The sequence below is a fragment of the Mesorhizobium sp. 2RAF21 genome (assembly GCF_052115345.1).
GTDB lineage: Bacteria > Pseudomonadota > Alphaproteobacteria > Rhizobiales > Rhizobiaceae > Mesorhizobium > Mesorhizobium terrae.
Window position 1 is genome coordinate 281,487 of the sequence record NZ_JBFRGM010000004.1, and the last position, 55,839, is coordinate 337,325.

The window sequence follows — 55,839 nt, forward strand, 5'->3', positions numbered from 1 at the left end:
GCATCGCAATCTAGACCAATGATGCGCCCGCGCAACCCGCGCTTTGGGTCCACATCCACCCTGGAGTGTGGCAAAGCGGCTGTGCGGCAATGCGTGAGCGGAGCAGGTGGTGACGACAATTTTCGACGAGCTGTTGGAAGCATTTCATGCTTTCCTCGGTCATGCCGACGCTTCGGTGGCGCGCGATGCCGCAGGCGCCGTCGACTGGGCGATGCCAGTCCGTCCGCTGGAGCCGCAATCCATACCGTGCGTTCGCCACCTTGACCGCGTCATTGAAATCGCGCCAGAGCGAGCAAAGCCGCTGGCGCACATGCTGGCTGACCATCGTGATGTATTACGGTGGGGGCAGACTTACGGCGAAGCGGATTTCGGTCGCGCCTTCCTCGACAATTACGGCTGGCTGGAAGTGTTCGGCACGCGCGGCCACTTCGCCAACGATATGGCGGCTGGCGGGTTTCTGATCCTCGGGCCGGGGATCGTCTATCCCGACCATCACCATGTCGCCGAGGAAATCTACATCCCGCTGACCGGTGGCACGGGCTGGCGCAAAGGCGAGGGCGCATTCCAGGTGCGCGACGCAGGCGAGGTCATCCACCATCCCTCCAACATCAACCATGCGATGAAGACGGGCGCCGAACCGTTGCTGGCGCTCTATCTCTGGCGGGGCGGGCCGCTTGCCGCCAGGTCCACTGTCACCGGCGGGGAAGCGTGAGCATGGCGAGGGCACTCATGCTGCAAGGCACCGGCTCCGACGTCGGCAAGACGGTGCTGGTAGCCGGGCTGTGCCGCGCCGCATTGCGGCGTGGGCTCAAGGTCAGGCCGTTCAAGCCGCAGAACATGTCGAACAATGCGGCGGTGGCGGAAATTCCCGGCGAGGCCGGCGGCGGCGAGATCGGTCGTGGGCAATGGCTGCAGGCGCTGGCCTGCGGCGTCGCGCCGACTGTCGACATGAATCCGGTGCTGCTCAAGCCGCAGACCGATGTCGGCTCGCAGGTCATCGTGCAGGGCAAGGTTTTCGGCGAGGCGCGCGCCCGCGACTACCAGACCATGAAGGGCCGCCTGATGGAGGCGGTGCTGAAATCCTGGGCGAGGGTGAAGGAAGACGCGGACCTCGTCATCGTCGAAGGGGCGGGTTCACCGGCGGAAATCAACCTCAGGCCGCGCGACATCGCCAATATGGGCTTTGCGACACGGGCCGATGTGCCGGTCGTGCTTGTCGGCGACATCGACCGGGGCGGCGTCATTGCCTCCGTGGCCGGCACGCATCTGATCCTGCCGGAGGAGGACCGGCGCATGATCGCCGGCTATCTCATCAACAAGTTCCGCGGCGATGTTTCGCTCTTCGACGATGGTATCCGGTCGATCCAAGGGTTCACCGGCTGGCGCTGCTTCGGTGTGGTGCCGTGGCTGAAAGCCGCGTCGCGGCTGCCGTCGGAAGATTCGGTCGTGCTGGAACGACTGGCGGCCGGTGAGAAACGCGCCCTGAAGGTCGCGGTGCCGATGTTGTCGCGTATTGCCAATTTCGACGATCTCGATCCGCTGAAGGCGGAGCCCCAGGTGGAGGTGGTGTTCGTGCCGCCGGGAAAACCACTGCCGGCCGATGCCGGGCTGGTGGTCATTCCCGGTTCGAAATCGACCATCGGCGATCTCCTGCATTTGCGCGAACAGGGCTGGGATCGCGACCTTGCTGCCCATGTCAGGCGTGGCGGCCATGTCGTCGGTATCTGCGGCGGCTTCCAGATGCTCGGCCGCACTGTACGCGATCCCGACGGTATCGAAGGCAGCGTGCGCGAGACCGAAGGGCTTGGTCTGCTCGACGTCGAGACGGTGATGGAGCCGGAGAAAACGGTGCGCACCAGCAATGCGCGCTCGACCGTTTTCGATCTGCCGCTGGGAGGCTACGAGATCCATCTAGGGCGCACCACCGGTCCGGATTGCCGCCGCCCGGCGGTGGTCATCAACAATGTGCCGGACGGCGCCACATCGCCCGATGGCAAGGTGTTCGGCACCTATCTGCATGGCCTGTTCGGGGCGGACGTCTTCCGGGCCCGTTTCCTGGAAAGCCTTGGTGTCACAGGTGGCGGTATCGACTATCGGGCCGATGTCGAGGCCGCGCTCGACGAAATCGCCATGGCGCTGGAAACACATCTGGACTGCGACGCACTGTTTGGTCTGGCGCGCTAGCGCATGGCGGATTTCGCAGCGGGCAGCGCGACAGGGGGATCGCGGCCGATGCGAAATCCGGGCGCGCCACGCCCTTTCGGGAAACCGTCAGTTCGGCTTGATGCCTGTCTTCGGCCAATAGGTGCCGAGCGACCAGACGTTGCCCTCGGGGTCGCGGCAGATGAACTCGCGGCTGCCATAGCCGCGATCCGTCAACCCTTCGAGGATTTCCGCGCCGGCCTCTTCGGCGCGCGCAAAGGCCACGTCCGCATCGTCGACGGCGATGTAGATGGAGCGGCCGTTGGGGCCAGGTTCGCCGACGATTTCGCCGAAGCGGTCGCGGCGTGTGGAGCCCAGCATGATCATCGCCGAACCAAGCGCGAGTTCGGCGTGCTGGATCATTTCGCCATCGTTGTAGCGGGCATGCACGGTGAAGCCGAAGGCCTTGGCGAGCCAATCGACCATCATGGGCGCGTCGCGGAAGCGCATGACGGGATAGAGGCGGGGCGGTTCGTTGGACATGGTCATCTCCTGTCGGATTGGACGATGCCTCATCCTGGCAGGCATGCGATGGGAGCGTCTTGAAGAAATGTTACCTTCGGCATCTGGCCGGACAGGCTGCGGTCAGGTGCTCAGCGTGCCGGGCGTCGTGCCGGCCAGGTCGCGGAATTCGCGGGCCAGATGCGCCTGGTCGGCGTAACCGCAGTCGGCGGCGATGCCGGCCCAATTGCCGTCTCCGCGCCGCGACAGCTGAAGCGCGCGGTTGAAGCGGACCATGCGCGCCAGTGTCTTCGGTGCTACACCGGTGGCATCGCGGAAGCGCTCGGCGAGATGCCGGCGGCTCCAGTCCAGTTCGGCGGCGATCAGGCCGATGCGCGTCTGTCCGCCGCTCTCCAGAATCCGGTCCACCGCCCAGGCAACTTGCGGGCCCGGTGACGATGCCACGGTGATGCGGCGGACGACGAAATCCTCGACGAGATCGAAGCGCCGGTCCCAGTCTTGCTCATTGCCGAGCGCCTCGCGCAAGGCGGCGCCGTCATGTCCCAGCACATCGTCCAGCGGCACCATGCGGTCGGTGAGTTCGCTGAGTGGCATCCGGAAGAAACGCCTCGCGCCGGCAAATGTGAAATTCACCTGCAGGCAACAGCTGTGACCGAAGGAATCGATCGTCACCGGGCCGGCATAGAGGCCGGCCGCGAAGCTGTCGTGGCGGTCGTCTTCTTGGGGAGGGCGGCCGAGCGCGATCGCGAAGTGCGCGTCGAAGTTGATCACCAGCGGTACGATCAGCGTCGCGTATTCGATTTGGCGGTAGTGGCCGGGCGTCAGTTCGCGATAGCCGCAAATGTCGGTCACGACCGAACGCAAAGCCGGCATAGGCGTCCGGCGCAGCATGAAAAAATTCTGCGGCGTCTCGCTCTCGCTGTCCTGGCTTTCGGCAGGCATCGCCATCTCCTCTGTAAAGGAGCTTAGCCGTTGCTCGCCGAAATCAAAAGTCGACCGATAGGGCGTGCCGTCAGACGCCGCGCAAAAGGCAGCCAGCCGCCAGAACGATATAGGCGATGAGCACGATCCATACCGCCGCCAGCGGTATGAAGGACAAGACGCCAAGCGCCGCCAGAAGGCCGATGATGGCAATGACGACGGAAATGATGAACACAATTTGGGTGGGTGCGCTGAGATTCATGTCTGGATTCCCTCTCCACATGATTCGTGCAGGGCAATGCTATCAGCGCTGGCCTCAGACACCAATCAGAACGCGCAGCGGGTTGGCGGGGTCTATCAGAAGTTTTGCGGCCAGCGCCACGCAGGTCAGCACCAGCAGCGGCTTGATCAGCTTCGCGCCGACGCGCACCGCCAGGCTGGCGCCGAGCCTGGCACCGAGGAACTGGGCGATGCCCATGACGATGCCGACTTTCCAGAAGATCACGCCGACCGTGGCGAAGACGGCGAAGGCGCCGATGTTGGAGGCGAAATTCAGCAGCTTGGTGTGCGCGGTGGCCTTGAGCACGCCGTAACCGGCGAGCGCGACGAAGGCCAGCATGAAGAACGAACCGGCGCCGGGTCCGAACAGGCCGTCATAGAAACCGATCGCCGGGACGACCGTCAGGCCGAGCAGGAAGGGCGACAGTCGTTCGGTGCGGTCGACATCGCCCATATTGGGCTTCAGCGCGAAGTAGAGCGCGATCGCGATCAGGATGAGAGGCAGCGCGGCGCGCAGCACATCGCCGGGAACGACCGTTGCCGCGATGGCACCGAGCACGCTGCCAAGAAGCGACATCAATGCCGACGGCCATTGCTTGAGAGGATCGACCTGACCCTTGGCCGCATAGGCGAGGGTAGCCGAGCCGGAGCCGAAAAGCCCCTGCAGCTTGTTGGTGCCGAGTGCCTCGATCGGCGAGAAACCGGCCAGGAGCAGCGCCGGGATCGTGATCAGCCCGCCGCCGCCGGCGATAGAATCGATGATGCCGGCCACGAAGGCGGCCAGCCCGAGCATGGCGACGGTTTGAAAGGTGAGATCGATCATGGGGCGGAGAGCGCCGGGAGAGGAACAAACGGGGAGACAGCGGCGTTCCATCATAGGCAACCCGTTTGCGCAAGGGCCAATACGCGCTACCTATGAGGCCCGATTCTGGAGGAACGCGATGGCGATGGCGCTGCTGGACAAGATTCGCTCGATCTTCGAAGGCGACCCCGGAGTGCGCAAGGTCGCCGACGATCCGGTGCTGTCGGCCGAATTGCTGATGCTGTTTCGCATGATCCTGGCCGACGGGTCCGTTTCGGAAAGCGAGATGGAGGTCTTCCGCCGCATCTGCTCCGGCTCCTTCGGCATCCCCGAGGACAGCATCGACGCGGTGATCGAATATCTCAACGAGTTCGGCTACGAGACCAATGGTTCGCAGGCGATTGCCATGTTCCGCGACCTCGATGTGGAGCGTCGCAAGCTGCTGGCACAACACATGGTCGAGATCGCGAAGGCCGACCACCATCTCGCCGACAACGAGGTGAAGCTTCTGCGCCGCTCGCTCGATTTGCTCGGCATCAACCCAGTGGATCTGGTGAAGAGCTGACACCGCCGACGCAACCGGCCGATTGAACCAATAAGGGTAGTCGTTTGAGCTTTGCCGACAGCTATCTCGGACGGCTGCGAAAACTGATCGGGCACCGCCTTGTGTTGGTGCCCGGCGCACGCATCGTCATCGAGCGCGATGATGGCTTTATCTTGCTGCACAAGCGCACCGATTTCGACGCTTGGGGCCTGCCGGGCGGCAGCGCCGAGGAAGGCGAGGATATCGAGACGATCATCATGCGCGAGGTCGCCGAGGAAACCGGACTGGTCGTTCGCGACGTCAAGCCTTTCGCCTTCGGCAGCAATCCCCGCTACGAAAGCTTCGAATTCCCCAATGGCGATCGGACCCAGTTCTTCGTGCTGATTTTCTACACGCGCAGCTTTACGGGGGAGGCCGCCGCCATGGACGACGAAAGCAGCGCGGTTGGATGGTTCGCACCCGGCGCGCTGCCCGAAATGCTGCCCAACATGGCACGCAGCGCAGAAGCCTATGTCCGGTTCAAGAAGACCGGCGAATTCCAGATGATCTAGGTTTTCGTCGGCCGACTGAGCCGCTTCTCAGCCTTGTTCCTGCATTCTGCGGGCAATGGCGCGGTGCAGGTCGGGCGCGGCAGTGACCAACGCCTGTGCTGCTTCCGATTGCGGATGGTCGAGGACTTCCCCGGTTCTGCCGCGTTCGACGATCCTGCCTTCATGCATGACCAGCACCTCGTCGGTGATGGCGCGGGCAACGGTCAGATCGTGAGTGATGAACAGATAGGCGACGCCCAACCGGCTGTTCAAATCCGCGAACAGGTCGAGGATCTGGGCGCGGATCGACACGTCGAGGGCCGAAACCGGCTCGTCGGCGACGACCAGTTTCGGTCGCGTGATGATGGCGCGCGCGATCGACAGGCGCTGGCGTTGGCCGCCCGAGAATTCGTGCGGGTATTTGTCGAGATCGGACGGGCCGAGCCCGACTTCGTGCAGCGCCTGCGCCACCATCTCGCGGCGCTCCGCCGGCAAGGGTTTCTTCTCCAAGAGATGCAGGGGCTCGGCCACCAGCTTTTCGACCTTCTGGCGTGGATCGAACGAACCGTAAGGGTCCTGGAACACCACTTGCATGTCGCGTCGCGCCGGCTTCAGTTCCGCCTCGTCCCGACGCGAGATCGTCTCGTTGCGGAAGCGGATCGTGCCGGCGTTCGGGTTGTCGAGGGCGAGGATCATGCGCGCCAGTGTGGACTTGCCGCAGCCCGAGCGGCCGACGAGTGCCACCGATTGGCCGGGCGCTATCGTCAGCGAAACGTCGTCGACGGCGTGAACGGGCGCGCCGCGTTTGAAGAAGGAGGTACGGCGGCCGGGATAGAGACGCGAGACGTTTTCGACGGACAGGAGAGGGGGCGCTTTGCTCACTCCCACTGGGGCGGGCAATCGCTCCGGCACATGCATCGAGGCGAGCGCCAGTTGCCGCGTATAGGGATGCAACTGATCGGAAAGCGTGCGCGCGGTCTCTCCGGCCTCCATCACCTCGCCATGGCGCAGGATGGTGATGCGGTCGGACATTTCGGTGACCACGGCCAGGTCGTGCGAGATGAGCAGCAGGCCCATATTGTTCTCGCGCACCAGATCGCGCAGCAGGTCGAGGATCTGCGCTTGCAAGACGACGTCGAGGGCAGTGGTCGGTTCGTCGGCGATCAGGAGTTTCGGCTTCAGCGCGCAGGCGATGGCGATGACGACACGCTGGCGCTGGCCGCCGGACAGTTCATGCGGATAGCGGCTGAGCGGGAACTTCGCCTCCGGCAAACCGACCCGGTCCAATATCTTTCGCGCGCGTTCTTCCGCTTCGGCGCGGCCGGCTTTGGTGTGCCAGCGAATGCCTTCCGCAACCTGTTCGCCGATGGTCTTGACCGGATTGAGCGCGGTCATCGGTTCCTGGAACACCATGCCGATGTCGTCGCCGCGCAAGGCGCACATCTGGTCCTCGGTTGCGGCGAGGATGTCGATACCGTCGAAACGCACGCTGCCCGCAGCCCTGGCCGTGAACGGCAGCAACTGCATCACGGTCATTGCCGTCATCGATTTGCCCGAACCGGATTCGCCGACCAGCCCGACCACCTCACCCGGCGCGACGGAAAGATCGATGTCTTTCAGGATCGGGCGGCTGCCGATCGAGAGCGACAGGTTCTCGATTTCAAGCAGGCTCATCGGCGTCGCCGCGACTTGGGATCGAGATTGTCAGCAATGCCGTCACCGAGCAGGTTCAATGCCAGAACCGTGATCACGATGGCCATACCCGGGAAGATCGCCATCCAGGGCGCTTGTGTCATGCGGGTCTGCGCCTCGAACAGCATCCGGCCCCAGCTCGGCATCGGCGGTTGCGCGCCGAGGCCGAGATAGGAGAGGCTGGCTTCAGCCAGGATGCCCAGCGCGAACTGGATCGTGCCCTGCACCAGCAGCAACGTCGCGATGTTGGGCAGGATGTGCTCCACCGTGATCAGCGTCTTGCCCTTGCCGGCGGCGCGGGCGGCAAGGATGTACTCACGCGGCCAGATGGTGAGGGCGCCGGCGCGCGCGACACGGGCGAAGACCGGAATGTTGAAGATGCCGATGGCGATGATGGCGTTAACGGCGCCGGGGCCGAAGATGGCGGTGATCATGATAGCCGACAAAAGCGCCGGGAAGGCGAAAACGAGGTCGTTCAGCCGCATCAGCGCTTCGTCGACCAGGCCGCCGCGCGCCGCCGCCCACGTGCCGAGCGGCACGCCGATGCCCATGCCGATGCCGACGGCGACCAAAGCGACGGCGATGGAGTTGCGGGCGCCGATCATGATCATCGACAGGATGTCGCGGCCGAAATGGTCGGTACCGAACCAATGCGCCGCGGACGGCGCCAGCATTTTGTCGGAAATCACCAGCCGAGTGATGTCGTAGGGCGTCCACAGGAACGAAAGGGTGGCCATCGCGGCGACCAGAACGGTGATCGCGAACCCGAGCACGAAGGACCGGTGCCGGAAGGCTTTCGCGACCAGGGAGCCGAAGGTTTCCCGCGGGATTTCAGTCTGTAGCGTCACGATCGTGTCCTCAGGCGCGGATCCACGAGCGCATAGGAGAAGTCGACCAGGAGGTTGACGAGGATGACGGCGGCGACCAGCAACATGACGCCGCCTTGCACCACGATCAGGTCGCGCTGGTTAATGGCCTGGAAGACAAGCCGGCCGAGGCCGGGGAGATAAAAGACATTCTCGATAATGATGGTGCCGGCTAGCAGGAACGCGAATTGCAGACCGAGGATCGTCAGCACCGGGATCATGGCATTGCGCAGCGCATGCCGCCACAGGACGGCGCGGTAGGGCATGCCCTTGGCGCGCGCGGTGCGGATATAGTCCTCGGACAAGACTTCGATCAGCGCCTGCCGCGTCACGCGGGCAAGGATCGCGGCCTGCGGCAGTGCCAGCGCAATGGCCGGCAGGACCAGCGCCTTCAGTGCCGGCCAGATGCCGCTTCCCCAGCCCGGGAAACCGCCCGCCGGCACCCATTTCAGCCAGACGGCGAAAAGATAGATCAGCAGCAGGGCGAACCAGAAGTTCGGGATGGCGACGCCGATTTGCGAAGCGCCCATGGAGACGGTGTCGCCGAAACGGCCTTGGCGGGCGGCGGCGTAGAGACCGACCGGAATGGCGATCAGCGTCGACAGGGCGAGCGCCATCAGCGCCAGCGGCAGGGAGACGACGATGCGCTCGCGCACCAGGTCGATCACCGGCACCGCATAGGTGTAGGAACGGCCGAAATCGAGCACGGCAAGATTGCCGATCCAGTGCAGGTAGCGCAGCAGAAGCGGGTCGTTCAGCCCCATCTGCGTACGCAGCTGCTCGACCTGCTCGGCGCTGGCGCTCATGCCGAGCATCAGCCGCGCGGGATCGCCGGGCAGCACTTCCAGCACGGCGAACACGACGATCGAGGCAAGCACCAGCGTGGCGAAGGCGATTGCGATGCGCTTGAAAAGATAGGCGGTCATGCGCGGCGCACTTTTCCTTCTCCCCGTTCACGGGGAGAAGGTGTGCCAAACGAACGGATGAGGGGCAATAATATGCTCTGCAATGTCTGGCGCCGCCCCTTAATTGCCTGCTGGTATCTTCTCCCCGCGAACGGGGAGAAGATACCTTTCATCAATCCGCCCACTTCACCTTGGTGAGGTCGTTGGCCGGCACCGGCTGGTTCTGCCACAGGCCTTCCAGCTTGGAGTCCCAGACACCCACCTTGGGCAATTCGAACATGAAGCCGACCACGGCATCGTCGGCGAGGATCTTCTGCGCCTTGCCCAGCAATTCCTTGCGCTTGGCTTCGTCTGCGGTGAGGTTCAACTCGTCGATGACCTTGTTGAACTCGGGGTTGTGGTAGTTGAAGTAGTAGTCCTTGCGCGAATAGATATCGATGTCGTTCGGCTCGGTATGGGACACGATGGTGAAATCGTAGTCCTTCTTGGTGAACACCTGATCCAGCCATTGCGCCCATTCGACCGGGATGATCTCGAGGTCGATGCCGATCTCGCGCAATTCCGACGCGACGATCTCGCCGCCGAGACGCGCATAGTCGGGCGGCGGCAATTTCAGCGTCGCCTTGAAGCCGTTCTCCAGTCCGGCTTCCTTCAACAGCGCCTTGGCCTTGGCCGGATCGTGCGGGTACACGCCGGTCAGGTCGACATAGTCTTTGTTGGACGGCGACATGTGCGAGCCGATCGGTACGCCGAGACCGGCCGAGGCGCCGTCGATGATCGCCTTGCGGTCGAGCGCGTAGGACACGGCCTGGCGCACCTTCAACTGGTCGAGCGGCGACTTCTTGTTGTTCATGGCCAGGATGGTCTCGCCCTCGGTGGCACCGACCACGACCTTGAGGTTGGGCGCATCCTTAACCTGGGGAACGGCATCCGGTGAAAAGAACGGGAATGCCTGCACGTCGCCGGACAGCATCGCCGCCACGGCCGCCGCGGCATCGGGAATGAAGCGGAATTCGGCCTTGTCGAGATGAACCGGCTCGCCCCAGTAATTGTCGGTTTTCACGAGCGTCAACGAGGAGCCCTTCACCCAGTTCTGGAATTTGAAGGGGCCGGTGCCGATCGGCTTTTCCTTGTTGGTGTCGGCGCTTTCTGGCGCCACGATCACCGCGTCGCCCCAGCCCATATTGTAGAGGAAGGAACCCTGCGGCTGCTTCAGCGTCACCTTCACCGTCGTCGGGTCGACGACCTCGACGGTGTCGATGGCGGCGAAAAGCTGTTTTTGCGCGTTCTGGGAATTTTCGGCACGGGCGCGGTCCAGCGAGAACTTGACGTCCGAGGCATCGAAATCGGTGCCGTCGTGGAACTTCACGCCCTTGTGTAGCTTGAACGTATAGACCTTGCCGTCATCCGAAATCGTCCAGCTTTCTGCGAGGTCCGGCAGCACTTCGCCATTGGGGCCGATGCGGGTCAGGCCCTCGAAGATGTTGGCGTAGGTGACTTCGCGGATGGCTGCGGCGGCTCCCGCCGTCGGGTCGAGATGCGGCGGCTCAAGCACCATGCCGAGCACCAGATCGGTGCGGGCGGCCATCGCCGCGGTGCTAGAGGCCAGCGCGACAGCAGCCGCGGCCAGAATGGTCTTCCAGTGCCTCATCTCAAACTCCCTCAATGTTAGCCCGGCGGGATAGAAGCGTGAAATCCCGTTCTAGTAAATCGCATTTGTTTTCCCCGATGATGCTGATGGGGAAATCTTATGCCAATGTATCGGCTCCATCCGGCAGCTCTGTTCGGGCGGTGCCGGGATGGCGCGCAGGGAGTGAGACGATGGATGCCGCAATGCTCAAGAATCTCCAGGCCCCGCTCAAGGAGGCCTATCGCGAGACACCCGAGAAGGCGCTCATCACTTTGCGCGCCAAAGGCTCGATCGACGACCAGTCGATCGCCTGCAAGGTCGAGACCGGCCGTGCCTTGGCGATAGCCGGGCTTCATCCGGCAACCGGCGGCAGTGGATTGGAGCTGTGCTCCGGCGACATGCTGCTGGAAGCGCTCGTCGCCTGCGCGGGCGTCACGCTGAAGGCGGTCGCAACCGCGCTCGAGTTCCAGCTGGCGGCGGCGGCGATCACGGCCGAGGGCGATCTCGATTTTCGCGGCACGCTGGGCGTTGCCAGGGATACGCCGGTCGGCTTCCGGGCGGTGAGGTTGGGGTTCCAGTTGCAGACGGACGAACCACAGGAGCGGATCGATTCGCTTGTGAAACTCACCGAGCGCTACTGCGTGGTGTTGCAGACGATCAACCAGCGGCCCGATCTGTCGGTAACGGCACACAGGGTCTAGCGGGCCCCGCCGCGCAGCAACACGTTCAAGCCGATTGCCATCACCTTGGCCGACTGGACCATGTCGTCGATGCCGACCCATTCGTCCGGCCGATGGGCGAGATCGAGAATGCCGGGCCCGTAGGCAATGCAATCGAACAGATGGCCAATGCGGGCAACGTGTTTCTGGTCATAGGTGCCGGGCGAGATCACATAAGCGGGCTCGCGCTCGAACACCTGCATGATGCCTTCGGCCACGGCCTTGACCACCGGCGCGTCGCGCTCGGTCATGGTCGGCTGGACCTCCATGACGTCGCGGATGCGGTAATCGAACCTGGCGCGCTCGCGCTTCAAGCGGTCGAGGATGTCGGTCACCTCGCGCTTCACTTCATCGATCCTTTCTTCCAGCAGGAAGCGGCGGTCGATGGTGAGGCGGCACGAATCCGGCACGTTGGGCGAGGGCAGGCCCGGCCTGAAGTCCTCGGTCTGGCCGCCATGGATGGAATTGATGTTCATGGTGGAGCGGCGCGCGCCCTCCGGCACCACCGGCATCGACGTCTGCTTCTTGTCCAGCGCCGGGAACAGGTCCGCCTCGAAGGCCGCCAGGACCGCGCCCATGTGGCGAACCGCATTGTCACCGAGGAACGGCATCGAGCCATGGGCGATTTCGCCCAGCGTCTCGATCTCCGCCCACCATACGCCGCGATGGCCGAGGCAGATGCGGTCCTTGTTCAACGGTTCTGGAATGATGACGTGATCGACCTTCGGCTTTGAGAAATAACCCTTGCTGGCCAGATAGGCGACGCCGCCGAAGCCGCCCGATTCCTCGTCCACCGTGCCCGATATCTCGATCGCGCCGGGAAAGTCAGGATAGGCATCCATGAAGGCTTCAACGGCGATGATGGAGGCGGCGAGGCCGCCCTTCATGTCGCAGGCGCCGCGGCCATAGACCCGGCCATCCTTCACCACACCGGCAAAGGGATCGACGGTCCAGCCTTCGCCGGCCTCGACCACGTCGATGTGGGAGTTGAAATGCACGGTCGGTCCCGGCGTGCGCCCATCGAAGCGGGCAACGACATTGACACGCGGATAGCGGTCGTTGTCGCCGGGCGTGCCTTCGCCACGGACCAGTTCCGTCTCGAAGCCGCGTTTCTTCAGGCGCTCGGCGATGTATTCCGCGCATGGCCGGTAGGCTTCGCCGGGTGGGTTGACCGTCGGGAAGCGGATCAGGTCAGCGGTCAGCGCGACGAGGTCGTCGGTGCGTGCATCGATGCCATGCAAGAGTCGGTCGGTCATTGGGCGAAGTTGAGCAGGGAAAGACGTCACCTTGCAAGCCTAGCGATTGAGCCAAACAGCGTCAGCACGTGGCGCAGCTGCAGCCGTGGGAAGAAACGCTGGGCGTTCACACGTTCGCGATTGGCGGAAGATCAATAGCCTTTGTGTAAGCTGGCTCACTGTTCTTTTAACATTTGAAAGATAGTGTGAAGCGGCAGGCACGCGGAGACACAGGAGCAAGCAAGGGGAAGTATGCTCATGAAAAGGTCCGTTTTACTGGGCGGGATTTTTGCGATGGCACTGCTTGGGGTGCTGTCGGAAGCGAAGGCAGACAGTCTCGTCGCCAGGATCAACATTTCTACACAGACGATGACCGTCAGTCGTTACGGCGAGGTGCTCTATCGCTGGAGCGTTTCGACGGCGCGCAAGGGTTACGTCACGCCGAGCGGAAGCTGGCGGCCGAAGCGTTTGCACCGGATGTGGTATTCGCAGAAATACGACAATTCGCCGATGCCATGGTCCGTCTTCTACAATGGCGGCTTTGCCGTGCACGGCACCAATGCGGTCCGTCAACTCGGACGGCCGGCGTCGCATGGTTGCGTGCGGCTCTCTACGGCCAACGCCGCCACATTCTACGCGCTGGTCAAGGAAGTCGGCATGAGCGGCACACGCATCGTGGTGACGAACTAAACTGGCATCGATAAAGTCAGACAGGCCGGCGATCAGGCCGGCCTTCTCGTGCCGGCTTCATCGGCGGAGGTTTTGCGCGATCGCTACGATTCTTAGTGCCGTTTGCTCGCATCCGGCATCATTTGAATAATGAAACATCCATAACCGCCGGTTTCACGCATTTCCTTTCTTCGATGCCCTCGATAGTACTTCGGTGTGAGGAGCTATCGATGAGTCCCAAGCCGTATGTGGCTCTGTCCGAACCCGTCGCTGACGAGGTCCGCAAGACGACCTGCTACATGTGCGCGTGCCGCTGCGGCATCAACGTGCACATCAAGGACGGCAAGATCCGCTACATCGAGGGCAATCGCGACCATCCGGTCAACAAGGGCGTTCTGTGCGCCAAGGGTTCGGCCGGCATCATGCAGCACTATGCGCCAGCGCGTCTGCGGGCGCCGCTGAAGCGGGTGGGGCCGCGCGGTTCCGGCAAATTCCAGGAGATTGGCTGGGACGAGGCGCTGGCGATCGCCACCGGCTGGCTGGACAACGTGCGCCGCGACGATCCGAAGAAGCTCGCCTTCTTCACCGGGCGCGACCAGTCGCAATCCCTGACCGGCTTTTGGGCGCAGCAGTTCGGCACGCCGAACTATGCCGCCCATGGCGGTTTCTGCTCGGTCAACATGGCCGCCGCCGGCATCATGACCATTGGCGGCGCCTTCTGGGAGTTCGGCCAGCCGGACTGGGAGCGGACGAAGCTGTTCGTTTTGTTCGGGGTGGCGGAGGATCACGATTCCAACCCGATCAAGATGGGCATCGCCAAACTGAAGCGGAATGGTGCCCGTTTCGTCTCGGTCAACCCGGTGCGCACCGGCTACTCGGCGGTAGCCGACAACTGGATCGGCGTGCGGCCCGGCACTGACGGCCTGTTGATCCTGGCCATCGTGCATGAGCTCCTGAAGGCGCGCCGCATCGATGTCGACTATCTGGTGCGCTATTCCAATGCCACCTGGCTGGTGATCGACGCCCCGGGCACCGCCGAGCACGGCCTGTTCGCGCGGGATGGCGAGGGCAAGCCGCTCGTCTTCGAAAGCGTGACGGAACAGGTCGTTGCGGCAGGCGCCAGGGGGGCAAGGGCAGCGCTTTCCGGCCGCGTGCAACTGGCCGATGGTCGTTTCGCGGTACCGTCCTTCCAGTTGCTCGCCGAAAAATACCTGGACCCGAAATACGCGCCGGAAGCCGTGGCCGGGGAAACCGGCGTCGCGGTCGAGACCATTCGCGGGCTGGCGGCGGAGATCGGCCGCGTGGCCTTCGACGAGACGATAACGATCGAACAACCGTGGACCGACATCAACGGCCAACGCCATGAAGCCTTTGTCGGGCGGCCGGTGTCATTCCATGCCATGCGCGGGATTTCGGCGCATTCCAACGGCTTCCAGACGGCGCGGGCGCTGCATATGCTGCAGGTGCTGATCGGCGCGGTCGATTGCCCGGGCGGGTTCCGCTTCGAGCCGCCTTATCCCAAGCCCGTGACGGCGCATCCGACGCCGCATGGACGGGCCGAGCATTTCGGCTCCAACAAGCCGCTGTCAGGGCCGCATCTAGGCTTTCCGCGCGGGCCGGAAGATCTTTTGATCGATGCCGAGGGTAAGCCGACCCGTATCGACAAGGCGTTTTCTTGGGATGCGCCGCTTTCGGTGCACGGGTTGATGCATATGGTCATCGCCAACGCCCATGCCGGCGATCCGTATCCGATCGACGTGTTGTTCCTCTACATGGCCAACATGGCCTGGAACTCGTCGATGAACACCGCGGGCGTCATCCGCATGCTTGAGGACAAGGACACGGAGACTGGCGAATACAAGATCCCGAAGATCATCTATTCGGACGCCTATGCCTCCGAAATGGTCGCCTATGCCGACCTCGTCCTGCCCGATACCACCTATCTCGAACGGCATGACTGCATTTCGCTGCTCGACCGGCCGATCTCGGAGCCGGATGCCGTGCAGGATGCCATCCGCTGGCCGGTGGTCGAGCCGGACCGCGACGTGCGCGGCTTCCAGAGCGTGCTGATCGATCTCGGCGCGCGCCTCAGATTGCCCGGTTTCGCCGACAACCACGGCAAGCCGTTGTACAAGGATTACGCTGACTACATCGTTCGCCACGAACGCCGGCCGGGCATCGGCCCTCTGGCCGGGTTTCGCGGTCTCAACGGCGATCGCGCCGGGCGCGGCGCCGCCAATGCCGAGCAATTACAACGCTATATCGACAACGGTTCGTTCTTTTCGGCGCATATCCCGCTGGAGGCGCAGTTCTTCAAACACGCCAACCAGGCCTATCAGGACTTCGCCGTGCGTATGGGCTTCTTCGACACGCCGCAGCCCGTCACCTTCCAGCTCTACCAGGAATCGCTGCAGAAATTCCGCTTGTCGGCGCAGGGGCTGCGCGAACCAATCGCGCCTGAAACGCACCGCGAGCGCATCCTCGCAAGCTTCGATCCGCTGCCTGACTGGTACCGGCCGTTCGGCGAGGCGATGGTCGACAGAGGAGAGTTTCCCTTGCACGCCATCACCCAGCGCCCGGCGGCGATGTATCATTCCTGGGGCTCGATGAATGCCTGGTTGAGGCAGATCCACACGTCGAACGCGCTTTATGTACCGGGGCCGATCTGCGACCGGCTGGAGCTCGCCGACGGCGACTGGGTATGGCTGATCTCGCATCACAGCCGCATCAAAGTGCCGGTCCAGCGCATGGAGGCAGTCAATTCTTCGACAGTGTGGACGTGGAACGCCATCGGCAAGCGGGAAGGCGCCTGGGGGCTGAATCGCGATGCGCCGGAAGCACAAAAGGGCTTCCTGATGAATCACTTGATCCACGAACTTCTCCCATCGCGGGAAGACGGCCGGCGATGGTCGAATTCCGATCCGATCACTGGCCAGGCTGCCTGGTATGACCTCAGGGTTCGTATCGAAAAGGCCGACAAGGGCGCGGTGAGCGAGCCGCATTTCTCGACACTCGCCGAACCGGGTAAAGCGCGAGCGCATCCCACCGAATTGCGCTACGGACAGGAGTGGGCATCATGACCAGCCTGCCTGCGTTGCCCACGCCTAAAAAACTCGGCCTCGTCATCGATCTCGACGTCTGCGTCGGCTGCCATGCCTGCGTCGTCAACTGCAAGGAATGGAATACCGGCGGTTATGGCGCCGCGCTGTCCGATCAAAACCCCTATGGTGTCGATGTTTCCGGTGCCTGGCTGAACCGCGTCCACTCCTTCGAGGTAATGCCGGAGGGCGGCCAGATCGTCGGCGAGGCGGGTGAAGCGCGCATCGTGCATTTCCCCAAATCCTGCCTGCATTGCGAGGACGCACCCTGCGTTACCGTCTGCCCGACGGGCGCTTCCTACAAGCGTGCCGAAGACGGCATCGTGCTGGTCGATGAGGACAAATGCATCGGCTGCGGCCTCTGCGCCTGGTCGTGCCCCTATGGCGCGCGTGAAATGGACCTTGCTGCCGGGGTGATGAAGAAGTGCACGCTGTGCATCGACCGCATCTACAACGAAACGCTGGAAGAGGTGGACCGGCAGCCGGCCTGCGTGCGTACTTGTCCCGCCAACGCCCGCCATTTCGGCGATCTCGCGGACCCATCTTCCGCGGTCTCGATCATGGTGGCGCAACGTGGCGGCATCGACCTGATGCCGGAGCAGGGGACGCGCCCGACAAACAAATACCTGCCGCCACGGGCGCGGACGCCGCTGGCGGCGAGCGCGGGTCTGGTGGGGAAGGCCGAAGACACAAGCGGCGCCACCGGCTTTTTCGCCTGGCTCGACGGCATGCTGGACCGTATCTGATCCATGCATCCGGCCTTTTCCATCATCGTTTTCACAACGCTTTCCGGGCTCGGCTACGGGCTGGCGGCGGTGCTGGGGCTTGGCCTGCTCGACCCTGCGGCGGTCGCCACCAAGCTCGCCTACATGACGGCGCTGGCGCTGATCGCAGGCGGGCTCTTGTCGTCGACCCTGCATCTCGGCAACCCGCAACGTGCCTGGCGGGCGCTTTCGCAATGGCGGTCGAGCTGGCTGTCGCGGGAGGGCGTGCTGTCGTTGCTGACCTTCGTGCCGCTTATCGTGTCGGCCTGGCTCTCGGTCGTCTACGGACGCTATTCGGCGCCCTTTGGGATTGCCGCAACCGTGCTGTCGCTCGCCACTGTCTTCTGCACGTCGATGATCTATGCGTGCCTGAAATCGGTGCAAGCCTGGCATACGCGGCTGACGCCGGCCTGTTATCTGCTGTTTTCGCTGGCTGGCGGGTCGCTGCTCGGCGCGATGTTCGCGACTGCTGGTGGTCGCGGCGGCATTCCGCTGTTGTTGCCGGCGCTGGTTTTCCTCATCGCGGCCTGGGCGGTGAAGATCGCCTGGCTGCGCAATCTCGACGGCCTGGTGCCATTGTCGACACCGGAAAGCGCCACGGGGCTCGGCGCCATCGGCCGCGTGCGGCTGTTTGAGCGGCCGCATGTCACCGAAAACTACCTGACCAACGAAATGGGTTTCCGCGTCGCGCGCAAGCATGCTGAAAAACTGCGCAGGCTGGCGCTGTTGCTCGGCGGGCTATTGCCTGGAGGGCTGATCTTCCTGGTGCTGGCCGCGCTGATGGCTGGCGCAAACGCGGGTTTGGCCGCGACCTTAACCCTGGCGGTCGCGGCGCTTTCCCACGTCGTCGGCATGTTTGTCGAACGCTGGCTGTTCTTTGCCGAAGCGCGCCACGCGGTGATGAATTATTACGGTGGGTAAGAATTTTCGACGCGACTGATCGCGTTCTCGATCCGCAATCGAAGCGGGTCGGTCGGGTCAGTTGCCGGCGATAGCCGGCTTGGCCGCCTTTTTCTTGCGCACGTTGCGCAGCCGCTTCGCCAATCGCCTGAGTGCCGCGAACTTTTCACCCGGTTTCGCCGGCTGCTGGCCGCCCCACGGCGTCCACAAGGCAACGCCCTTCTGTCTGATCTGTTCGTCCGTCATCGCCCACAACCCTGCCACGACGTCACTGTCCGGCAAAAAAGTTAACGATCAAGTGCGGCGGAAGTTGTGCATTTTCACGATCTCGCACGTAGCGCGGATCAATTTCGTGCGACCACAGCGATGGCAAGGCGGATTGCACCAAATCAAAGTGCTGGAGCGTCCTTTGCGCGTCCGAACGGACACGCGGCGCTCTAGCGGGTGCGGCCCCTGATCTGCCAGCGCTTGTGGAACCACATCCACTGGCCGGGATCGTCGCGCACCCAACCTTCAACCGTGTCATTCATCAATTGCACTGTCGCGGCGACGTCCAGTTGGCCTGCTGCGTTGCGCGGCAAATCGAGCTTGTCGCAAAGGGTGAGCCGGAACCTGTTGCCGGGCAGGCGCACGGAAAAAACGGGATAGACATCGCACTCGAACTGCCGCGCCAGCTTCGGCACCAGCGGGCTGGTCTGGCACTGCCTGCCGAAGAAGGTGGAAAGCACCCCGTTGGTGAACTTCTGGTCGACCAGCGCGCCGACATTACTGCCGCGCTCCAGAACCTGCGCCATGGCGAAAGACACGCCGTTCTTCGACGCGAGCAGTTCGCCCATCGTCGCCGCGCGCGTCTTGAAGATGTATTCGGCGAGATAGGGATTGTTCGGGGCGCGAAACAACGCCGAGACCGAAAGGTCGAAGGTGGCGGCGGCCACCGGCAGCAACTCGAAATTGCCCATATGCGCGGTGAAGAAGATGTGCGGCTTCTTCTCGTCGCGAATTTTCAGGAACAGTTCCTTGCCGATGACCTCGACGCGGCCCGGCGTCTCGGCATCGGGGTCGTAGTCGAAGAGTTGGCCGAGGAAGACATATTCCCCGGCCAGGCGCCCCATATTGCCCCACATGTCGGAGGCGATCTTTTCGATCTCGGCCTCGCTCTTGTCCGGGTAGGCTTCCTTGATGTTGGCGATCGCCACACGATGGCGGCCAACCATCGGACCTATCTTGCGCGTTACGCGGTCGATGAAGGAAAGCGCGCGGTCGGGCGGCAGCAAGCGCAGGATCGCCAGGAGCGCCATGGCGACACGCGCGGTGAGCCAATATTCCGCGACTTTCAGGCCGCGCAACGTCTTATAGACGAGCGGGCGCAGCATCGGTTCCCGCGTGCCGGCCATCAGCCCACGCGCAGGATGATTTTGCCGAAGACGTCGCGGCCTTCCATGCGCTTCAACGCCGCGTCGATGCCGCTGAAATCGACCTCGGTGTCGATGACCGGGGCAACGAGGCCGGCGGCCATCTTTTGCATCGCATTGGCCATGTTCTCCATGCGGCAGCCGAAGGAGCCGAGCAGCTTCAATTGCTGCTGGAAAAGCATCATCAGGTTAATCTCGGTGGAGACGCCGGAGGTCGAGCCGCAGGTGACGAGGCGGCCGCCGCGCTTGAGGGAGAACATCGAGCCGGCCCAGGTGTCCTTGCCGACATGTTCGAAGACGACGTCGACGCCCTTCTTCTTGGTGATCTTGCGCACCGCGCCCTCGAAGCGATCCTCGCGGTAGTTGATGACGTGGTCGGCGCCGAGCGCCTTGGCCTTCTCGATCTTGTCGTTGGAACCGACGGTGGTGATGACGGTGCAGCCGATCTTCTTGGCAAGCTGGATCGCGGCCGAGCCGATGCCGGAGCCGCCGGCATGGACAAGGATCGTTTCACCCGGTTCCAGCTTAGCGTTGTCGAACAGCATATGCTCAACCGTGCCGAAGGTGACCGGCGCGACGGCCGCACCGATAGCGTCGACGCCAGGAGGGGCGGGCACCAGCAGGCGGGCGGGAAGGTTGATCTTCTCCTGCGCGAAGCCGTCGAGATGGAAACCGTGCACGCCGCCGACATGCTCGCACAGATTGTCGCGCTTCTCGCGGCAGGCGCGGCACAGCCCGCAGGTGCGCGCGCCATAGATCGAGACGAGCTGGCCGGGAACCAGGTTCGAGACGCCGGGGCCGACCGCCTCGACCTCGCCGGAGGCCTCCGCGCCGACGGTGAGCGGCAGCTTGCGCTTGGCAAAGGCCATGCCGCGCCAGCCCCATACGTCGATGTGGTTCAGCGCCACGGCCTTGATGCGCAGCGTCACTTCGCCAAGAGCAGGCGGCGGCGGCGGAGCGATATCGACGATTTCGAGCCGCCGATCCTCGATGAGTTGCAGTGCGCGCATATGGTCTTGCGTCCAGTTATGTTTTCGAAAGAGGAAAACAGGGCAATAAGGGAATAGGGCTGCAAGGCAATAGGTTCAGGCGAAATAGCAGGAATCAAGCCGCAATTCGCTGCTCGTCGCCCTACGGCCTTATTCCCTATTCCCTTCTTGTCTGCGCCGTAGCGCCCCAGAGCGCTGCCTTAAACAGGTTCCCGCGCCATGACAAGGCAAGTGTTCTGGCCGCCGAAGCCGAAGGAATTGGACAGAACCGTGCCGACCTTGGCCTCGCGCTTCCTGTTCGGCACCACGTCCAGCGCGATCGCGGGGTCGGGGTTGTCATAGTTGATGGTCGGCGGAATGACGCCTTCGCGCATGGTCATCAGCGAGAAGGCTGCTTCGATGGCGCCCGCTGCCGACAGCGTGTGGCCGATCATCGACTTGTTGGACGAGATCGGGATCTGGCTAATGCGCTCGCCGAAGACAGTGGACAGCGACATATGTTCCATCTTGTCGTTTTCCGGCGTCGAGGTGCCGTGCGCGTTGATGTAGTCGATCTCGTCCTCGGAAAGGCCGGCGTCGGCAAGCGCTGCCTTGACCGCCGCGATGGCCGGCGAACCGTCCGGCTTGGAGCGGGTGCGGTGGAAGTCGTCGGCCTTTTCGCCGCAGCCGCGCAGGATTCCGAGCACGGTAGCACCGCGCGCCAGCGCGCTTTCCAGCGATTCCAGCACGAGCGCAGCCGAACCTTCGGCGAGCACGAAGCCGTCACGATCCTTCGAGAAGGGCTTCGAGGTCTTTTCCGGCACGTCGTTGGAAGTGGACAGCGCCGAAAGCAGCGAGAAGCGGATCAGCGCCTCGGCGGTGGCCGAGCCGTCGGCGCCGATTGAGAGCGCACGTTCGCATTCGCCGCGGCGGATCGCCTCGACGCCGAGCTGGATGGCGGTGGCGCCCGAAGCGCAGGCGGTGGAGAGCGTGATTGGCAGGCCGGTCGTGCCGAAAGCGTCGGCCAGGCGATCGGCAATGGTGCCGAACTGCGCGGAATCGAACATGTCAGAGGAATTCAGTCCGCGCGCAACTTCCAGGATGCGATCGGAGGCATTTTCCCGATCGCCGCCCTTGTAGAGCGCCAGCCTGTCATGCCAGTCGAGCTCGACCGGCGGCGAGGCGAGGAAGAGCGGGCCGCCGAAATTCTCGGCGTCGATGCCGGCCTCGGCGACGGCCTCGCGCGCAGCCGTTTCGGCCAGCTCATAGGTCAGTGCGCTGGCGCCCTTGCTGCTCGACGGCAGGAAATCGACCATGCCGGAGACGCGGGTGTTGAGCTGGTCGACGGGGAAGCGGGTGATGGGGTGGATGCCGGACTTGCCGGCGGTCAGGGCCGCCCAGTTATCGGCCTTGCCGATGCCGAGCGACGTGACCACGCCGATGCCGGTAACGGCAACAACCGGCCTGCCCAGATGATCTTTCAGCTTCGCCATGCCTCAATCCTCGACCGTTTTCGCCTTGCGCCGCGATCCAACCCCGCCGCCATGCGGCCAGCAGGTGCCGCTTAAGCGGCGCTGACCAGCGCCAGTCCCTCGAATTGGTGATAGCCGACCGCTGTTGCCAGTACCTGCTCGGGAATTCCGTCGAAATTGCGCTCGGATGCCGCGTCGAAGGTCGGGTAGGGCGCCTTGTTGTGGATGGCAAGTGCGGCCAACGCCACGGCGAAGGGGAACTGCGCTTCCTTCATGTGGCCGGTTAGCGTGCCGAAGCCGCGCACGGCAAGATTGGCGCGGGCGTCGAATGCGGCCTTCTCGGCGGTCGTGGCCGCGCGGCCACCCGAGGCACCCGACAACGCCAGAAGCGGGCCGGCTGGCAGGTTTGCGGTGCCAAGCAGTGCCTCAATACCGGCGCTTAGTTCGCCGCGCTTGCGGCGCGCGCGACCGGACTGGACCGGGCCGAGTTCGGCGTAGATGCGGCCACCACGCTTTTCGGCATGTTCGCGGCTTTCCAAAACGAGGAAAGCGCCGCCGGAACCGGAGACGACGCCGCCGCCTTCCGAAGCGTCGCGTTGCCAGACGGGCTTCCAGGCTCCCCTGTGCAGGTAGGCGCCGAGCTCGTAGCCCAGAAGCATGTCGGGATGTTCGGTCTGGAAGGCGCCGCCCACCAGCATATGCGTGGACTGGCCGGAGCGGATGCGTGCGGCGGCGGTTTCGACCGCGGCGACGCCGGCACCTTCCTCGCCCATGAAGGTGCGCGAGGAACCGGTCACCTTGTGCACGATCGAGATATTGCCAGCGAGCAGATTGGAAAGCTGCGCCAGAAACAGCGTCGGTCTCAGCTCCGTGGTCAGCTTCTCGTTGAGCAGGACATCGAAGTCGGGCCGGTTTTCGGATGCGGCCAGGATAGCGTTGTCGACCGCCACGTCACGCTCGCCACCGCCGGCGGCAACGACCATGTCCATGGTGGCGCACAGCGCCTCGTCGGTCTTGATGCCGGCATCGTCGAGCGCCAGCCCCGCCACATAGGTGCCCAGCCGCTGCCAGGTTTCCATCTGGCGCTGGTCGCCGCGCTTGGCGATCTGCAGATTCCAGTCGATCTCGGGCAGGGGGTGGACGGTGTAGGGCGCGAAGCGTTCCGAATCGAGCACGGGCTTGGCGCCCGCTGTCGTCAGCTTTTGCCAATGCGCGTTCGGGCCTTCCCCCAAAGAGGAAACGAGGCCGATGCCGGTGATGACGACGTCATGGGATGTCATGGGCGGTTTTTGGGTCAGCGCGCGCCGCCCGTCAAGGGCGGCCGGCGGATGGCCATGCCTGTTCGATCAGGCGGCGTTCTTGGCGGCGACCAGTGCGTCGATCTTGGCGCAGAGGTTCTTCATGACGAAATATTCGTCGGTCGAGGCCTTGCCGTCGTTGACTTCCTGCGTCCACTTTTCGAGAGGCACCTTGATGCCGAATTCCTTGTCGATCGCGAAGACGATGTCGAGGAAATCGAGGCTGTCGATGCCCAGATCATCAATGGTGTGGCTCTCGGGCGTGATCGTGTCGATGTCGATTTCGCTGGTGTCGGCGATGATCTTTGCGACTTTTTCGAACGTGGTGGACAAGGGATCTTCCTTCGATTGCGGGCGGATGCGGTCCGCAGGTGGCTCGGCGCTGTCTAATCGGTTTTCTTGTACAGGGAAAGCCGAAAACGCGGCTTTGCATGGTCTGCGCACCGGCATCTACCGACAGATACAGCCATTTGACGACGAAGGAAGCTGATCGTCCGGCCCGACACGGGTCTAGAAGATGATGCGGCCGAGTACGCGCAGCTTGTCGCCGTCGACGCTCACGATCACCGCTTCGCCTTCGCGGGCACCGGCCCCAGTCAGCGCCTGGATGTTTTCCAGGTGGGTGACCATGACGAGGTTGCCGTCGCCCGAGAAGCCGGCGACCTGTTTGACGACGGCTTCGTTCTGCGCAGCCGCTGCCGCCGCATCCTTGGACAAGAGATCGAGCGGCTCGAACTTCTCCGTCTTGTTGTCCTCGAAGGCGATGCCGGCGGTGTCGAGTGCACGGCAATAGCGGCTGGACAATATCCGATCGATGGGCGCGGCGCGGGCCGCGAACAGCGCACCGATCTTGCGCGCCTGCTGCTTGCCGCGCTCGGACAGTTTCTGTTGCGTCGCGCATGCGTCGATGTCGAAGCCGGCTGGATCGCCACTGCCGGTGACCATGGCGTGGCGCAGCAGCACGACATGGCCGCCAGCCCTGAGCAGCGCCCATCCGGCATCGGTCGCGTGGGCGACGGCTGGCACAAAGGCAAGGAGGAGGGCGAGGGCAAGACGAAACATGGCGGACCTTTCCGCCGTCCCATCGACGCCGGTCTTTTCCATATAGGGACGGCAAAGGCACCGGGAAGGCAAGGCCGGGGTCGTTCGCCGACTGCGTGGCACGGTGTCCCAAGCCTGTAGGCAGGCTGGCGGTTGCGCCGTCCGGGTCGCTCCCCTATCAGTCGGGCGTCGAGGGAAACCATGTCGCCGCTTACCGAAACCGTCCTGTTCGTCTTCGGGCTCGTGGCGCTGGGTTATCTCGCGGGCGTGACCGGCTATCTCAAGGCGCAGAGCGCCGAAGGCGTCGCCGAATTCGCTGTCGGTGTGGCGATGCCGCTGCTTCTGTTCGAGACCATGGTCAAGTCTGATTTCCACGGCGCGGCGCCCTGGTCGCTGTGGGGCGCCTATTTTTCCGCCGTGGCGCTGACCTGGGCCGCTGGGCATCTGGTCACCACCCGCCTGTTCGGGCGCGACCGGCGCACCGGAATCGTCGGCGGCGTGTCGGCTTCCTACTCAAATGTCGTGCTGCTTGGCGCACCCTTCATCCTCGGCATCTACGGGCCGCAGGGCTTCGAGGTGCTGTCATTGATCGTCGCGGTGCATCTGCCGGTCATGATGATGGCCTCGATCGTCATGTTCGAGATGTTCGGGCGGGGCGACGCCCAGGCCGCGCATCCGCTCCGGATATTGCGCCGCTTCCTGCACAAGCTGCTGGTCAATCCGCTGATCATCGGCATCCTCGCCGGTCTCGCTTGGCGCGTCACCGGCGTTCCGCTGCCCGGATTGGTCTCGCGGCTGGCCGAGGCGCTGGGCGGCACGGCGGCGCCGGTTGCCTTGTTCGCCATGGGGCTGGGATTGAACCGCTTCGGCATTTCCGGCCATATCGGCCCGTCGCTTGGGCTGTCGGTGCTCAAGCTGTTCGTGATGCCGGCACTGACCCTGGCGCTGGTCTGGCTGCTTGGCCTGCCGCCGCTGACCGCCAAGGTGGCGGTGTTGGTGGCGGCGCTGCCGTCCGGCATCAATTCCTACCTGATCGCCGTCCAGTTCAACGCGGGCCAGGGGCTCGCCTCCAACCAGATGACGCTCGCCACCGCCTGCGCCGTTGTCACCACCTCGTTCTGGCTGGCGGTCACGGCGCAGGTTTTCGGCTAGATCCGGGCTGCAGGGCTGGATTCGTGCTGGCCCAGTGCTTAGGTTCAGCTATGGCGATTGATCGCAAGCCCGGCTCTGGAGTAAGAGCGGTGGTCCAGTTGCGGCAGTGACGCTGAAAACACCCATCGACCCATTCAAGACCGGTCCGTGAGCGGCCGAAGGGAGGCTAGACCATGCTTCAGAAAACCAGCCATTTCATGCGGCAGGCCAATCTCATCAACGGCGAATGGGTGCAGGCCGATTCCGGCCAGACCATCGACGTCACCAATCCGGCCAATGGCCTGAAGATCGGCACGGTGCCGAAGGCCGGCGCCGCCGAGACGCGCCGCGCCATCGAGGCCGCCCACACCGCCTTCCTGACCTGGCGCAAGACCTCGGCGCTTGAGCGCTCGAAGCTGTTGCGCAAGCTGCACGACGCCATCATGGACAATCAGGACGCGCTGGCCGAACTGCTCACCACCGAGCAGGGCAAGTCGCTGTTCGAATCGCGCGGCGAAGTCGGCTCGTCGGCCGCCTATGTGCTGTGGTTCGCCGAGGAAGGCCGCCGCACCTATGGCGACGTGGTGCCGTCGCCGTGGGCCGACCGTCGCATCATGGTGACCAAGGAGCCGGTCGGCGTCGTCGCCGCCATCACGCCGTGGAACTTCCCGTCCTCGATGCTGGCCCGCAAGCTCGGCCCGGCGCTGGCCGCCGGCTGCACGGCCGTCGTCAAGCCGGCCACGCAGACGCCTTATTCGGCGCTGGCCTGGGGCGCGCTTGCCGAAGAAGTCGGCTTCCCGAAGGGCGTGGTCAACATCGTCACCGGTGCCGCCGGCGAGATCGGCGATGAGCTGTGCTTCAACCCGCTGGTCAAGAAGATCACCTTCACCGGCTCGACCCCGGTCGGCAAGATGCTGATCGAGAAGTCGGCCAAGACGGTCAAGAAGGTGTCGATGGAACTCGGCGGCAACGCGCCATTCATCGTCTTCGATGACGCCAATCTCGACCGCGCGGTCGAGGGCGCCATCACCGCCAAGTTCCGCAATTCGGGCCAGACCTGCGTCTGCACCAACCGCTTCTTCGTGCAGGCCGGCATCCATGACACGTTCGTCGAGAGGCTGGCCGCCGCGACCGCCAAGCTGAAAGTAGGCTCCGGCCTCGAGGATGGCGTGCAGCAGGGACCGCTGATCGACGAGAAGGCGGCGCTGAAGACCGCGGAGTTCGTCGCCGACGCCAAGGCCAAGGGCGGCAAGGTCGAGACCGGCGGCAAGCCGCACGCACTCGGCGGCTCGTTCTTCGAGCCGACCGTGATCAGCGGCGCTACGCCCGACATGATGTTCATGAAGGAAGAAATCTTCGGCCCGGTCGCGCCCGTCTTCAAGTTCGAGACCGAGGAAGAGGCCGTGCGGCTCGCCAACGATACCGAGTTCGGCCTGGCCTGCTATTTCTACACCGGCGATCTCGGCCGCGCCTTCCGGGTCATGGAAGGGCTGAAATACGGCATGGTCGGCATCAATGAAGGGCTGATCACCACGCCGGAAGCGCCGTTCGGCGGCGTCAAGGAATCCGGCCTCGGCAAGGAAGGCGGACATCAGGGCATCGAGGACTACCTCGATACCAAATATGTCTGCATCGGCGGCCTCGGCCTCTGATCGATCAGCGAGCCGGCCTGGCCACGCGCCACCGGCCCGCGACAGCGGCATGAAGGACGGCGAGCTCTTTGGAACAACGCAAGCGGCGGAGGAAATCCGCCGCTTCACCATCCGTGGCGGTGGGCTTTCGGCCAACATCCTCAATCTGGGTGCCATCATCCAGGACCTGCGTCTTGCCGGTCACGAGGCGCCGCTGGTGCTGGGTTTCGACCGGTTCGAGGCCTATGAGCGCGACACTGGCTATTTCGGCGCCGTGGTCGGGCGCTTCGCCAACCGCATCCGCGACGGCCGTTTCACGCTGGCCGGCCAGCGGCAACAGACCGACCGCAACTTCCTCGGCAAACATGCGCTGCATGGCGGATCGGGCGGCTATTCTGGCCGCGCCTGGTCGGTTGCTTTGCATGGGCATGATTTCGTGACGCTTTCGCTGCACGATCCCGGTGGATCGATGGGCTTTCCCGGCGCGCTCGATGTCACCTGTACCTATCGGCTGAAGATCCCCGGAACGCTGAGCGTGGAACTGACTGCCACGGCCGACGAGGCCACCGTCTGCAATCTCAGCCAGCATTCCTACTTCAATCTCGACGATGGCGGTGCCGGCGACGTGCTCGACCACCGGGTCATGATCCCGGCCGGCGCCTATCTGCCGGTCGACGCCGAGATGATCCCAACGGGCGTGGTGCAGCCGGTCGACCGCACGCCCTTCGATTTCCGGCAGGCGCGCAGCCTGCGCACGGAAGCAGGCGACCAGCTCGTCTACGATCACAATTTCTGCCTGGCCTCAGCGCGCGGGCCCTTGCGCAAGGCCGCCTGGGTGCAAGGTGCCGTGTCCGGCGTCGAGATGGAGGTCTGGACCACCGAGCCTGGTCTCCAGCTCTATGGCGGCGGCTATATCGCGCCGCCGGCACCAGGGCTTGGCGGTATCGGCTATAAGCGCTTTGCCGGCCTGTGCTTGGAGGCGCAGACTTGGCCCGACGCACCCAATCGTTCCTATTTCCCGTCGGCAACCCTCTTGCCCGGCGAGACCTATCACCAGCTGACCGAGTACCGGTTCAGGCTGGGATAGGAGCGAGGGCTTCTGCCCTCAGGGAAAAGTTCAGGCCTATTGCCCGAATGCCTTGCGCAGGATGTCGAACGGGGCCAGCGCACCGCGCACCTGGACGACGGCGGCGGCGACGCGATGGGCGCTGCGGGCGGCTTCCGCCGGCGACCGGCCGGCGAGGCGTGCGGCCAGGTAACCGCCGTTGAAGGAATCGCCCGCGCCGGTCGTGTCGACGGGCTTCGCGACATGGATTGCCGGGATCTCCTCCCTGTCGGCGCCGGTGGCGACCAATGCCGGCATCTCGCCATTCTTGACGACGATCTCGGATACGGTCCTGCCCAGCCTCGTCGCCGTTTCCTCCGGGCTCCGGTCGCCATGGAGCATCTGTTCGTCGGGGAAGGTCGGCAGCGCGATGTCGGTGACCGTCAGTGCCGCAGCGATGGCTTTCTGTGCTGTGCCGACATCCGGCCACAGGCGCGGACGGTAGTTGGGGTCGAAGGCGACCAGGCTGCCGGCCGCGCGCGCTGCGGCGACGGTGGTCAGAAGCGTGCCCCGAGCACGTTCGTCCAGAATTGCCAAAGTGATTCCGGAAAAGTAGATAAGCGACTGGCTTTCAAGGCTTTTGACCAAGGCGTCTGAATTCGACGCGAGCTGCCGGGCCGCCGAATCGGCGCGCCAGTAGGTGAAGGAGCGTTCGGCGCCTTCCAGCGTGATGGCGTAAAGGCCGGGCCGAGCGCCTGCAATAACCGGACTGGCGCCTATGCCGATGCCATTTTCGGCGAGAAATTCGATCTGCTGGTGCGAGAAGGGGTCGTCGCCAAAGGCCGAGACGTAAGTTGCGGGGCGATCCTTGGCCAGCGCCGCCAGCGCCCACAAGGTGTTGAAGGTGTCGCCGGCGAAACCCAGGCGCCAGTCCGGCCCGCTCTGGCCAGACAATTCCAGCATGCATTCGCCGATCGAGGCGACACCTTGCATTGACATCAGTGTTTGTCTCCCTTGTCCTCCGTCTAACCGTTCGACAGGATCGACGCCATGGCATGGTGTCCGGGATTCGGGCATCGCCGCACTTTCCCACAACCCAGCGGGATGCTAGGCGCTGTGCCGGACGTTCACCGAGATGATGTGGGGCACAGTTGGCAGCGTTCTGGCGGTATCTGGTTGCTGGCGTCGGGCTGGCCGCCGTCCTCTTCGGCGTGTTGACGGTGGTCTACATGACCGCGCCCAACACCGCGCCCCCAGCCGCGCCCGAAACCCAGCAAACCAAGGGCAGCGAGAAAGGCCTGTTCGTGGCCACCTTCGCGCCGGAGAACGGAACGGTGAAGCAGGGCGAACTGCACGACTGGGTGCTGACATTGAAGACCGCCGCCGGCACGCCGGTGGAAGGCGCGATCATCGAGGTTTCCGGCGGCATGCCGCAGCATGCGCATGGCCTGCCGACAAGCCCGCGTGCGACGGACTATCTGGGCGAGGGACGTTATCGGATTTCCGGCGTGAAATTCTCGATGAGCGGCTGGTGGCAATTGCGCTTCGCCATCACAGCGCCTGCGGGTTCGGATACTGTCCTGTTCAACATCGTGCTGTGAGCCGCTCATGAGACGCTGGTCCGGTCTAGGTTCCAGTCTGGGCATCGTCATTGCGCTGGCGGCCCTGGTCGCGGCCTGCGGCAGGCCGCAATTCTCCGAGGCCGAGAAACGGACCATCGCCGGCCTGGCCTTGACGGCGTTGCCGCCGCTGAAAACCGACGCCACCAACCGTTTCGCCGACGATCCGGCAGCGGCAGCCTTGGGTGCCACGCTGTTCTTCGATCTTTCGATGAGCCGCGACGGCACGGTCGCCTGCTCGACCTGCCACAAGATCGACCGGCAATTCCAGGACGATCTGCCGCAAGCGGTCGGCGTGGCACGCACCAACCGGCGCACCATGCCGCTTGCCGGTGTTGCCTATAGTTCCTGGCTGTTCTGGGACGGGCGGCGCGACAGCCTGTGGGCACAGGCGCTGGTGCCGTTGGAGAACCCGCTCGAGCAGGCGGGTAATCGCGCATCCTATGCGCACTATATCAAGGCGCGCTTCGGTGAACGCTACGAACGGATTTTCGGGCCGATGCCCGACCTTTCGAAAGTCCCGGCCAATGCCAGCCCGTTGGGATCGCTGGCCGACCAATCCGCCTGGAAGACGATGAACGCAGCCGATCAGGATGGTGTCGACCGCGTCTTTGCCAATATCGGCAAGGCGATTGCCGCCTTCGAACGCTCGATCATGCCCAAGGAAACACGCTTCGACCGTTTCGCCATAGCGCTGGCGACCGGTGCCGAGCCGAAGGATGACGCGGCCTTTTCGCCGGAGGAAATCCAGGGGCTGAAGCTGTTTATCGGCAAGGCAAGCTGCTCGACCTGCCATAACGGCCCGCTGTTCACCGATCACGGCTTCCACAACACCGGCGTGCCGCCGGTCAGGGACCTGCCGCCGGACCGCGGCCGCATCAACGCCGTCGCCCAGGTCGAGGCCGACCCGTTCAATTGCCTCGGCCGCTATCGCGACGGCGGCGCGGAGGCCTGCGGCGAATTGAAGTTCATCGTCAAGGACAAGCCCGAGCTGATCCGCGCCTACAAGACGCCGTCGCTGCGGGCGGTCGCCGGGCGTCCGCCCTATATGCATGCCGGCCAGTTCGGCTCGCTGGACGATGTCGTCGCGCACTACACCAAGGCGCAGCAGAGCGTCGAGGGTGTCTCGGAAGTGCATCCCCTGCAGCTTTCCGATCGCGAGCGCGCCGCGCTGGTGGCGTTTTTGAAGACGCTGGGCGAATAGGTCTAGCGGTCCTTCACCGTTTCCATCGCCACGAAAGTCGAGGTCTGCGCGACATGCGGCAGCGACGAGATGCGCTCGCCCAGAATGCGCCGGTAGGCGGCGATGTCGCGTGTGCGCACTTTAAGCAGGTAGTCGAAGCTCGCCGCCATCATGTGGCACTGCTCGATCTCGGGCACGCCCTGCACCGAGCGGTTGAAGGCGTCGAGGGCGCTGGAGCGGGTGTCCGACAATTTCACCTGCACGAAGGCGACATGGCCTTCGCCCATGCGCTCGCGGTCGATGATCGCCGAATAGCCGCGGATGTAGCCATCCTTCTCCAGGCGTTTGACGCGTGCCTGCACCGGCGTCTTCGACAGGCCGACCTTTAGAGCCAGTTCCGACATGGACTGGCGGCCATTCCTGGCCAGGGCGGACAGGATGTTGCGGTCGAGGCGGTCCAGTTGGTCTTCCATGATCCGTTTTGAAGCCCACGCAGCGTATTATTCTGTTCTTCATAGACCAAATGGCCTGCATTGGCGAGTTCTTTGGATCGAATGGCGGGAGGCTTCGTGCTAGCTTGCACCATCCGGTCCGGCAGGCCGCCGACCGGCGTGTTCTTCCGCGCTTTCAAAGGACCGCCATGCCCGCGCTCAACACCATCCGCCAGCAGATTCGCGCCAACTATCTCCCCGACGAGGACGAGGCCGTGAAGCGGCTGGCTGTGGCGAGCGGGCTCTCGGCCGAAGCGCGAAAGGCGATTTCCGCTCGTGCCGCCGATCTGGTGCGGGCCGTGCGCGGTTCAGCCGACCCGCGGCTGATGGAGGTGTTTCTCTCGGCCTACGGACTTTCCACCAAGGAAGGCGTGGCGCTGATGTGCCTGGCGGAAGCGCTGCTGCGTGTGCCGGACGCCGAGACCATGGACGATCTGATCGCCGACAAGATCGCGCCGCATGACTGGTCCGCGCATTCCGGCGGCTCGTCGTCGATCTTCGTCAATGCCTCGACCTGGGCGCTGATGCTGACCGGCCGCGTGCTCGACGAGGGCGAGGGCGGCATCGAAGGCACGCTGCGCGCCATGGTGCGGCGCCTCGGCGAGCCGGTTATCCGCAAGGCGGTAGCAGCGGCGATGCGCGAGATGGGCGAGCAGTTCGTGCTCGGCCGCACCATCGCCGAAGCCGTCAAGCGCGGCCGTTCGATGACGCAGAACGGCTATCTCTATTCCTTCGACATGCTGGGCGAGGCAGCTCGCACCGAGCACGATGCGCTGCGTTACCTGAAGGCCTATGCCGATGCCATCGCCTCGCTGGCGCCCGGCGCCAAGGGCGACGACATCCGCCTCAACCACGGCATCTCGGTCAAGCTCTCGGCGCTGCATCCGCGCTACGAGGTGGCGCAGAAGGAGGCCATGCTGCCGGTGATGGCCGATCGCCTGCTTTCGCTGGCGCGCGCCGCGCGCAAGGCGCGCATGGGCTTGAACATCGATGCCGAAGAGGCTGATCGGCTTGATCTTTCGCTCGACGTCATCGAGCGCGTGCTGGCCGATCCCGAACTGGCCGACTGGAATGGTTTCGGCGTCGTTGTGCAAGCTTACGGCCCACGCGCGGCCTTCGTCATCGACTGGCTGCACGCACTGGCGACGAAGCTCGACCGCAAGATCATGGTGCGGCTGGTGAAGGGTGCCTATTGGGACACCGAGATCAAGCGCGCGCAGACGCTCGGTCTCACCGGCTATCCGGTGTTCACGCGCAAGGTGAATACCGACGTGTCTTACTTGGCCTGCGCGCGCAAGCTGCTCGGCATGACCGACCGCATCTATCCGCAATTCGCCACTCACAACGCGCACACCGCGGCCGCCATCCTGTCGATGGCGCCGGACCGCGATTGTTTCGAATTCCAGCGCCTGCACGGCATGGGCGAGCAGCTGCACGAGACGATCCGCAAGGCTGAGGGCACACGCTGCCGCATCTACGCGCCGGTCGGCGCGCATTCGGATCTGCTTGCTTATCTGGTGCGGCGTCTCCTGGAAAACGGCGCCAACTCCTCCTTCGTGCATCAGCTGACCGACGAGGACGTGGCGCCGGAGGAGATCGCCAGCGATCCGCTCGAAGCCGCCGAGACGCAAGGCTCGGCGGCCAATCCGAACATCGCCAAGCCCGCTGCCATCTTCGGCACCGGCCGCCGCAATGCCAGGGGCTGGGACATCACCGACGTCGTCACACTTGCCGAGATCGACAAGGCCAAGGCCGCCTTTGTCGGCCCCAACCGCTGGAGCGCCAAGCCGATCACTCGCGCCGCCGGCTACGGCCAGGAGCGGCCGGTGGTCAACCCGGCGCGACCGTCGGACGTGGTGGGAACGGTGACCGAGGCGGCGGCCAAACAGGTCGCAACCGCCGTGCGCTTCGCCGTCGAGGCTCAGCCGGGCTGGGCGAAACGGCCGGTCAGCGAGCGGGCCGCGATCCTCGACCGAGCGGCCGACCTCTACGAAAAACATGCCGTCGAGTTCTTCGCGCTCGCCACCCGCGAGGCCGGCAAGACGCTGGCCAACGGCGTCGCGGAAGTGCGCGAGGCGGTGGATTTCCTGCGCTATTACGCCGCCCAGGCCGCCCAGGCCGCCCAGGCCGAGGCTGGCACCGAGGCGCGGGGCGCCATCGTCTGCATTTCGCCGTGGAATTTCCCGCTTGCCATCTTCACCGGCCAAATCGCGGCAGCGCTTGTCACCGGCAATTCGGTAATCGCCAAGCCGGCGGAACAGACGCCGCTGATCGCTTATCGCGCGGTCGAACTGCTGCGTGAGGCCGGTGTGCCGGAAGACGTCATTCAGCTGCTGCCGGGCGATGGACCCACAGTCGGCGCTCCGCTCACCGCCGACCCGCGCATTGCCGGCGTCTGCTTCACCGGATCGACCGAAGTCGCCAAGCTGATCGAACGGCAACTGGCCAAGACGGCGGCGCCCGACGCCATGCTGATCGCCGAAACCGGCGGGCTGAACGCCATGATCGTCGATTCCACCGCGCTGCCCGAGCAGGCGATCCGCGACGTGCTGGCATCTTCCTTCCAGAGTGCCGGCCAACGTTGCTCGGCGTTGCGCGTGCTCTATGTCCAGAAGGATGTGGAAGCCAAGATGCTGGAGATGCTGAAAGGGGCGATGGATGCGCTCAACATTGGCGATCCCTGGCAGCTCTCGACCGATGTCGGTCCGGTCATCGACGACGAGGCGCAGAAGTCGATCAAGGATTACAGCGCCAGGATGGCGGGCGAGGGGCGTGCCATTGCCCAACTCACCGCGCCGAAGGACGGCCGCTTCGTTGCGCCTGCGGTGTTCCGGGTCAAGGGCATCGAGGAAATGGAGCGCGAGGTGTTCGGCCCGGTGCTGCATGTCGCCACCTTCGAGGCCGACGAGATCGACGCCGTCATCGCCGCCGTCAACCGCAAGGGCTACGGACTGACCTTTGGCCTGCACACCCGCATCGAGGGCCGTGTGCAGCATTTCGTCGACGGCATTCATGCCGGCAATATCTATGTCAACCGCAACCAGATCGGCGCCGTGGTCGGCTCGCAGCCCTTCGGCGGCGAGGGCCTGTCAGGTACCGGTCCCAAGGCTGGCGGACCGCACTATCTGCGCCGTTTCCGCAAGGGACCGGAAGCGGGCGCGGCGCTCGTCGAAGGCCGCGCGGCCTCGGCCAGGGAACTATCCGACTACATGCCCGATCCCGCGCTTGGCGGCTGGTCGACGAGGGCTGACCGCATCGCCATGCTGCGCAAGCATCTGCGTGGCAAAGGGGCGGAGGCGATCACTGCTGCCGCCGGTCTCGAATATGGCCAGATCGATCTGCCCGGACCGACCGGCGAAGCCAACACGCTGTCGCTGACGCCGCGTGGCCGTGTGCTGGCACTTGGCCCGGACGCCGAGACGTTGTTGGCGCAGGCGGTTCAGGCACTCGCGGCCGGCAATGCCGTCCTGGCGGTGGCTCTAGGCGCTCCGGCGGCGCTCTCCGCGCTCACCGGAAAAGGTTTGCCGATCGCGGCCATCGATGCCCGGATCGATGCGACGACCATTGGCGCGCTGCCGCTGGATGTCGTTGCCTTCTCCGGCACGGCTGACGACGCCCGCGCCCTGCGCGCCGCGATCGCGGAACGCAAGGGGCCGATCGTGCCGCTGGTCAGCGAGGTCGTCTACCCGGCCGCCTACGCGCATGAACGCGCGGTCTGCGTCGACACAACGGCGGCCGGCGGCAATGCCAGCCTGCTGGCGGCGGCTTGAGGCGAAAAGGTTTTCCGACGAACGATATCCCCTCCCTGAATGAAGTTACGTGAAAATCGATCTAGTCAGCGTTGGTGACAAACAGTACTGCGTGGATCGTTCGTATTTCTAAGGGGTAGGGGGACTTAACGTGCATCACTTTCTAACCATGGCAATTTTCAACGTGGCTCTTCTTGTCGCTTCCGGTCCCGCTATGGCGGAATCACTGGCCGGCAAGGTCGGCGACAAACGTTATCCGGTTAATATTCCCTGGGGGTCCGTCGGAAGCTGCCAGAAGGCGTATGATGACTACATCGCCGCTCCCGGTCATTCTGCTTATGCAACGACGGTCATGGATCGTACGGTGGAATATTTCATCTGCGGTGCTTGGCTGAACGCGCCGTCGCAGAAAAAGGCGGAGGCGCTGGCGCTGAAGTCCTGCCAAAAGTCGGTAAGCAAGTACAAAGTCCAGATCGCGGGCGCTTGCAGCATCGCTGCCTCGAAGTAGCATCGGCTTGCCGATCTCGGTGAAGCTATTTCACGGAGATCGAGGCATGGATCGATTGATGGCTTCCCGCCTCGAGACCGAAGCGGGAAGCTGTCAATATATTTGGATGGCCTACGCGCCTTCCACCACCGAAAAGCCCTCGAATTGCGGGTGGCCGATATAGGCCGCCTTGGACGAACCGGCATTTTTGTGGGCGTTGCGGAAGTTTTCCGATTTGGTCCAGGCGACGAAGTCGTCATGGCTCGCCCAGACCGTGTGTGAGGCGAACAGCGTGTAGCCTTCGGCCTCGTTCGCCGGCCCGCGCAGCAGGTGGAACTCCTTGAAGCCGGCCATTTCCGACAGCGAGGAATCGCGGTTCTTCCAGACAGACTCGAAGGCCTCTTCCGAGCCGTTCTGCACCTTGAAGCGGTTCATGGCGATATACATGGCATTCCTTTCCGGGATGATGGCTGATGCGTGAAGAGTGAATTCAAAGAAATGGGCCGATCTGGACGGTGAAGGGCCAGGCCTTGCGGCCGGTTTCAGGCGGGATTGGCGGGTAGGGTGCCACACCCTTCACCAAGGCCACCGCGAATTTGTCGAGTTCCGGTGAGCCCGAGCTTCGCATAAGCCTCACGTCGACCACGCCGCCGTCGGCCATAACGATGAAGCTGACGACAGCATTGCTGAGTGCCTTGGCCTGTGTCGCCCGCGAAACGCGCCGGTTTGCGCGGTCGAGTTTCCCTTGCACTTGGCCGCTAAAGCGGGACGCTGCCGCATTGCCGGCGCCTGTTTGCGCGCTGGTGATGCCCGACAGAGTGGTGCTGCCATCTTCCCGCCCTTCATTGACCCCGCGCAGTGCATCGTTCTCGGCCTGGCCGCCGGCTCCGGATGCGGATTTCGGCCGCGCCGGTTTTTGCGGTTGCTCGGCCGGCGCTTGAGGTGCGGGGTGCGTTTCCTGCTCAGCCAATTGCCGTTCGGCTTCGCTCGGCTCGGGCATCACCGGACGCATGATCTCCAACTTGGCGGTCGGGCGGCCTTCCAGGACCGCGACGGCATCCTTCTCGTCCTGTGTCTGCGGGATCGCCAACACGTTGGGTGAAGGTTCGACCGGTTGTTGTTGGGGCTCTTTCGTCGGCTGAACCTGCTCCTTGGGCGGTTGAGCCTGCTCCTTGGTTGGCTGAGCCGGCTGGGTGGATGGTGGGTTCTCGGGCTGCGGCTGAATTTTCCTGGGCGGCTGCAACTCGCTTTCCGGCACGACGGTGACATTGGTCACGTCCCGTTGCTGATCGGCACCGGCGGCCGTGGCGTCATTTTCCTCATTGCCAAACAAGAGCGGTTTGGTCCCGTTCGCCCCCGCGATCTCGGTCGGGGTCAGCTCGCGCGGCGGTAAAATGCTCTCGGGCGCAAAGATCAGCATGGCCGCCACCGCGAGATGAAAGACCAGCGAGGCGACAAAGGCCAGTGACCATTTGCGCACCGACGCGGCAGGCCGGGTTTCCGCGACATAGTCCGGCTCGGCGGGCAACGGTTCGATGTCGGCATTGGCGCTGTCATCGAGGCTCGCCTGTTCGGGCGGATCGGGCTGCAACACGCCGCCGGGTATCGCGATCTCGGGATCGCCGCCGGCCGGCATCGAGGCGTCGGCGCCGGCAAGCGGCCGGGACGATGTCCTGTTCGAAATGGCCGGTTGCAATTCCAAGGCGCAAGTTCCTGTTCATGACGGAAACTCAGACCCCGAAGGTGATGCCCGCCTTGCTGGTGGTCTTGAGGTCGCGCATGCAGGCTGTGGGCTCGACGCCCTGGCCGACGCATTCCGTTGCGCTGTTGACCAGCACGCGGCTGATCTTGCCGCAATCCGTACCCGAAAGATCGAAGCGCGTCACCTTCGTCTTGCCGGCTGGCAAATCCTTGAAGTCGAGCACGGTGATACGGTCGACGACACCGGCCGTGTTGAACAGGGCGATCTCGAACGCCGCCTTGGTCAGCCCGGCTCCGAGCGTGTTGGTAACCACGAAGGTCAGGCGGCAGCCCTTGTCGGAAGGCTGCGCGCCATTGAGTTCGAGCGAGAGCGAAGCCGCCTCGGCCTGTTGCGCGAGCGCGGGACCCATGCCGGCAGGGATGGCGGCGAGGGTGGTCAACAGGATCAGCGACTTCGCTCTCATGGTGTCGGCTCAGCCTCCGAAGCGCATCGTTGCGCCCAGCTTGAAGGTCACGCCCGGCTCGTAGATCGTCGAGGTGGTCGTGGCGTTCAGCGGGTTGGCGTATTTCACGTCGAAAATGTTGTCGACGCGGAAGTCGAGATTGAGGTTGTCGTTGGCCTTGTAGGAGGCGAAGGCGTTGACCAGCGTGTAGTCGCGGGCCGCCTTGTTGCCTTTCGGCGCGCCGTTGTACTGCACCTCGCCACCCACGGTCAGCCGGTCCTCGAAGAAGCGGAAGCCGAGCTGGGCCGCGACCTGGGCGGACGGCACGGTGGTCAGATCCGCGCGCACGCCCTTGTAGGAAACGGTGTGGCCGTTGATGATCGAGCCGGAAAGGCCGGCGAAGCCCCAGGCCGCGTCATAGACGCTTTCGAACTCGAAGCCGTTGATCTTGGCCTTGGCGAAGTTCTGGTACTGGAAGCAGATCGGGATCGTGCCGCCGCGCCGGCAGCCGCTGGTCGGGTTGAACGGCGACAGCGTCACGCCGCCGATATAGTCGGTGACGTCGTTGTTGAAGTAGGCGGCCTTGATGCGCAGCGCATCGTCAGCCTGGAAGATACCGTCGGCGGTGTAGTTGACGCCGGCTTCCCAGGTCTTGCCGGTCTCAGGCCGAAGGTTCGGATTCGGCAGGAAGGGGAAGGAAACCCCTGACGGGTGCAGGCCGCTGATGAAGGTTTCGCTGAGCGAGGGCGAGCGATAGCCTTCGGCATAGGTGGTGTAGACCTGCAGGCCGCTGAGGCCCGGTGCCTCGAACGGCGACACACCCACGGTGACGCGCGGCGAAAGCCGGTCGCCGGAGGTTTCCGAGGACGATCCCTTGAGGCTGTAGCTGTCGTAGCGCAGGCCGGCGATCACTTCGAGCCATTCCCAGGTCAGCTTGTCCTGGATATGGGCGCCGCCGACATTGCGCTTGCCCGACGGTGTGTAGAAGGCATCGCCCGCCGCCACGCCGGTGGTGGTGACGTCGTCCGACACCCAGTCGCCGCCATAGGTCAGCTCGTGGTTGATGCCGCTCGTCTCGAAGCGCGAGGTGTTCCAGACGTCGATGCCGAACGTGCCGATGTCGTAGGTGGTCTTCGACCCGGCGGGCAGCGTCGTCGGACGGCCGGTGATCGGGTCGAAGCGGCCGCCGAGCGGGATCAGGCTGGTCTGCTCAAGCGTGGCCTTGTTGTAGGAAAGGTTCACATTGAGGTCGAGCCAGCTCTTGTCTTCGTCGGTCAGGTTGTAGCGGCCGGTGAAGGTGTTCTGCTTCATGTCGAGGTCGTAGGCGGGCTTGCCGCCGCTGATCTCGTTCCAGCTCTCGCTGTTGCCGATCCAGCCGAGCTTCAGCGTCGAATTCTCGGTCGGGCGGATCGTGGTCTTCAGCATGCCACTCAGCACGTCGAAACCGCTGCCGCCGACCTTGTTGCCGGCGCCGTCCTTATAGTCGGAATAGTCGCGGTAGACGATGTTGCCGAGCACGTCGAAATTGTCGTTGAACTTGTAGGCGCCGGTCGCGCTCGTGGTCCAGCCCTTGCCATTGGTCTCATAGCGGCCGGAGAGCGACGTTGCCCAGGTCTCGCCCGCCTTCAGGAAGTCCTCGGCGTCCTTGGTGTCGAACATGACGACGCCGCCGATCGCACCGGACCCGTAGGTGTTGGCGACCGGGCCGCGGATGACGTCGACCGACTTGATCAGTTCGGGATCGATATAGAAGGTCGACTGCGTGCCGTGGTCGGAACGCTGGAAGTTCTGGCGGGCACCGTCGACGATGACGGCGACGCGGCCGAAGTCCTGCAGGCCGCGAATGTTGATCGACGAGGCGGTGCGGCGCGCGTCGGCCTGCACGGTGACGCCAGGCACGCCGCGCAACAACTCGTTCGGCGTCGATGCCATGCGGCGATCGATCTGTTCCTGGTCTACATGGCTGACCGAGGCGAGCGCCTTGATTGCGGTTTCGCCGGTGCGGCTGATCAGCATGATCTTGTCGAGCAGGGTGGCGCCCAGCGACGTGGGTTTGGCATCGGCGGTTTCGGCCGGTTTGTCGTTCTGCGTGGGTTGCGCGGCTTGCTGCGCAAGCGCGGTGCCGGAAAGCAGTGCCGCTGCGGCGGCACCTGCGGCCAGTGTCGCCAATCCTCTTGCTACGGCGCCGCTCGTATTGCGACGTCCCGCGGTCTCTCCAGACCGCCCATCAATCCCCAAGCCCATGTCCAACTCCAAATGGCAAGCTGCATGCTGGCTCACCCTTGGGCTGGCTCGCATTTTTTCGTTCGGCCGGCTTCTTAAATGTTGACTCATTTAGTCCGGTATTGCACTGACTAGTAAACATGATTATTCAAGTCAACAAATGAATCGACGTTTTGCAGGAAGCCGGACACACCCGGCGAGATCAGGAGTGGATCAGCATGAACACGCACAACCCTGACGATTTCCGTTTCCGCTACCGCCGGCCCGAAGCGCAGACGCAATTGCGCGTCGAACGGGTGCCGCTGTCGGTCAGGACACTCACCAGCAATTCGCTTTTCCAGGGCGAACACGAGATCGGCATCGAGCACCACGGCGCGCTCTACCGGCTCAAGATCACCCGTCAGGGCAAGCTCATCCTCAACAAGTAAATAGCAAGGGTAGGGACGGTAATGGACCAGCGCGTAAAGCCAGCCCCGCACGAAATTCGGCGGATGCGAGCGGAAAACCCCAAAATGCGCGAGCGCGATCTCGCCGCTCAGCTCGGCATTTCGGAAGCCGAACTTGTGGCCGCGCATTGCGGCGAGGGGGTTACGCGCGTCGAGCCGCGCGTCAACGATCTCCTGACTGGTCTCGAACCGGTCGGCGAGGTCATGGCGCTGACCCGCAACGAAAGCGCGGTCCACGAGAAAATCGGCGTCTACGACAAGGTCGTCACCGGCGAGCACACGGCGATGGCGCTGGGCGAGAATATCGACCTGCGCATCTTCCCGAAGGTATGGGCGCATGGCTTTGCCGTCGAGAAGCGCGACGGCGATGACATCCGCCACAGCCTGCAGTTCTTCGACGCGGCGGGCGAGGCCGTGCACAAGGTGCATCTGCGTCCGTCCTCCAACCTCTATGCCTATCAGAAACTGGTCGACCAACTCGTCTCGCCCAACCAGGAGCCGACAGTGGCGCTTACGAGCCTCGCCGAGGACGATGCGCCGGGCGAATTGTCGCCGCAGACGGTGGACGATCTGCGCGAGCGCTGGAGCAAGCTGACCGACGTGCACCAGTTCTTCGGCATGCTGCGCACGCTGAAGCTCAGCCGTCAGCAGGCGGTTCAGATGATCGGCAAGGATTATGCCTGGAAGCTCGATCCCGAGGCGGTGACGGCGATGTTTAATGCCGCCGCCGAAAGCGCACAGCCGATCATGTGCTTCGTCGGCAATCGGGGCTGCATCCAGATCCATTCCGGCCCGGTCAAGTCGATCAAGCCGATGGGGCCGTGGATCAACGTGCTGGACGAGACGTTCCACCTGCACCTGCGCACCGACCACATCACCGAAGCCTGGGCCGTGCGCAAGCCGACCAAGGACGGTCACGTCACCTCGCTCGAAGCCTATGGCGCCGACGGCAAGATGATCATCCAGTTCTTCGGCAAACGCCATGAAGGCGAGGTCGAGCGTGCCGATTGGCGCTCGCTGGCCGAGAGCCTGCCGCGCCTGGCAACGCAGAGTGCCGCATGATGTATCTATCCCCGAAGAAGTTCGCGCGGGTCGCCGCGTTCGGCGCCGTTCTGGCCTGCGCCTTGCCAACGGTGGTGGCGGCGAATGAAAACATCACCGTTTTCCCCGACACCAAGCGCATCGTCGCCGTCGGCGGCGCGGTTACCGAGATCGTCTATGCGCTGGGCGAGGAAGGCAAGCTCGTCGCCCGTGATTCCACCAGCGTCTACCCGCCGGAAGCGCTGAAGCTTCCGGATGTCGGCTATATGCGCGCGCTGTCGCCGGAGGGCGTGCTTTCGGTCAACCCGACCGGGATATTGGCGCTGAAGGGCAGCGGTCCGAAGGATGCCATCGACGTCTTGAAGAAGAGCAGCGTCGCCTATGTCGAGGTGCCGGAGACCTACGACCGCGCCGGCATCCTTGAGAAGATCCGCCTGGTGGGCAAGGCGCTGGGCGCCGACGCCAAGGCCGAGAAGCTGGCAGCGGAAACGGATGTGAAGCTGAAGGCGGCGGAGAAGCAGACGGCCTCGGTCAAGGATCGCAAGCGCGTGCTGTTCATCCTTTCCCTGCAGAACGGCAAGATCCTCGCTGCCGGCTCCAACACCGCCGCCGACGGCATCATCAAGCTCGCCGGCGGCGTCAATGCCGTGGAAAGCGTGGCCGGTTACAAGCAGCTTGCGGACGAAGCGGTGGTCACCGCAGCACCCGACGCCATCCTGATGATGAGCCATGCCGGACCTTCCGTGCCGGACGAGGTGTTGTTCGCCAATCCGGCGATCGCCGAGACGCCGGCAGGCAAGGCGAAGAAGGTGATCCGCATGGACGGTGCTTATCTCCTCGGTTTCGGCCCGCGCACGGCTGATGCCATCCACGATCTTGCGGTCGCCTTCTACGGCAGCCAGATCACCGATTGAGTGGTGGCGTCCCATGGTTGACCACTCGCTTGCCGGTTCAGCCGGCGTGATGACCCGCGCCGGCGATCGTTCGGCACGGGCGCGGCTGACCATCGTTCTGCTTGCAGCTCTGCTTGCAACGGTGATGCTGTTTTCCTTGACCGCCGGCGCCTCCGACGCTTCCGTTTTCGGGGTGTTGCGCGACTGGCTGTCGGGCGCCGATGCCGGCGTGCTGAGCGCTCGCGACCGCATCATCATCTATGACATCCGCCTGCCGCGTGTCGTTCTCGGCGCGTTGATCGGTGCTGCGCTCGCCGTGTCCGGCGCCGTCATGCAGGGCCTGTTCCGCAATCCGCTCGCCGATCCCGGTATCGTCGGCGTTTCGGCGGGCGCCGGGCTCGGGGCGGTGTCGGTCATCGTGCTTGGCGGCACTGCGCTCGCGCCATTCACCGCGCTTCTGGGTTCGATGGCGCTGCCGCTGGCGGCCTTCGTCGGCGGTCTGGCGACGACGCTCATCCTCTATCAGGTGGCGACGCGCCAGGGCCGCACCTCGGTCGCGACCATGCTGTTGGCCGGCATCGCGCTCTCGGCGCTGGCCGGTGCGCTGATGGGGATCCTGATCTATCTGGCCGACGACCGCCAGCTGCGCGACCTGACCTTCTGGCAGCTCGGCTCGCTGGCCGGCGCGACCTGGACCAAGATCGCGACCGCTGGGCCGATCATGCTGGTGGCGCTCGCGGCCATGCCGTTCTTCGCTCGCGGGCTCAACGCACTGGCGCTCGGCGAAGCCACAGCGACCCATCTCGGCGTGCCGGTGCAGCGGCTGAAATATATCGCCATCGCCGGGGTTTCGGCGGCGGTCGGGGCCTCGGTCGCGGTCAGTGGCGGCATCGGTTTCATCGGCATTGTCGTGCCGCATGTGCTGCGCCTCTCCATCGGCCCGGACAACCGCTATCTGCTGCCGGCCTCGGCGCTGCTTGGCGCCACCCTGCTGTTGCTGGCCGATGCGCTGGCGCGCACCATCGTGGCGCCGGCCGAACTGCCCATCGGCATCATCACCGCGGCGGTCGGCGGTCCCTTCTTCCTGTGGATACTGTTGCGCAAGCGCGGTGTCCTTGATCTGTGAGGTCTGACGATGATCGAAGCCCATGATGTCACGGTGAGGCTCGCCGGAAAGCGCATTGTCTCCGGTATCGATTTCGAAGCGCGACCGGGCGAGATATCGGCGATCGTCGGGCCCAACGGCTCCGGTAAGACGACCTTCCTGAAGGCGCTGTCGGGCGATCTCGGCTATGACGGTTCGATCGTCATCAATGGCCGCGAGGTGTCGGCGACGCGCCCGGTGGAGGCAGCGACCATGCGTGCGGTGCTGCCGCAGGCAACGTCGCTCGCCTTCCCGTTCACTGTCCACGAGATCGTCCGTCTTGGACTGGTCGGCGGCCGCTCCGGCGTGCTGGCGGGCGAGACCGAGCGGCTGCCGGAGCGGGCATTGGCCAAGGTCGATCTCGACGGTTTTTCCGGGCGCTTCTACCAGGAGCTTTCGGGCGGCGAGCAGCAGCGTGTCCAGCTTGCCCGCGTGCTCTGCCAGGTCTGGGCGCCGGTGCTGGATGGCAAGCCGCGCTATCTGTTCCTCGACGAGCCGGTTTCAAGCCTGGATGTGAAGCATCAGCTCATCATCATGAACATCGCCCGCGATTTCGCCAAGCGGGGCGGGGGGGTGATCACCATCCTGCATGACCTCAACCTGACGGCGATGTATGCCGACCGCATCTTCGTCATGCATCGCGGCACGCTCGCCGCTGCCGGCACGCCGGCCGCCGTGCTGAGCGACAGCCTGATCGAGAAAGTGTTCGACTGTCGCATGCGCGTCGGCGTGCTGCCGTCCGGCGACGTGCCGTTCGTACTGCCGCAGTCGGTAGCGATGTAGGATCAGGCCGCCGGGGCGGGCGCGCGTCGTTCCAAAAGGTCGATGCCGAGCAGCGTACGCACATTCGGGCGCGCCGCGATCAAGTCGGCGATCGAGTAGCGGGCGAGCACTTCGAAGAAGGCGTTGAGCGCTTCGCGCAGCGCGGAGTTGAGCGCGCAGCTGTCGATCAGCGGGCACTCGGCGTCAGCCTCGAAACACTCCGCCATGGCGAAATTTTCCTCGGTGATGCGCACCACGTCGAACAGGCTGATCTCGGCGGCCGGGCGGCCAAGCCTGACGCCGCCATTGCGGCCGCGCACGGTCTCGACCAGTCCGTGTTCGACCAGCGGCTGCAGGATCTTGAACAGGAACAGTTCCGATACCGTATAGGCGGCGGCGATTTCGGGAATGCGGCTGAGGCGGCCGTCATTGGCCGCACAATACATCAATATCCGCATGGCGTAGTTGGTCTGGCGCGTGAGCCGCATGATCGCTCCTTCGCAAAGCGCTGGTTGCAGCGAATATGGCCCATAGTCTGGAACAATTCTAGACTGGAGCCGACCATAGATGATGTTTTTAATCCAGTTTCCATCGCAATCGCGTGATCCAGAGGCGGTTCCGTTGCGTCAAGCATCGCGAAGGTCTCGCCAGCCGCCCTTGCCTTGCGTTTCAGTGGAAACTCACGATTATTCCAGTTGAGGGAATGGAACCGGATACAATCCACGGGAGGGGGCATGTCTCTGGAGACCGGGCTCAGGAATATCCCCAGTCCGCCCAAGAAGCCGTTCGTCGGCAACATGCTGACGGTGGACAAGGAGACGCCGCTCCAGAGCCTGATGCAGCTTGCGCGCGAACTCGGGCCGATCATCCGCCTCGACATGATGGGCACGCCGATGGTGGTGGTGTCGGGCGCTTCCCTGGTCCAGGAAATCTGCGACGAGAGCCGCTTCGACAAGGCGGTGCGCGGTTCGCTGCGGCGCGTGCGCTCCGCCGCCGGCGACGGGCTGTTCACCGCCTATACGCAGGAGAACAACTGGACCAAGGCGCATAACATCCTGTTGCCGACCTTCGCTCAGCGCGCCATGGCCGGCTACCTGCCGCTGATGTACGACATCGCCAGCCAGCTCTGCATGAAATGGGAACGACTGAACGCCGACGACGACATCGACGTCGTCCACGACATGACCGCGCTGGCGCTCGACACGGTCGGCGTCTGCGGTTTCGATTATCGCTTCAACTCGTTCTACCGGCGCGACTATCACCCCTTCATCGACGCGCTGACGCGGACGCTGGAAACCTGCATGGTCCAGCGCGGGCTGCCGTTCGAGAAGATGATCCTGCGCAAGCGGCTCGACCAGCTGAAGACCGACGTCGCCTTCATGTCCAAGCTGGTCGACGACATCGTGCGCGAAAGGCGGCGCGGCGGCGGCGACCAGGCACAGAAGGATCTATTGAACTTCATGCTCGCGGGCGTCGACAAGACAACGGGCGAAAGCTTGTCCGACGAGAACATCCGCTATCAGATCATCACGTTCCTGATCGCCGGCCACGAAACGACGTCGGGCCTGATGTCGTTCGCGCTCTATTTCCTGGTCAACAATCCGGATGTGCTCGAAAAGGCCTATGAGGAGGTCGACCGCGTTCTCGGCACCGATATCGGCGTGATGCCGACCATCGCCGAGGTCAACCACCTGACCTATGTGCAGCAGGTGCTCAACGAGGCGCTGAGGCTCTGGCCGACCGCCCCGGCGATCGGCCTCTATCCCTATCGGGACGAGGTGATCGGCGGACAATACAAGATCAAGAAAAACACCTTCGTCACGCTGCTGACCTTGATGCTGCATCGCGACCCGTCTGTGTGGGGCGCCGAGCCCGAGACGTTCAATCCCGACAATTTTTCGCGCGAGGCGGAAGCGTCGCGGCCGGCGCATGCCTTCAAGCCGTGGGGCAATGGCCAGCGCGCCTGCATCGGGCGGCAATTCGCCATGCAGGAGGCGACATTGGTTCTCGGCATGATCCTGCAGCGTTTCCAGCTGTTCGACCACCAGCGCTACCAGTTGCGCGTCAAGGAAACCATGTCGATCAAGCCCGACGGTTTCCGCATCCGGGTGAAGGCGCGTCCCGGCCGCACGCGCGGCACGGTGGTGCCGGGCGCGGCTTTGGCCAGCCAGGCGGCGGCCCCGTCGGTGGCGCAAGCCAAGCGGCCAAGCCACGGCACGCCGCTCGCCGTGCTCTACGGTTCCAACCTCGGCACCACCGAGGAGCTTGCCCGGGCGATCGCGCAGGCCGGCGAGCTTAACGGCTTCGAGGTGACGCTCGACGAGCTCGATGCGCGGGCCGGCAGCCTGCCGACCGACGGCGCGGTGGTGATTGCCAGCGCCTCCTACAATGGCGCGCCGCCCGACAACGCTATCCGGTTCATGGACTGGCTGGAGAAGGCGGAGCCGGACGCCGCCAAGAACGTCAACTATCTGGTGTTCGGCTGCGGCAACCGCGATTGGGCCTCGACCTTCCAGGCAACGCCGCGTCGCATCGACGAGCGCCTCGAAGCGCTCGGCGCCCGCCGCATCGCCCAGCGCGGCGAAGGCGATGCGCGGGAGGACCTCGACGGCCAGTTCCAGGACTGGTTCAAGGGGCTGTTCCAGTCGGTGGGCGCGGCGCTCGGGCTCGACATCGATTTCTCCCAGCAAACCGAGGCGGAGCCGCTCTACGAGGTCGAGATCGTTTCCGGCCAGCCGGTCAATCCGGTGGTGCACCAGTCGGGCGCGGTGGCGATGACGGTGCTGGCCAATCGCGAACTGCAATCGCCGGGCTCCGGCCGCTCCACGCGCCATGTCGAGGTGGCGCTGCCGGAAGGCGTGGCCTATCGCGCCGGCGATCATCTCTGCGTCGTGCCGGTCAACGATCAGGCACTGGTCGAGCGCGTCGAGAGGCGTTTTGGCTTTTCGGCCGATGCGCAGCTTCGCCTGAAGACCACCGGCGGACGGCAGGCACCGTTTCCAGCGGACGGTCCGGTTCCGGTGCGCCGCATCCTGTCCGATTATGTCGAGTTGCAGGCGGTGGCGACACGCAAGCAGATCCAGGCGATGGCGGCGGCGACACGCTGTCCCTTCACTAGGCCGAAGCTGGAAGCGCTGACCGCCGAGGCAGGCGATGGCGCCGATCCCTACAAAAGCGAGGTGTTCGCCAGGCGCAAGTCGGTGCTCGACCTGTTGGAGGAATTCCCGGCCTGCGAGCTCACCTTCGGGCAATATCTGGAGATGCTGCCGCTGTTGGCGCCGCGCTATTATTCGATCTCATCGTCGCCGCAGGCCGGCGCCGGTCGCTGCTCGATCACCGCCGGCGTCGTAGACGAGCCGGCCCGCTCCGGCAACGGCATCTATCGCGGCGCCTGCTCCAACCATCTGGCGCGGACAGGCGAGGGCGGCGTCATCCACGCCAGCACGAAGGAAACCAAGGCGGGTTTCCGCTTGCCCAACGATGCGTCGCTGCCAGTCATCATGGTCGGTCCGGGCACCGGGCTTGCTCCGTTCCGAGCCTTCCTGCAGGAGCGCGCGGCGCTGGCGAAGGCCGGCAAGGCGCTGGCGCCGGCCATGCTGTTCTTCGGTTGCCGGCATCCCGACCAGGATTTCCTCTACCGGGACGAGCTGGAAGCGATGGCGGCGGCCGGCCTCGTCGACCTCCATGTCGCGTTTTCGCGTCATGGCGGCGAGCGGGTCTATGTGCAGGACCTCATCCGCAAGCTCGGCGCGACGGTGTGGAAGCTGATCGAGGCCGGCGCGCATATCTATGTCTGCGGCGACGGCAGCCGCATGGAACCGGATGTGAGGCGGGCGTTGACGCGTCTTTATGCCGACGAAACCGACGCCGACGCGCAGGCGGCCGATGCCTGGATGGAGCGGCTGGCCAGGGAAAACCGCTATGTGCTCGACGTCTGGGCCGGCAATTGAGCGTTGGTTCTGACGGGAGCGGCGACGTCGGCGTACCAGCTGAGGTGGTGTTCGCCTATCTTGACGAGCCGCCCTTCTGCTGGCCAGGCGCGGACGGTCGTCCCCACGGATGCGATGTCGAGGTCGCCGAGGCGGTGCTGAAAGCGATCGGGGTCGAGCGGATTTCGACTCGGCTGGTGACTTTCGCCGAACTGATGCCGGGGGTGGCCGAGGGCGCCTGGACGATCAACACGCCGCTTTTCGTCACGCCGGAACGGGCCCTACAGGTCGCTTTCAGCCGGCCGGTGTGGTCGCTCGCCGACGGGTTCATGATGCGGGCCGACAATAGCAGGCAACTCGACAGCTACCGGGCGATCGCGGCGAACGAAATGGCGGTGATCGGTGTCGTGGCGGGGCAGGTGCAGCACCAGTCGGCGCTGGCCGCTGGCGTGCCGACCGCGCGGACGCGGCTGTTCGCCACCCAAAAGGCCGCGGTCGAGGCGGTGTTGTCCGGCGTCGTCGACGCCTATGCCAGCGTCGCCATGGCGCATCGCGGCTATCTGCGCGAGCATGTCGATATCCGCCTTGAGGTCATCGATCTCGGAGTGGAGGGCAAAGCCAAACCCGCCGTCGGCGCCTTCTCCTTCGCGCTGTCCGACGTGGGCTTGCGGGAAGCCTTCGATCGGCAATTGGCGGCCTATCTCGGCTCGCCCGAACATGTCGCCATCATGGAGCGCCATGGTTTTTCGCATGCGGAGATCGTCGGCGCGTAGCCGTCGCGGAAGTTTACCTTGACGTAAACGTTACCCAGCGTGATCTTGCAATCCATGGTGCGCTGCACAATATTAAGGGCATCGAGCACCGACTCGGGGAGGAACCCACGAGGAGTGCGACATGGAAAGACAGATTTCGAACACGCGCCCCCTGACGGGGACAATTCGCCAGCTGAGACCTTCGGAACTTCCGCGATTCCGCGATCATCTCCTGAGGCTCGACGCTGAAAGCAGGCGCGACCGTTTCAACGGGCTGCCCGACGACAGCTTCATCGCTGATTATGCCGACCGCAGTTTCGCCGACGGTACGACCGTCGTCGGCTATGTCGAGAACGATATGGTGCTGGGCGCTGCCGAACTGCATGAGCGGCCGGAAGAAGCGACGCCGACGGCGGAGATCGCCTTCAGCGTCGAACGCCAGTTGCAGCACCGCGGCATCGGCGCGCTTCTGTTCGAGCGCCTGATCGCGCAGGCGCGCGGGTTGGGCTACACGCGGCTGCGCGTCACCACCCACCCGCAGAACCAGGCGATGAAAGCGCTTGCCCGCCGCTACCGCGCCGCGCTGAATTTCGAGGACGGCGAGACGGTCGGCACGATCGACCTCGAGCCGGCGGAAGACGATGTGCTGACCGGGCTTTTGCCGCTTCGTTCCCGTTCGGACGCTGCCTTCAGCAGGGCCTGATCCCCTGGCTTGCGCAAGCGGGGATACGATCCTCATCTCCATTCAATGAAAAAGGCCGCCAGTGAGGCGGCCTTTTTGCATGTCGCGACGATGGGCGAACGGCGATCAGTTGCCGTTGGCGGTAACGGTCACGCCCAGCGTCTTGGTGAGGTCGGCGGGGCTTGCCATGGCGCCGGCTGCGATCAGCGCGAACGGCACCGGGCTGGCCGGCTTGGCGGCGATCACCAGGTTCTGCGGATTGTCCAGATAGTCGCTGACGGCCTTGGTCACCTGGGCGGTCAGTTCCGGATTGTTGATCTGCGCCATGCCGAACGGCACCACGGCCTTGGCCTGGTTGGCGATGTCCTTCGCGGTCATGCCCTGCTTCTTGGCGACGAATTCCAGCACCTTGTTGGTGAGCGAATTGTCGGCGAAGCGGATCGTCGCGCTGCCGAAGGAGAGCTGCTGCATCAGGCCGAGCACAGCCATGCCTTCGGCCGACTTGTCGGCGCCTTCCGGCGTCGCGGCCATCTTCTTCTGAAGCTGCTGCAGCGACTTGATGAAGTCGGTGGTGTAGCCGCCGAGCGCGAAAGTCATGCCGATCGTGCCGGCATTGTCGACCGCGATGTCGTATTTCGACAGTTCGAGCTTGCCGTCGGTCGGCTGCCAGGAGCCGGCCATGTCGAGCTTGCCGGAGATGTTCTGATAGCCGAGCCCTTCGACGACCTGCTTGGTCTCGGCGTCCTGGATCAGCGTCAGATCGCCGGTAAACTTCTGGGCGCCGCCGGTGAAAGTCATCGGCTGGCCGCTGGCCGGCGGGTTCACGTTGACGGTGAGGTTGTTCATCGAGAAGGCGGTCTTGTCGGCGACCTTCACGGAAAGCGTATCAAGCTGGGCTGACTTGTACATCAAAAGCGATGCGAGCGGATCGGTGTTGCCTTCGGCCGGAATAGACATGCCGTTGATGACGAAGGGGCTCACCTCGAACTTGGCGCCGTCCTTCTCCTGGCTGAAGGCCTGGGTGGCGACGGTGTCGACGAGATAGCCGCCATTGGCGTCCGTCACGTTCTTCAGCGTGACATTGCCGATCGCCAGCGGCTCCTTTTCACCGACCGGCGCGATGGTGACGCCTTCCAGCACCATGTTGGACGTATCGCCGGAGACGCCGGTCCAGCCGACGGTCACACCCTGGCTTTCAAACGTGGCCTTGAGACGTTCCGCCACGGCCTTGGTGTCGGCCGCGAATGCCGGGCTGAGCGGCAGGGCGAGAAGAAGCGCCGAAACGGCGAACTTGCGAACGGTCGAGCGGTGGATGGTCATCGCGTGCTCCAAAGGGTGCCTGAGGCTTTCGAGAAAACGTCTATCGATTTGCGCCTCCACCCGTCCGCAAGGAAAGGGGCCGGAAGAAGGCATTGCCCGCCACAAAAGCCGACATTCGCGGAAAAAGACAGATCCGGCAAGTCGAGCGGCGGCGAGGCGCGGTCCTTACGTCATGCCCGCGACCCGCGCAACATCCCGTATTACCGTGGCCGCGCTTATACGGGGCTTGTTACAGTTTCATGGCGGCGATGTGGGGCTTGCCCTGCGAAAGGTGCCGGCTGGCTGCAAATTGTCATGGATAAGCGAGGAAGTGCTTGACCTGCCGCCTCTTGTCGCGAATCAGCCGCTCGGCTAGTCCAAACCCATGGGAAAGAGCCTTTTGCCGCCTGACAATGGCGGTCACGACAACATAGAACCGGTCGACCTGAAGAAGGCGCTGGAAGATCGTTATCTTTCATACGCGCTGTCGACCATCATGAACCGCGCCCTGCCGGACGTGCGCGACGGCCTGAAGCCGGTGCACCGGCGCATCATGCACGCCATGCGGCTGTTGCGCCTCAACCCGGACCAGGGCTTCGCCAAATGCGCCCGCATCGTCGGCGAAGTGATGGGCAAGTTCCACCCGCATGGCGACCAGTCGATCTACGACGCGCTGGTGCGCCTGGCGCAGGACTTTTCCATGCGCTACCCGCTGGTCGACGGCCAGGGTAATTTCGGCAACATCGACGGCGATAATGCCGCCGCCATGCGTTACACCGAAGCGCGCATGACGGATGTGGCGACGGAGCTGCTCTTCGGAATCACCGAAGATGCGGTCGACTACCGTCCGACCTACAATGAGGAGGACGAGGAGCCGACCGTCCTGCCGGGCGCGTTCCCGAACCTGCTCGCCAACGGTTCCTCCGGCATTGCCGTCGGCATGGCCACTTCGGTGCCGCCGCATAACGCCGCCGAATTGTGCGACGCCGCCCTTCACCTGATCGACCATCCCGACGCGCCGGTCGTCAAGCTGATGGAGTTCGTGCAGGGCCCGGATTTCCCGACCGGCGGCATCATCGTCGACAGCCGCCAGTCCATTCTCGAAGCCTATGAGACCGGCAGGGGCGGCTTCCGTGTCCGCTCCAGATGGAACCAGGAGGATCAGGGCAGGGGAACCTGGGTGATCGCGGTCACCGAAATTCCCTATGGCGTGCAGAAGTCGCGGCTGATCGAAAAGATCGCCGAACTGTTGATGGCCAGGAAACTGCCGCTTCTGGAAGACATCCGCGACGAGAGCGCGGAAGACATCCGCATCGTGCTGGTGCCGAAGAGCCGCACCGTCGACCCAGGCCTGATGATGGAATCGCTGTTCAAGCTGACCGAGCTCGAGAGCCGCTTCCCGCTCAACATGAACGTGCTGTCGCGCGGCAAGGTGCCGAACGTGCTGTCGCTCAAGGGCGTGTTGCAGGAATGGCTCGACCATCGCCGCGAAGTGTTGGTGCGGCGGTCGAAGTTCCGGCTGGGCGAGATCGAGAAGCGGCTGGAGATCCTTGCCGGCTATCTGATCGCCTACCTCAACATCGACGAGGTCATCCGCATCATCCGCGAGGAGGATGAGCCCAAGCAGGTGATGATGGCGCGCTGGTCGCTGACCGACGTGCAGGCCGAAGCCATCCTCAACATGCGGCTGCGGGCGCTGCGCAAGCTGGAAGAGTTCGAAATCCGCAAGGAGTTCGACGCGCTCTCGGAGGAGAAAAAGCAGATCGAATCCCTGCTCGCCTCGGTGGAGAAGCAGTGGAAGACCATCGCCTGGGAAATCCAGAAGATCCGGCGCGACTTCGGGCCCGAGGAGAACAAGGAACTCGGCCCGCGCCGCACCCAGTTCGCAGATGCGCCAGAGCACGACCTGACCGACATCGCGCATGCGATGATCGAGAAGGAACCGGTGACGGTCGTGGTGTCGGAAAAGGGCTGGCTGCGGGCGATGAAGGGTCATCTGACCGACCATTCGCTGTTCGGCTTCAAGGAAGGCGACGGGCTGAAGCTCGCGTTCCATGCGCAGACCACCGACAAGATCCTCGTCTTCACCACCGGCGGCAAGTTCTACACCATCGGCGCCGATCGCCTGCCGGGCGGTCGCGGCCACGGCGAGCCGATCCGCATCATCGTCGACATGGAGAACGATCAGGATATCGTCACCGCCTTCGTCCACGATCCGAAGCGCAAGCTGCTGCTTGTCTCGCATGAGGGCAACGGTTTCGTGGTTTCCGAGGAGGAAGTGGTCGCCAACACCCGTAAGGGCAAGCAGGTGATGAACGTCAAGACGCCCGACGAAGCCACGCGCTGCCTGCCGGCCACGGGCGATCATGTCGCCATCGTTGGCGACAATCGCAAGATGCTGGTGTTCGCGCTTTCCGAAATCCCGGAAATGGCGCGCGGCAAGGGCGTGCGCTTGCAGAAATACAAGGATGGCGGCGTGCTCGACGTGAAGACCTTCGCCATGGAGGGTGGCCTGTCCTGGCAGGATTCGGCCGACCGCACCTTCGTTCGGCCGCGCGAGGAACTGGCCGAGTGGATCGGCAACCGCGCCGCCGCCGGCCGCATGGTGCCGAAGGGGTTCCCGCGCACCGGCAAATTCGGATAACCGACTTTCTTCCATGGCGGCGCGAATCCTTTTGCGGGGTTCGCGCCTCTTATCCCTGCAGCCGGCATGGTGCCGGCGAGACAGGAGATTTGAACCATGGCGTTCTACAGGAAGAATATCGGCGGCTTGCACCAGATGATGAGGATCGTCGTCGGGCTGGCGGCAGCGGCGGCTGCGCTGATCTGGCTCGCCGCCCCGATCAGTTATCTCGCAGCCATGATGGGTGTTGCCTTGGTGCTCTCCGGCCTGTTCGGCTACTGTCCGACGTGCGCCGTTACCGGTATGGGCCGGCGTTCCTAGGTTCGACATGAACACTGTGCCGGTCCATCTGTTCGATGCAGCGCGGCTCGGCGATCGCGTGGCGATCGTCAAGCTGCTCGATATCGCGCAGCCGGATATCCGTCGTTATGCCCGTTCGAGCTGCCGCACCTCCGCCGATGCCGAGGATGCCGCGCAGGAGGCGCTGTGGCTGCTTTCGCGCAGGGTCGGCACGATCCGCTCGCTCGCCGCGTTCTCCGGCTGGTTGTTCACCGTGGTGCGGCGCGAGTGCATGAGGCTGGCGCGCACCATGCGGCTGCAGCCGCCACAATCGCTGGCCGAGATCGATCTGGAGCGCTCGTTCGGCGTCCGTCCCCACGCGGAGCTCAAGCTCGACATCGCGGCCGCGATTGAAGCCTTGCCGCCGCATTATCGCGAGGTCATGCTGCTTCGCGACCTGCGCGAAATGACGATCGACGAGCTGGCGGAAAGCCTTGGCGAGACACGCCAGAGCATCAAGGCGAAACTCCATCGCGCGCGGCTGCTGATGCGGGAATATCTCTCGCGTTGAGGCGAGGTTTGCCGCGCGCTCCGTCGTCGGGATTGACCATGTTTCAACCGACGATGGCCTGGTTATCGCGGACTTCTTGACGCCCGCAGCCGGCTCTCTACCTTGTCGCGCTAATATGCGAGGGGATGGAGGATATCGATGCTGGCAGTCGCGCGCGCGGCGCTGTTTTTGTTGCTGGCCGCGTGCGTGCCGGCCGGCGCCGCCCAGCGCACCGTCTATCTGACCTTTGACGACGGACCGCTCAACGGCACCGCCAATGTGCTGGACGTTCTGGAGGCACAGCAGGTGCCGGCCGCACTTTTCATGGTCGGCCAGCATGCGCTGGTGAGCCCGGAGCGCGGCGCGCTGGTGACGCGGGCGAAGTCGCTGCCGCTGGTGACGGTGGGCAACCACAGCTTCAGCCACGCCAACAACCGCTACCAGCGCTTCTATGCCGACACCGAGGCGGTTGTGGCCGACATGCTGAAGGCGAACACAGTGCTCGGTCTCAAGGCACCGCCGCCGGTTCCGGCGCGGCTACCCGGCCGGGACGTCTTCCGCCTGCAATATATGTCGCGCGACGATTTCGGCCTGAGTTTGGAGGAGGCGCAGCGCGAGCAGGTGGATTTCGAGTTCGTCGCCGCTTCCGGCTTTCATCTCTATGGCTGGGATTTCGAATGGGTGCACGAGGACAGCGGCAAGCCGGTGCAATCCGTCGACCGCCTGATCGACGAGATCGGGCACCTGTTCGCGGCCGGCCGCACGGTCGGCAAGAACAAGCTCGTCCTGCTCATGCATGACGAGATGTTCCAGGACGTCTTCCAGGGCAGGGACAAATTGACGGCGCTGGTCACCGGGCTGCGCGCCAAGGGCTATGCCTTCGGGCACATCGCCGACTACGACACCGCGACGAGCCCGTAGCGCGTTCGCGGAACTCCCAGCTCCATGGAGCCGGTCAGGCGGCGATATTGGGCAGCGCGCGCACGATCTCGTCGGCGGCGCGCTGCCTGGACAGCGGACCATATTGTTCCGACCATTCCACCAGCGCCTTGAAGGCTGGCTTCAGCCCATGCGCGCCTTCGCTGACCTCGTATTCCACCCGCAGCACGCTTTCGGGATAGACCGTGCGGCGGATCAGTCCGTCGGCCTCCATCTCGCGCAACCGCAGTGTCAACATATGCTGGGTGATGCCGGGCAGGCTGCGCCTGAGCTCGCCGAAACGGTGGCTGCGCTGGGCAAGAATCCAGAGGATTTCGATCTTCCACTTGCCGGCAAGGGGGCGCATCGCCTCGATAAGCTTCGTATAAGGGGCGTCGCCATTCGCGAT

The 55,839-nt window shown here is 64.2% G+C and carries 53 protein-coding genes (1 of these 53 cut by a window edge); 28 read left to right on the forward strand and 25 right to left on the reverse strand.

The genetic code is table 11. From position 1 onward, the window contains the following. The first annotated feature begins 109 nt into the window (after positions 1-109). Positions 110-712: a dimethylsulfonioproprionate lyase family protein gene (locus tag AB4136_RS08735; protein WP_137900554.1), complete on the forward strand. Its 603-nt coding sequence runs from the start codon at positions 110-112 to the stop codon at positions 710-712. 2 nt (positions 713-714) lie between these two features. Then, positions 715-2,184 carry a cobyric acid synthase gene (locus tag AB4136_RS08740; protein ID WP_137900555.1) on the forward strand — a complete coding sequence of 490 codons (1,470 nt, stop codon included), beginning with the start codon at positions 715-717 and terminating at the stop codon, positions 2,182-2,184. Positions 2,185-2,271: 87 nt separating this feature from the next. Here the strand turns inward: AB4136_RS08740 and AB4136_RS08745 are convergent, their stop codons facing one another. From AB4136_RS08745 to AB4136_RS08760, 4 genes are all read right to left on the reverse strand, one after another. Continuing rightward, positions 2,272-2,691, reverse strand: a complete 420-nt coding sequence (locus AB4136_RS08745; protein ID WP_137900556.1) for a VOC family protein — start codon at positions 2,689-2,691, stop codon at positions 2,272-2,274. Between the two features lie 96 nt (positions 2,692-2,787). Continuing rightward, a complete protein-coding gene (locus AB4136_RS08750) occupies positions 2,788-3,606 on the reverse strand; it encodes a helix-turn-helix domain-containing protein (protein WP_137900557.1) in 819 nt (272 codons plus the stop codon). 70 nt (positions 3,607-3,676) lie between these two features. Beyond that, positions 3,677-3,847 carry a DUF4175 domain-containing protein gene (locus AB4136_RS08755; protein ID WP_137900558.1) on the reverse strand — a complete coding sequence of 57 codons (171 nt, stop codon included), beginning with the start codon at positions 3,845-3,847 and terminating at the stop codon, positions 3,677-3,679. 54 nt (positions 3,848-3,901) lie between these two features. Beyond that, complete coding sequence (locus AB4136_RS08760; RefSeq protein WP_024926853.1) at positions 3,902-4,687, reverse strand: TSUP family transporter; 786 nt, start codon at positions 4,685-4,687, stop codon at positions 3,902-3,904. Between the two features lie 118 nt (positions 4,688-4,805). Between AB4136_RS08760 and AB4136_RS08765 the strand changes: the two genes are divergently transcribed. Continuing rightward, positions 4,806-5,231: a TerB family tellurite resistance protein gene (locus tag AB4136_RS08765; RefSeq protein ID WP_024926854.1), complete on the forward strand. Its 426-nt coding sequence runs from the start codon at positions 4,806-4,808 to the stop codon at positions 5,229-5,231. Positions 5,232-5,275: 44 nt separating this feature from the next. Beyond that, entirely contained in the window at positions 5,276-5,761 is a 486-nt protein-coding gene (locus AB4136_RS08770) for an NUDIX domain-containing protein (RefSeq protein ID WP_024926855.1), read from the forward strand. Positions 5,762-5,788: 27 nt separating this feature from the next. On the opposite strand, the gene AB4136_RS08775 is transcribed toward AB4136_RS08770, so the two are convergent. The 4 genes from AB4136_RS08775 to AB4136_RS08790 form a co-directional block, all read right to left on the reverse strand. Beyond that, positions 5,789-7,414, reverse strand: a complete 1,626-nt coding sequence (locus tag AB4136_RS08775; protein WP_024926856.1) for an ABC transporter ATP-binding protein — start codon at positions 7,412-7,414, stop codon at positions 5,789-5,791. Continuing rightward, the gene (locus tag AB4136_RS08780; protein WP_024926857.1) at positions 7,411-8,280 is read right to left on the reverse strand and encodes an ABC transporter permease; all 870 of its coding nucleotides are present in this window, start codon (positions 8,278-8,280) and stop codon (positions 7,411-7,413) included. The genes AB4136_RS08775 and AB4136_RS08780 overlap by 4 nt, the downstream gene beginning before the upstream one ends. Then, positions 8,277-9,224: an ABC transporter permease gene (locus tag AB4136_RS08785; RefSeq protein ID WP_024926858.1), complete on the reverse strand. Its 948-nt coding sequence runs from the start codon at positions 9,222-9,224 to the stop codon at positions 8,277-8,279. The genes AB4136_RS08780 and AB4136_RS08785 overlap by 4 nt, the downstream gene beginning before the upstream one ends. A gap of 151 nt (positions 9,225-9,375) precedes the next feature. After that, positions 9,376-10,854 (reverse strand): ABC transporter substrate-binding protein, encoded by a 1,479-nt coding sequence (locus AB4136_RS08790; protein ID WP_024926859.1) that lies wholly within the window; start codon positions 10,852-10,854, stop codon positions 9,376-9,378. A gap of 170 nt (positions 10,855-11,024) precedes the next feature. On the opposite strand from AB4136_RS08790, the gene AB4136_RS08795 reads away from it, so the two are divergent. Continuing rightward, the gene (locus AB4136_RS08795) at positions 11,025-11,534 is read left to right on the forward strand and encodes an OsmC family protein (RefSeq protein ID WP_024926860.1); all 510 of its coding nucleotides are present in this window, start codon (positions 11,025-11,027) and stop codon (positions 11,532-11,534) included. Here AB4136_RS08795 and AB4136_RS08800 read toward each other — a convergent pair. After that, positions 11,531-12,808 (reverse strand): acetylornithine deacetylase/succinyl-diaminopimelate desuccinylase family protein, encoded by a 1,278-nt coding sequence (locus AB4136_RS08800; RefSeq protein WP_024926861.1) that lies wholly within the window; start codon positions 12,806-12,808, stop codon positions 11,531-11,533. The genes AB4136_RS08795 and AB4136_RS08800 overlap by 4 nt on opposite strands. Before the next feature lie 237 nt (positions 12,809-13,045). Between AB4136_RS08800 and AB4136_RS08805 the strand changes: the two genes are divergently transcribed. The 4 genes from AB4136_RS08805 (at position 13,046) to AB4136_RS08820 (ending at position 18,239) form a co-directional block, all read left to right on the forward strand. Continuing rightward, positions 13,046-13,477, forward strand: a complete 432-nt coding sequence (locus AB4136_RS08805) for a L,D-transpeptidase (RefSeq protein ID WP_024926862.1) — start codon at positions 13,046-13,048, stop codon at positions 13,475-13,477. Between the two features lie 209 nt (positions 13,478-13,686). Next, positions 13,687-16,536: a molybdopterin oxidoreductase family protein gene (locus AB4136_RS08810; RefSeq protein WP_024926863.1), complete on the forward strand. Its 2,850-nt coding sequence runs from the start codon at positions 13,687-13,689 to the stop codon at positions 16,534-16,536. Then, on the forward strand, positions 16,533-17,300 hold the full coding sequence (locus AB4136_RS08815) for a 4Fe-4S dicluster domain-containing protein (RefSeq protein WP_024926864.1): 768 nt from the start codon (positions 16,533-16,535) through the stop codon (positions 17,298-17,300). Before AB4136_RS08810 ends, AB4136_RS08815 begins: the two co-directional genes overlap by 4 nt. Before the next feature lie 3 nt (positions 17,301-17,303). Next, complete coding sequence (locus tag AB4136_RS08820) at positions 17,304-18,239, forward strand: dimethyl sulfoxide reductase anchor subunit family protein (RefSeq protein WP_024926865.1); 936 nt, start codon at positions 17,304-17,306, stop codon at positions 18,237-18,239. 57 nt (positions 18,240-18,296) lie between these two features. On the opposite strand, the gene AB4136_RS08825 is transcribed toward AB4136_RS08820, so the two are convergent. The 7 genes from AB4136_RS08825 to AB4136_RS08855 form a co-directional block, all read right to left on the reverse strand. Further along, positions 18,297-18,464: a hypothetical protein gene (locus AB4136_RS08825; RefSeq protein ID WP_161773091.1), complete on the reverse strand. Its 168-nt coding sequence runs from the start codon at positions 18,462-18,464 to the stop codon at positions 18,297-18,299. 191 nt (positions 18,465-18,655) lie between these two features. Continuing rightward, positions 18,656-19,612, reverse strand: coding sequence for a lipid A biosynthesis lauroyl acyltransferase (locus AB4136_RS08830; RefSeq protein ID WP_024926866.1), 957 nt, complete (start codon positions 19,610-19,612; stop codon positions 18,656-18,658). Next, a complete protein-coding gene (locus tag AB4136_RS08835) occupies positions 19,612-20,640 on the reverse strand; it encodes a zinc-binding dehydrogenase (protein WP_024926867.1) in 1,029 nt (342 codons plus the stop codon). The genes AB4136_RS08830 and AB4136_RS08835 overlap by 1 nt, the downstream gene beginning before the upstream one ends. Positions 20,641-20,819: 179 nt before the next feature. Next, positions 20,820-22,091 (reverse strand): beta-ketoacyl-ACP synthase, encoded by a 1,272-nt coding sequence (locus AB4136_RS08840; protein WP_024926868.1) that lies wholly within the window; start codon positions 22,089-22,091, stop codon positions 20,820-20,822. Positions 22,092-22,162: 71 nt separating this feature from the next. Continuing rightward, positions 22,163-23,350: a beta-ketoacyl-ACP synthase gene (locus AB4136_RS08845; RefSeq protein WP_024926869.1), complete on the reverse strand. Its 1,188-nt coding sequence runs from the start codon at positions 23,348-23,350 to the stop codon at positions 22,163-22,165. A 66-nt stretch (positions 23,351-23,416) separates the two neighbouring features. Next, on the reverse strand, positions 23,417-23,701 hold the full coding sequence (locus AB4136_RS08850; protein WP_024926870.1) for an acyl carrier protein: 285 nt from the start codon (positions 23,699-23,701) through the stop codon (positions 23,417-23,419). A 177-nt stretch (positions 23,702-23,878) separates the two neighbouring features. Beyond that, the gene (locus AB4136_RS08855) at positions 23,879-24,430 is read right to left on the reverse strand and encodes a histidine phosphatase family protein (protein ID WP_024926871.1); all 552 of its coding nucleotides are present in this window, start codon (positions 24,428-24,430) and stop codon (positions 23,879-23,881) included. 180 nt (positions 24,431-24,610) lie between these two features. Here AB4136_RS08855 and AB4136_RS08860 point away from each other — a divergent pair, with 180 nt between their 5' ends. The 3 genes from AB4136_RS08860 to AB4136_RS08870 all read left to right on the forward strand — a co-directional run bounded on the left by AB4136_RS08860 (position 24,611) and on the right by AB4136_RS08870 (position 28,258). Beyond that, the gene (locus tag AB4136_RS08860) at positions 24,611-25,561 is read left to right on the forward strand and encodes an AEC family transporter (RefSeq protein ID WP_024926872.1); all 951 of its coding nucleotides are present in this window, start codon (positions 24,611-24,613) and stop codon (positions 25,559-25,561) included. Positions 25,562-25,734: 173 nt separating this feature from the next. Next, positions 25,735-27,192, forward strand: coding sequence for an NAD-dependent succinate-semialdehyde dehydrogenase (locus tag AB4136_RS08865; protein WP_024926873.1), 1,458 nt, complete (start codon positions 25,735-25,737; stop codon positions 27,190-27,192). Between the two features lie 49 nt (positions 27,193-27,241). Next, on the forward strand, positions 27,242-28,258 hold the full coding sequence (locus AB4136_RS08870) for an aldose epimerase family protein (RefSeq protein WP_024927293.1): 1,017 nt from the start codon (positions 27,242-27,244) through the stop codon (positions 28,256-28,258). 36 nt (positions 28,259-28,294) lie between these two features. On the opposite strand, the gene AB4136_RS08875 is transcribed toward AB4136_RS08870, so the two are convergent. Next, positions 28,295-29,215 carry a sugar kinase gene (locus AB4136_RS08875; RefSeq protein ID WP_024926239.1) on the reverse strand — a complete coding sequence of 307 codons (921 nt, stop codon included), beginning with the start codon at positions 29,213-29,215 and terminating at the stop codon, positions 28,295-28,297. 152 nt (positions 29,216-29,367) lie between these two features. On the opposite strand from AB4136_RS08875, the gene AB4136_RS08880 reads away from it, so the two are divergent. After that, positions 29,368-29,817: a FixH family protein gene (locus AB4136_RS08880; RefSeq protein WP_024926240.1), complete on the forward strand. Its 450-nt coding sequence runs from the start codon at positions 29,368-29,370 to the stop codon at positions 29,815-29,817. Between the two features lie 7 nt (positions 29,818-29,824). Further along, positions 29,825-31,039 (forward strand): cytochrome-c peroxidase, encoded by a 1,215-nt coding sequence (locus AB4136_RS08885; protein WP_024926241.1) that lies wholly within the window; start codon positions 29,825-29,827, stop codon positions 31,037-31,039. A gap of 2 nt (positions 31,040-31,041) precedes the next feature. On the opposite strand, the gene AB4136_RS08890 is transcribed toward AB4136_RS08885, so the two are convergent. Then, a complete protein-coding gene (locus tag AB4136_RS08890) occupies positions 31,042-31,491 on the reverse strand; it encodes an Lrp/AsnC family transcriptional regulator (RefSeq protein ID WP_024926242.1) in 450 nt (149 codons plus the stop codon). Positions 31,492-31,658: 167 nt separating this feature from the next. Here AB4136_RS08890 and putA point away from each other — a divergent pair, with 167 nt between their 5' ends. Together putA and AB4136_RS08900 are read left to right on the forward strand one after the other, a co-directional pair. Beyond that, positions 31,659-35,279, forward strand: a complete 3,621-nt coding sequence (gene putA / locus AB4136_RS08895) for a bifunctional proline dehydrogenase/L-glutamate gamma-semialdehyde dehydrogenase PutA (RefSeq protein WP_137900560.1) — start codon at positions 31,659-31,661, stop codon at positions 35,277-35,279. 148 nt (positions 35,280-35,427) lie between these two features. After that, complete coding sequence (locus tag AB4136_RS08900) at positions 35,428-35,766, forward strand: hypothetical protein (RefSeq protein WP_036253970.1); 339 nt, start codon at positions 35,428-35,430, stop codon at positions 35,764-35,766. Between the two features lie 111 nt (positions 35,767-35,877). On the opposite strand, the gene AB4136_RS08905 is transcribed toward AB4136_RS08900, so the two are convergent. From AB4136_RS08905 to AB4136_RS08920, 4 genes are all read right to left on the reverse strand, one after another. Continuing rightward, positions 35,878-36,192 (reverse strand): antibiotic biosynthesis monooxygenase family protein, encoded by a 315-nt coding sequence (locus AB4136_RS08905; protein WP_024926245.1) that lies wholly within the window; start codon positions 36,190-36,192, stop codon positions 35,878-35,880. Positions 36,193-36,235: 43 nt separating this feature from the next. Next, complete coding sequence (locus tag AB4136_RS08910) at positions 36,236-37,381, reverse strand: energy transducer TonB family protein (RefSeq protein WP_137900561.1); 1,146 nt, start codon at positions 37,379-37,381, stop codon at positions 36,236-36,238. 94 nt (positions 37,382-37,475) lie between these two features. Then, entirely contained in the window at positions 37,476-37,910 is a 435-nt protein-coding gene (locus tag AB4136_RS08915; protein WP_024926247.1) for a hypothetical protein, read from the reverse strand. 9 nt (positions 37,911-37,919) lie between these two features. Continuing rightward, positions 37,920-40,133, reverse strand: coding sequence for a TonB-dependent hemoglobin/transferrin/lactoferrin family receptor (locus AB4136_RS08920; protein ID WP_137900562.1), 2,214 nt, complete (start codon positions 40,131-40,133; stop codon positions 37,920-37,922). Positions 40,134-40,330: 197 nt separating this feature from the next. On the opposite strand from AB4136_RS08920, the gene hemP reads away from it, so the two are divergent. The 5 genes from hemP to AB4136_RS08945 are packed head-to-tail and all read left to right on the forward strand — an operon-like array spanning position 40,331 to position 44,419. After that, the gene (gene hemP / locus AB4136_RS08925) at positions 40,331-40,540 is read left to right on the forward strand and encodes a hemin uptake protein HemP (protein ID WP_024926249.1); all 210 of its coding nucleotides are present in this window, start codon (positions 40,331-40,333) and stop codon (positions 40,538-40,540) included. 21 nt (positions 40,541-40,561) lie between these two features. Then, positions 40,562-41,620: a hemin-degrading factor gene (locus tag AB4136_RS08930; protein WP_024926250.1), complete on the forward strand. Its 1,059-nt coding sequence runs from the start codon at positions 40,562-40,564 to the stop codon at positions 41,618-41,620. Continuing rightward, positions 41,617-42,513, forward strand: a complete 897-nt coding sequence (locus AB4136_RS08935; protein WP_137900563.1) for a heme/hemin ABC transporter substrate-binding protein — start codon at positions 41,617-41,619, stop codon at positions 42,511-42,513. Before AB4136_RS08930 ends, AB4136_RS08935 begins: the two co-directional genes overlap by 4 nt. 13 nt (positions 42,514-42,526) lie before the next feature. Beyond that, the gene (locus AB4136_RS08940; protein ID WP_137900564.1) at positions 42,527-43,618 is read left to right on the forward strand and encodes an iron ABC transporter permease; all 1,092 of its coding nucleotides are present in this window, start codon (positions 42,527-42,529) and stop codon (positions 43,616-43,618) included. A 9-nt stretch (positions 43,619-43,627) separates the two neighbouring features. Continuing rightward, positions 43,628-44,419, forward strand: coding sequence for a heme ABC transporter ATP-binding protein (locus tag AB4136_RS08945; RefSeq protein ID WP_137900565.1), 792 nt, complete (start codon positions 43,628-43,630; stop codon positions 44,417-44,419). Between the two features lie 2 nt (positions 44,420-44,421). Here the strand turns inward: AB4136_RS08945 and rirA are convergent, their stop codons facing one another. After that, positions 44,422-44,886 carry an iron-responsive transcriptional regulator RirA gene (rirA, locus tag AB4136_RS08950; RefSeq protein WP_024926254.1) on the reverse strand — a complete coding sequence of 155 codons (465 nt, stop codon included), beginning with the start codon at positions 44,884-44,886 and terminating at the stop codon, positions 44,422-44,424. A 246-nt stretch (positions 44,887-45,132) separates the two neighbouring features. Between rirA and AB4136_RS08955 the strand changes: the two genes are divergently transcribed. From AB4136_RS08955 to AB4136_RS08965, 3 genes are all read left to right on the forward strand, one after another. Next, positions 45,133-48,348, forward strand: a complete 3,216-nt coding sequence (locus AB4136_RS08955) for a bifunctional cytochrome P450/NADPH--P450 reductase (protein WP_024926255.1) — start codon at positions 45,133-45,135, stop codon at positions 48,346-48,348. Next, positions 48,345-49,100, forward strand: a complete 756-nt coding sequence (locus AB4136_RS08960; protein ID WP_024926256.1) for a transporter substrate-binding domain-containing protein — start codon at positions 48,345-48,347, stop codon at positions 49,098-49,100. The genes AB4136_RS08955 and AB4136_RS08960 overlap by 4 nt, the downstream gene beginning before the upstream one ends. Before the next feature lie 121 nt (positions 49,101-49,221). Continuing rightward, positions 49,222-49,782: a GNAT family N-acetyltransferase gene (locus AB4136_RS08965; RefSeq protein ID WP_024926257.1), complete on the forward strand. Its 561-nt coding sequence runs from the start codon at positions 49,222-49,224 to the stop codon at positions 49,780-49,782. Between the two features lie 105 nt (positions 49,783-49,887). Here AB4136_RS08965 and AB4136_RS08970 read toward each other — a convergent pair whose 3' ends face one another. Then, positions 49,888-51,081: a hypothetical protein gene (locus AB4136_RS08970; protein ID WP_024926258.1), complete on the reverse strand. Its 1,194-nt coding sequence runs from the start codon at positions 51,079-51,081 to the stop codon at positions 49,888-49,890. A gap of 364 nt (positions 51,082-51,445) precedes the next feature. Between AB4136_RS08970 and parC the strand changes: the two genes are divergently transcribed. From parC to AB4136_RS08990, 4 genes are all read left to right on the forward strand, one after another. Beyond that, the gene (parC, locus tag AB4136_RS08975) at positions 51,446-53,704 is read left to right on the forward strand and encodes a DNA topoisomerase IV subunit A (RefSeq protein WP_024926259.1); all 2,259 of its coding nucleotides are present in this window, start codon (positions 51,446-51,448) and stop codon (positions 53,702-53,704) included. 96 nt (positions 53,705-53,800) lie between these two features. Continuing rightward, positions 53,801-54,004 (forward strand): YgaP family membrane protein, encoded by a 204-nt coding sequence (locus AB4136_RS08980; protein WP_024926260.1) that lies wholly within the window; start codon positions 53,801-53,803, stop codon positions 54,002-54,004. Positions 54,005-54,011: 7 nt separating this feature from the next. Then, positions 54,012-54,533: an RNA polymerase sigma factor gene (locus AB4136_RS08985; RefSeq protein WP_024926261.1), complete on the forward strand. Its 522-nt coding sequence runs from the start codon at positions 54,012-54,014 to the stop codon at positions 54,531-54,533. A gap of 138 nt (positions 54,534-54,671) precedes the next feature. Beyond that, positions 54,672-55,433, forward strand: a complete 762-nt coding sequence (locus AB4136_RS08990) for a polysaccharide deacetylase family protein (protein ID WP_024926262.1) — start codon at positions 54,672-54,674, stop codon at positions 55,431-55,433. A 34-nt stretch (positions 55,434-55,467) separates the two neighbouring features. Here AB4136_RS08990 and AB4136_RS08995 read toward each other — a convergent pair whose 3' ends face one another. Further along, on the reverse strand, positions 55,468-55,839 hold the 3' portion of the coding sequence (locus AB4136_RS08995) for a winged helix-turn-helix transcriptional regulator (protein WP_024926263.1). 33 nt of this gene lie beyond the right edge of the window; the window shows 372 of its 405 coding nt (coding positions 34-405); its start codon lies off the right edge, out of view; it ends in the stop codon at positions 55,468-55,470.

Coding starts and splice junctions, on each gene's coding strand:
- AB4136_RS08740 (WP_137900555.1), top strand. CDS start 715: ATGGCGAGGGCACTCATGCTGCAAGGCACCGGCTCCGACGTCGGCAAG.
- AB4136_RS08745 (WP_137900556.1), bottom strand. CDS start 2,691: ATGACCATGTCCAACGAACCGCCCCGCCTCTATCCCGTCATGCGCTTC.
- AB4136_RS08750 (WP_137900557.1), bottom strand. CDS start 3,606: ATGCCTGCCGAAAGCCAGGACAGCGAGAGCGAGACGCCGCAGAATTTT.
- AB4136_RS08755 (WP_137900558.1), bottom strand. CDS start 3,847: ATGAATCTCAGCGCACCCACCCAAATTGTGTTCATCATTTCCGTCGTC.
- AB4136_RS08760 (WP_024926853.1), bottom strand. CDS start 4,687: ATGATCGATCTCACCTTTCAAACCGTCGCCATGCTCGGGCTGGCCGCC.
- AB4136_RS08765 (WP_024926854.1), top strand. CDS start 4,806: ATGGCGATGGCGCTGCTGGACAAGATTCGCTCGATCTTCGAAGGCGAC.
- AB4136_RS08775 (WP_024926856.1), bottom strand. CDS start 7,414: ATGAGCCTGCTTGAAATCGAGAACCTGTCGCTCTCGATCGGCAGCCGC.
- AB4136_RS08785 (WP_024926858.1), bottom strand. CDS start 9,224: ATGACCGCCTATCTTTTCAAGCGCATCGCAATCGCCTTCGCCACGCTG.
- AB4136_RS08790 (WP_024926859.1), bottom strand. CDS start 10,854: ATGAGGCACTGGAAGACCATTCTGGCCGCGGCTGCTGTCGCGCTGGCC.
- AB4136_RS08795 (WP_024926860.1), top strand. CDS start 11,025: ATGGATGCCGCAATGCTCAAGAATCTCCAGGCCCCGCTCAAGGAGGCC.
- AB4136_RS08800 (WP_024926861.1), bottom strand. CDS start 12,808: ATGACCGACCGACTCTTGCATGGCATCGATGCACGCACCGACGACCTC.
- AB4136_RS08805 (WP_024926862.1), top strand. CDS start 13,046: ATGAAAAGGTCCGTTTTACTGGGCGGGATTTTTGCGATGGCACTGCTT.
- AB4136_RS08810 (WP_024926863.1), top strand. CDS start 13,687: ATGAGTCCCAAGCCGTATGTGGCTCTGTCCGAACCCGTCGCTGACGAG.
- AB4136_RS08815 (WP_024926864.1), top strand. CDS start 16,533: ATGACCAGCCTGCCTGCGTTGCCCACGCCTAAAAAACTCGGCCTCGTC.
- AB4136_RS08820 (WP_024926865.1), top strand. CDS start 17,304: ATGCATCCGGCCTTTTCCATCATCGTTTTCACAACGCTTTCCGGGCTC.
- AB4136_RS08825 (WP_161773091.1), bottom strand. CDS start 18,464: ATGACGGACGAACAGATCAGACAGAAGGGCGTTGCCTTGTGGACGCCG.
- AB4136_RS08830 (WP_024926866.1), bottom strand. CDS start 19,612: ATGGCCGGCACGCGGGAACCGATGCTGCGCCCGCTCGTCTATAAGACG.
- AB4136_RS08835 (WP_024926867.1), bottom strand. CDS start 20,640: ATGCGCGCACTGCAACTCATCGAGGATCGGCGGCTCGAAATCGTCGAT.
- AB4136_RS08840 (WP_024926868.1), bottom strand. CDS start 22,091: ATGGCGAAGCTGAAAGATCATCTGGGCAGGCCGGTTGTTGCCGTTACC.
- AB4136_RS08845 (WP_024926869.1), bottom strand. CDS start 23,350: ATGACATCCCATGACGTCGTCATCACCGGCATCGGCCTCGTTTCCTCT.
- AB4136_RS08855 (WP_024926871.1), bottom strand. CDS start 24,430: ATGTTTCGTCTTGCCCTCGCCCTCCTCCTTGCCTTTGTGCCAGCCGTC.
- AB4136_RS08860 (WP_024926872.1), top strand. CDS start 24,611: ATGTCGCCGCTTACCGAAACCGTCCTGTTCGTCTTCGGGCTCGTGGCG.
- AB4136_RS08865 (WP_024926873.1), top strand. CDS start 25,735: ATGCTTCAGAAAACCAGCCATTTCATGCGGCAGGCCAATCTCATCAAC.
- AB4136_RS08870 (WP_024927293.1), top strand. CDS start 27,242: ATGAAGGACGGCGAGCTCTTTGGAACAACGCAAGCGGCGGAGGAAATC.
- AB4136_RS08875 (WP_024926239.1), bottom strand. CDS start 29,215: ATGTCAATGCAAGGTGTCGCCTCGATCGGCGAATGCATGCTGGAATTG.
- AB4136_RS08885 (WP_024926241.1), top strand. CDS start 29,825: ATGAGACGCTGGTCCGGTCTAGGTTCCAGTCTGGGCATCGTCATTGCG.
- AB4136_RS08890 (WP_024926242.1), bottom strand. CDS start 31,491: ATGGAAGACCAACTGGACCGCCTCGACCGCAACATCCTGTCCGCCCTG.
- putA (WP_137900560.1), top strand. CDS start 31,659: ATGCCCGCGCTCAACACCATCCGCCAGCAGATTCGCGCCAACTATCTC.
- AB4136_RS08900 (WP_036253970.1), top strand. CDS start 35,428: ATGGCAATTTTCAACGTGGCTCTTCTTGTCGCTTCCGGTCCCGCTATG.
- AB4136_RS08905 (WP_024926245.1), bottom strand. CDS start 36,192: ATGTATATCGCCATGAACCGCTTCAAGGTGCAGAACGGCTCGGAAGAG.
- AB4136_RS08910 (WP_137900561.1), bottom strand. CDS start 37,381: ATGCCGGCCGGCGGCGATCCCGAGATCGCGATACCCGGCGGCGTGTTG.
- AB4136_RS08915 (WP_024926247.1), bottom strand. CDS start 37,910: ATGAGAGCGAAGTCGCTGATCCTGTTGACCACCCTCGCCGCCATCCCT.
- AB4136_RS08920 (WP_137900562.1), bottom strand. CDS start 40,133: ATGGGCTTGGGGATTGATGGGCGGTCTGGAGAGACCGCGGGACGTCGC.
- hemP (WP_024926249.1), top strand. CDS start 40,331: ATGAACACGCACAACCCTGACGATTTCCGTTTCCGCTACCGCCGGCCC.
- AB4136_RS08930 (WP_024926250.1), top strand. CDS start 40,562: ATGGACCAGCGCGTAAAGCCAGCCCCGCACGAAATTCGGCGGATGCGA.
- AB4136_RS08935 (WP_137900563.1), top strand. CDS start 41,617: ATGATGTATCTATCCCCGAAGAAGTTCGCGCGGGTCGCCGCGTTCGGC.
- AB4136_RS08940 (WP_137900564.1), top strand. CDS start 42,527: ATGGTTGACCACTCGCTTGCCGGTTCAGCCGGCGTGATGACCCGCGCC.
- AB4136_RS08945 (WP_137900565.1), top strand. CDS start 43,628: ATGATCGAAGCCCATGATGTCACGGTGAGGCTCGCCGGAAAGCGCATT.
- rirA (WP_024926254.1), bottom strand. CDS start 44,886: ATGCGGCTCACGCGCCAGACCAACTACGCCATGCGGATATTGATGTAT.
- AB4136_RS08955 (WP_024926255.1), top strand. CDS start 45,133: ATGTCTCTGGAGACCGGGCTCAGGAATATCCCCAGTCCGCCCAAGAAG.
- AB4136_RS08965 (WP_024926257.1), top strand. CDS start 49,222: ATGGAAAGACAGATTTCGAACACGCGCCCCCTGACGGGGACAATTCGC.
- AB4136_RS08970 (WP_024926258.1), bottom strand. CDS start 51,081: ATGACCATCCACCGCTCGACCGTTCGCAAGTTCGCCGTTTCGGCGCTT.
- parC (WP_024926259.1), top strand. CDS start 51,446: ATGGGAAAGAGCCTTTTGCCGCCTGACAATGGCGGTCACGACAACATA.
- AB4136_RS08980 (WP_024926260.1), top strand. CDS start 53,801: ATGGCGTTCTACAGGAAGAATATCGGCGGCTTGCACCAGATGATGAGG.
- AB4136_RS08985 (WP_024926261.1), top strand. CDS start 54,012: ATGAACACTGTGCCGGTCCATCTGTTCGATGCAGCGCGGCTCGGCGAT.
- AB4136_RS08990 (WP_024926262.1), top strand. CDS start 54,672: ATGCTGGCAGTCGCGCGCGCGGCGCTGTTTTTGTTGCTGGCCGCGTGC.